The sequence below is a fragment of the Streptomyces sp. 2131.1 genome (genome assembly GCF_900105515.1).
GTDB classification, from domain to species: domain Bacteria; phylum Actinomycetota; class Actinomycetes; order Streptomycetales; family Streptomycetaceae; genus Streptomyces; species Streptomyces drozdowiczii.
Genome location: NZ_FNSY01000001.1, coordinates 113,417 through 169,310 on the forward strand (window position 1 = coordinate 113,417; position 55,894 = coordinate 169,310).

Consider the following 55,894-nt stretch of genomic DNA (forward strand, 5'->3'; position numbering starts at 1 on the left):
ACAGTTCCCGGCGTCAAGTTGCAGCGCTACCAGTAGTCCGTTCGCGGCCCGCTGTGCGCCGCAGTGGAGAACTAATCGAAGGAGCCCTCGGTGGGATTCACGCGGCGCACGTTCTTGCAAGCAGCAACGGCGGTGGGACTGATGGGAGTAATGGCGGGTGGGGAGGCCACGCTCGCGCACGCGGCGCCCGCGGCCGGCGGCCCGGGCGACGTGGTCGGCAAGGTGACTGTGGGATATCAGGGCTGGTTCGCCTGCAAGGGCGACGGCGCCCCGATCGACGGCTGGTGGCACTGGGCGCGGAACTGGGGGGAGACCCCCTCCCCGTCCAACCACGCCATCGTGGCCTGGCCCGATGTCCGTGAGTACCCGGCCACGTACCGGACCGCCTTCGGCAACCTCGGCAACGGGCAGCCGGCCTCGTTGTTCTCCTCGTACGACCAGTCCACCGTCGATACCCACTTCCGGTGGATGAAGCAGTACGGCATCGACGCCGCGGCCCTCCAGCGGTTCAACCCGACCGGCGGCGAAGGACCGACGCGCGACGCGATGGCGAGCAAGGTACGCGCCGCCGCGGAGGCCGAGGGCGTCAAATTCTACATCATGTACGACGTGTCCGACTGGACGTCCATGCAGACGGGCATCAAGGCCGACTGGACCGCCAAGATGCGTGCGCACACCGCTTCTGCCGCCTACGCCCGGCAGAACGGCAAGCCGGTGGTGTGCATATGGGGCTTCGGCTTCGACGACGCCCAGCGCCCGTTCACCCCGGAGGCGTGTCTGGACGTGCTGAACTGGTTCAAGGCCCAGGACTGCTACGTCATCGGCGGGGTTCCGACCTGGTGGCGCACGGGCGACCGGGACTCCCGGCCGGGCTTCAGCGGCGTCTACCACGCCTTCGACATGCTCTCGCCCTGGCTGGTAGGCCGGATCGGCAACGCCGGTGACGCCGACAACTTCTACAACGCCGCCACCGTGCCCGACCTCGCCGAGTGCACCGCGCACGGCATCGACTACCAGCCGTGCGTCCTGCCCGGCGGGGTCACCGAACGCCAGCGCGCCCACGGCGACTTCATGTGGCGGCAGTTCTACAACATGGGCCGGGCCGGGGTGCCCAGCGTCTACATCTCCATGTTCGACGAATACAACGAGGGCAACCAGATCGCCAAGACCGCGGAGTCCCGGGACTGGGTCCCCACCGGGTCGGGCTTCCTCGCGCTCGACGAGGACGGCACAGCCTGCTCGTCCGACTACTACCTCCGACTGACCGGCGACGGCGGCCGCATGCTCAAGGGCCAGCTCCCCGTCACCGCCATCCGGCCGACCCCGCCGCTCGTCGGCGGCAACGGCAACCAGCCGCCGACCGCCCCCGGCAATCCGCGCGCCACCGCCGTCACCGACACCACCGTCACGCTGGCCTGGACCGCCTCGACGGACGACTCCGGTGTGACGGGGTACCGCGTGCGCCGGATCACGGGGGACACGGTCACCCCCGTGGGCACCGCTCCAGGGAACACCACCACCTACACGGTGAGCGGCCTCGCCCCGTCGACCTCGTACACCTTCGACGTCCAGGCGCTCGACTCCGCAGGCTCCGTGTCCGCGGCCTCGGCCCGGGTCACCGCCACCACGGCGGCCGGCGGCGGCACCCCCACCGGCGACCTGGCACTGCGCCGGCCGGTCTCCGAAAGCAGCCACACCCAGACCTACGGCGCGAGCAACGCCGTGGACGGCGATCCGGGCACGTACTGGGAGAGCGCCAACCACGCCTTCCCCCAGTGGCTCCAGGTCGACCTGGGCGCCACCACAGGCGTCCGTCGCATCATTCTCGCCCTGCCGCCGTCCACCAGCTGGGGCGCGCGCACGCAGACCGTCGCCGTCCAGGGCAGCACCGACGGCGCCTCCTTCTCCGTCCTGCGCTCCAGCACGGACTGCTCCTTCGACCCGCTCACCGGGAACACCGCCACTCTGACCCTCCCCGCCTCCACGACCACCCGCCACCTGCGGCTCGCCTTCACCGCCAACACGGGCTGGCCCGCGGGCCAGCTCGCGCAGCTCCAGGTGTACGGCACCTGACCCCGGAAGCGGCGACGGCCCCGGGGCCTTCATGGGTCCCGGGGCCGTCGCCGCTGCACGCGCTTCGCATCCGAGGGGTTCGTCCCCGCGGCGACACCCGGGCCCCCGCAACGCCCGCGGGCACGACGAACCGCCGGCTCTCGGGGATCAGCTGAACTCGGCGACGACCGTGTGGTCCCCCGTCACCTCACCGAAGCCGGCGCTGGTAGCGTCATCACGAAGCAGGTGGCCGACCGAGCAATACGTCCGGCATCCCTGGCTTCGATCGGCGAGTGAGCAGATGAGTCGGCGACGGCTGTGATCGCTCAAACATGCATGTCTGGAGTGCCGCGAACTGCATATGCCGGTAGGCGGATTTCCTTCAGGTAGGCCGGGGAGAGCGAGAGCCCGAACCGCTGCTCGATGACGCCGAGGGTGCGACGGTAGGCATCCGTGTAGTGCTCACTTTCGGGGGCGACGAGCGTTTTCCCGTCGGGCTGCAGCACGTGCCCGCCAATGAGGTCGGGAAGCAGCAGGTCAGGCTCCCGGCCCCAGCGCCATATTTCCTCGCGCAGCCCGAAGCCACATAGTTCCACGCCGTCCCGAGCATAGAAAACTGTGGCCGGCGGATGCTCTTGCATCGGCACATAGTGGACAGCCTCGATGCCCTTTTGGGATATCTCTGCCAAGCGGTCCCCACCGGTGGAGTCGCCGTACTCCAGGGCGAACGCCCAGCCCTCCTGCTCTCCGACGCGTACGACACCGTCACCGTCCTCGCCCGGTCGGTACCACTCACCAAGAGACCAGGCTTCGGCGTCAGTGATCGGCTCGGTCGCGGCGTCCCGGTCGCCTCCCATGCGTACCGCCAGTTCCTGCGGGGATATCCCGCGTGCGAACACCACACTGGACATCCAGTGCTCCAGATCAACCAGCCACCGAATCCCGTCGCGCACGCCTTCGCCCCTCCCGTAAGCAAATGATCGTCGGGTGCACCCTATGCAGCGGCCCTGAATCGCCTGCGCGGGGAGTGCCGGGAGTGACGGCGTGTACGGAAGTGCGCTGCGCTGAGCCGATCGGTGCCGGTGCGGAAGAAAGGTTCTGTGATGTTGATGGCCCACCCCGCGGTGCTACGGGACCTGATCGAGAATCATGAGGCCCTCATGGCCGTGGGCGCCGCCGAGGCGGAGAGCGCGGAAGTGCGGCGGCGCCTGGACGACGTCGCGTACACCCTGCGCGTGTGCACCGGCACCCGGGACATCGACGCGGCTCTGGTCGCCGCCCGGCACCAGTTGCCCGGCGCCCGCCCTCTGGACGACTCCGTCCTGGCCGGCAGCTGACGGCCCGTGGGCGGCCGTCCGGGCCCACGGACGGGAAGTCGGACCGGCAGCAGGCTCGGGAACCGTCCGTGTCCCATGTCCGGTGCGGTGACCGCCAGCCCGCCGTGTCCCCGTACGACCGTGTCGAGGACACCCGTCAGGTCCAGGTCGACCGACAGTTCCCCGCACACCTCACGGACTCCACCCGGGAGGTCGTCGGGCTCCTCCTCGTCCTCTTCCAGGTCGTCCTCGCCCGCGTACTGCTGGACGATCCGGCCGTCCTCGGCCGCGAACCAGATGTCCGTGCCGCCGGCGTCGCCCACGAAGAGGAGCTGGGCACGGCCGCACGCGGCGCTGACCCGCTCCACCGTCTCGACCATGTCGTGCCAGTCGTGGTAGCCGACGAGCTGGCGGAACTGTCCGAATGCCAGCCGCCTGCCGTCGAGTTCGGGCATCACGAAGGCACGGCTGATGCCCGGGACGGGTCCTCCGGACTCGGGCGCGGTATCACCTCGCACGTCGCGGCCACCACACCCGCCTGGACCGTCACCGGGCGCGGATCATGCAGGTCCAGTGCTTCGAACGCACCCTCGTACGTTGCCCCGGGCTCGGCCGGCCACCAGGCGCTGAGCTGTGTGTCCGGCACCGCGCGGACGCTGCCCGGGAGCTTCACCCGCACCAGGCGCTCCACCAGCGTACGGTCGCGCGCGTCCAGCCCGCCGGCCTCGACGAGGAGCTCGAGCGCACCTCGCCGTACTGGCCGGGAAGCCGTCCGGTCCCGGCACAGCTTCCGCAAGCGCGGCGCGAAGGTGTCCAGCATGACGCGGGCGTACTCACCGGGCGCCGTAGAAGTCGCCGCCCCGGCCGGCCTTCTCCACCAGGGCCCGCACTCCGGCCTCGGAGTCCACACGCAGTCCGAGCAACCCTTGGAAGCCACCGTTCGCCAGCCACTGATCGGGGTCGAGAGCCAGTGCCGCGTACTGCCCGGCACAACGCTCGTCGAAGACACGGAGCAGCCGGCCCCTGAGCCAACCGTCCACCTCCCCGTCGCGTGCCGCCGCGAGGACGGCGTCGAAGGCCGGCGGCCCGATACGGCTCAGCACGTCTCCGTAGGCCTGGAGATGCTGGGCCGAGTGGTGTGCGCGCACCCCGTCCAGCAATCCCGGTGGCGCGCGCTCTCCCTGTGCCGCGAACTGTTCGGCCGCCGCGGCCACACGATCCGAGTCGCCGCTGTTCAGGCCGCCTACGAGCGCCGCGATGTCGGCTTCGATTTACATGCCGGCTCCTGACGACCGCGCACGTGGCTCACCGTGCTCGTCATTCGCCCGGTGCCGGACCGAGGGTCAGCATCCGGAACGGCCGCACGGTCGGGTGGACGTCCTGGCGTGCAACGGCCGGTGCGGGTTCGTCCGTGTGCTCGTGTGCTCCCGTTCCGGCGGGCCCGTGCCGTGTGGCGGCGGCCAGGGGGAGGCCGGCCCTGCGTGTGGTCCGTACGCGGTGCCGTTGCGGCTGTGGACCGCCCGTGCGTCCCCCGAGCACCGTACGGGCCAGGGTGGTCCGCCGGCGCTCTCCCGGCCGGCCGGCGTGGACGACGTACCACGAGGGGGCGTCCCCGGGAGTTCACCTGCCCCACGCTTCCGTTCCATGTGGTGCCTCCCGGCTCCTCACCCCTGGATCACACGATGCTCTCCACGTGTTCCCGACATGACGGAGTCCCTCCATGCCCGCAGCCCGCAAGTCCCTGGTCGTCCTCGCCACCGCTGTCGCCACGTTCGCGGTGGCGGCTGCGGGCCCCGTACAGGCCGCCTCGCGCCTGCCCGTCGTCACCCCGCGTGCCGAGACAGCAGCCCTGCACGACGACGAGGCGGGCGGCGAAGCGGACGCCGACGATCCGGCGATCTGGCGCAACCCGGCCGACCCCGACCGCAGCCTCGTCGTCGCGACGGCGAAGCAGGGCGGACTGCGCGTGTACGACCTGGATGCCCGCGAGGTGCAGTCGATCCCGGCACCCGCCGGCCCCGGGGCGGACGATGCTCCGGGTCGTTTCAACAACGTGGACCTCGTGCACAGCTCGCGTCTCGGCGACCTGGCCGTCACCACGGACCGGGGCAACGACCGGCTGCGCTTCTACCGGATCGACCGCGACGGCGCCGACGCCCCGTTGGCCGATGTGACCGGCCGTACGGTTCCCGCCGTCTTCTCCGCGTCGCAGGACGAGATCGACAAACAGCGCACGGCCTACGGCCTCGCCACCTTCACCGATCCGGCGACCGGGCGTTCCTTCGCGCTGGTCAGCCGGCGCGAGCGGACACGTATCGCTCTTCTGGAGCTGATCTCCGAGGCGGACGGCTCCGTGGGCTACCGCAAGGTCCGCACGCTCGACCTCCCCCACAGCTTCCGTCTCCCGGACGGGACTTCGTGGTCGCCGTGCGGCGAGCCGGGCGAACTCCCGCAGGTGGAGGGCATGGTGGTCGACCCGGCGAACGGCATGCTGTACGCGGGCCAGGAGGACGTGGGGATCTGGCGTCTCAAGGCCGACCTGACGGGAATCCCGAAGCTGATCGACAAGGTTCGTGAGTACGGCGTCCCCGGCACGTATGACGAGGCCACCGAGGAATGTGCCGCGGGCGCCGACCCGGGCTTCGGCGGCAAGAGGCTCACCGCGGACGTCGAGGGCCTGACCCTGGTGCAGGAGGACGACGGGGACGGCCTTCTGCTCGCCTCCAGCCAGGGCGACGACACCTTCGCCGCCTATGACCGTGAGGTCTCCGACGCCAACGAGTACGAGGGCGGCTTCCGGGTCGCCGGCGCCTCCGCGACGCTCGACGGCTCCGAAGAGTGCGACGGTGCCGCCGCTCTGAACGAGCCGCTGGGCCGCCGCTACCCGAACGGTCTCCTGGTCGTCCAGGACGGACACGACGCGCCCGGCGGGAGTGACCGCCCGTCCACGAACTTCAAGTTCGTCGACCTCGGCAAGGTCATCGACGCCGTCGACGACTGAAGCGGGCATGGCGCCCCGTTGGACCACGGACGGCGGACGTCGGCGTCAGGTGGGATGTCAGTGGGGCGGTCTACGGTGCGTTCATGTTCACCCTCCCCGATGCCTTGCCGCCGGGCCGGTTCCTGACCCTTGGTCTGTCGCCCGTGTGGGTCTCCGACGGGTTCCCCCGCGATGTCGAAGCACTGTGGCCCCGCCTGCTGAACGAGCACAGGAGCCATGGTCTGGTCCCTCTCCTGTGCCGCCCCGATGAAATGGGCAGGCCCGTCGCTCCGCACGATGTCGAGCCCCTCCCGCTGGACGAGGTCTTGGCGGCGGACTTCGTGGCGTACCGCCGTCACCGGCTGCCCTTCTGGGCCGACCCGACCCCGGCTCCGGTGCCTGAGGGGATCGACGTCGAGCCGTGGCCGCATGACCCTGGACCGCCCTTCGAGCAGTGGCCGGGCCTGGCGGCCGAGGTCCCGGTCACCTCCACGAGCACGACGCCCGAGGAGGCCGCTTCGCGGACGCTCACTGGGCTGGTCCGTGCCGGCCGGGGCCTGATCGATCTGCGCGGATGCCGTCTGGTTCTCGTCCCCGCCCCGCGCAGCGGTGATGCCCTGGCGTTGCTCGGCTGGTTCTCCGAGGCGCCCCTGCCCCTGCTGTGTGCTCTCCTGCGAAGCTGGGACGACCGCTTCGGGGCCCGAATCGTGGCGGTGTCCGGCAGCACGGCATACCTCTCGGTCGCACGGCCTCCCCTCGACACGGATCAGGCCCAGTTGCTCGCTCTTGAGCATCTGCTGTCGACCGCCGACAACATCGTCGACGACCCGCCCACACCGTTTCCCGCATACGCGTCGGACCTGGTCGGACGGACGGACTGGTCGTTCTGGTGGGACTGACGGGGATGGCCGCCCGGCGCCGGACGCGGATCAGTGCGCGGCCAGCCGCTCTCCGAACCAGGCGAGCGTGGCGTCGATGGTGGCCGGGTGGGCCTGGAGGTGGCGGGGCAGTTCGCCGGCATGGGTCATGACGGGGAGACCCTGCTCGCGGCCCAGAGGCATGCTGGCGGACGCCTTCGGCCTGGAACAGGCGGGCACCGTCCGGGGCCGGCCCCCGTCAGCGCCCGCCTGTCCACGTCAAGGATCAGTGGCGCCCGGGCCCCTTGCCGAGGGTCTTCAGGAGCGCCTGTGCCATGACTGCTTCGCCCTTCGCGTTGGGGGTACCTCCCGCAGTACGCGGCGACCTTGGGTGCCACCCGGAGGATCTTCAGTGTCAACTGGTCGTAGCCGCCGGCCCTGTAGTGCTGCTGCCAGGGGTTGCCGGCGAGGTCCTTGGCGCTGAGGCCGGCGCAGGTGCCGTTGATGGAGCGGAAGCCGACGTCGTTGCCGCCGATCTGCAGGGTCACGAGATCCGTGTCCCTTTTCACCGCCCCCAGTTGAAGCCCGTTGGCGCCCCGCGCCTGCCACATCTCGGCGGTCGTCGCACCGCCGCAGCTCACGTCGGTGAACGAGGTGATCTGGCGGGTCGCGCGCGGTGATCGACGGGTAGTTGCGGTCGGAACGCGCACAGTCGGCGTCGACCTGCGTGGGGATCGCGGGCCGGAAGGGTACGAGTCGCCCAGCGCCACGTAGGTGAAGCGGGGTGCCCCGTGCGCACCCTGCGGCACGGCCGAGGCCGCGCCGGGGAAGGCGACGGTGAGCGCGCAGCTGCTCGGCGCGGCCAGTGCGACAGCGGTGCGTCGCTTGGAAACGGTCTCGCCCCGACGCGTGCGATGCATCATCATGCCCTCCCCAGACTCTCCGGCAGTCCGCGGTCGGGCAGAAGTGACCTGGGCGCACGAGCCGCCAGAAGGCACCCGGCCGCTCCGCGGCTCGTGCCCGGCGGACTCAACCTGGTCGCGTCCTGGCCGCCACCGCTCGCCGCGTCCGGGATGGAGTTGCGTACGACGATGGAGTTCGAGGGGGTGGTGGAGGTGAACTCCACATACTCGCCGGTCGAGGAGCAACGGATTCCCGTCCGGAGGATTCGGTGGCGAAGTTGGTGTGCCCGAAGGTCCGCTTGGCGTCCGACTTCAGCAGGGTGCCCTCGTAGCGCGCGTCCTCCGCCTCGAGTTCGGTGTACGGCACGGCCGCACCACGTCCCACGACCAACGAGCGGGAGAAGGTGTTATTGCCCTCGTTGGTCTCTGCCACCACGGAGGTGGCGTCGGCGGTCGCGAAGAGTGTCGCGCCCCCGTTCGTCGCGGTCCACTCGCCGTCGACGGCGACCGCGATGGAGGCGCCCGCCGCGATGCCGCCGGTGGCGCCGTTCAGGGTGGTGCCGCCGACGGTCAGCCGGGTGACCGACCCGGGCGGCACCGCACTGGTGCCTCGGTTCTGCACGGTCACGGTGAAGCCGACCTTGGCGCCCGGGGCCGGGGCGGCCGGACTGGCGGAGATGCCGCCCCCGGCTCGGCCGACGACGAGAAGCTGCGACTGCTACCGGTACTGGGAGCACGGACGGCGGGCACCTGAAAGCCTCGGGCATCCGCCTTTTGCCGGTCTCGGTAGCAGCCGGACGACACGCCTGCCACCTCGTACGGGCGCGAACCCACCCTCCGAACCGACGGCACTACCCTTGGTCTAGACCTTGACAGGTCCACGCCATATTGCTTGTGTCTGTCTCGTACCACTCAACCCCCCGAAGGAGTGGCTGTATGTCCAGACACCGTCTCTTGGCGCTCTTCGCCGCGCTCGCTCTCGCGTTGGGCGTTGCCGTGCTCAGTCCGATGGCCTCCTCCGCCTCCGCGGCGACGTGCGCGGCAGGGTGGAACTCCTCCTCGGTCTACACCGGCGGCATGAGCGCCTCGTACCAGGGGCACAACTGGCAGGCGAAGTGGTGGACCCAGGGCGAGACACCGGGCGCGGCACAAGTATGGGCCGACCTGGGCTCCTGCGGCAGCGGCTCCGGCAGCGAAGGCGGCAGTTGCGACTACCCGGCCTGGGCCGCAGGCCACGCCTACGTGGCCGGTGACATCGTCAAGTACACGAATGGCAACTACTACAAGGCGTCGCACGACAACCCCGGCTACGACCCCACCATCAGCACGTGGTACTGGGACCCGTACAGCTGCACCGGCGGCGGCACGAACCCGCCCACCAACGGCTCGTTCGTGGTGAGCGAGGCGCAGTTCAACCAGATGTTCCCGAACCGGAACTCCTTCTACACGTACAGCGGGCTGACCGCTGCCCTCAGCGCTTACCCGGGCTTCGCCAACACCGGCAGCGACACCGTCAAGAAGCAGGAGGCCGCGGCCTTCCTCGCCAACGTCAGCCACGAGACCGGCGGACTGGTGTACATCGTCGAGCAGAACACCGCCAACTACCCGCACTACTGCGACAGCAGCCAGCCCTACGGGTGCCCGGCGGGCCAGGCCGCGTACTACGGACGCGGACCGATCCAGCTCAGCTGGAACTTCAACTACAAGGTCGCGGGCGACGCCCTCGGCATCGACCTGCTGCACAACCCGAACCTGGTGCAGACGGACGCGGCCGTGGCCTGGAAGACCGGCCTCTGGTACTGGAACACCCAGAACGGCCCCGGCACCATGACGGCCCACAACGCCATGGTCAACGGCGCCGGCTTCGGTGAGACGATCCGCTCCATCAACGGCTCCATCGAGTGCAACGGCGGCAACCCCGCCCAGGTCCAGAGCCGCGTCAACACCTACCAGAGCTTCACCTCGCTCCTCGGCGTCCCCACCGGCGGCAACCTCAGCTGCTGACCTGACCTCCCACCGTCAAGGCCGCATGCAACCTGCATGCGGCCTTGACGCGATGCGAGCCACCGGCCCTGTCGACCGCCGATGCGCGAGCCGGTCCGCATGCGCTGTCCGCGGGAACGTCCGCGGCATCCGACCGCCCCGCGCGGGCCCGGTGTACTCCGCTTTGCCGAAACGGCAACGTTGATCGCGTCACGTGGCTTGGCGTCGCATGATCGGGGCAGTTCCGCAGGCACCCCACAAACCGAGGAGAAGTGCCCCCATGCGATCCGAACCGACCGCCGCACTCCGCCATCGCACCGTTCAGGGCCCAGCCGGGCGGTTGCACCTGGTGGAGCAGGGCACCGGCCCGCTGGTCCTTCTCGTGCACGGCTTCCCCGAGTCCTGGTACTCCTGGCGCCACCAGCTCCCGGCTCTGGCGTCGGCCGGCTACCGCGCGGCGGCGATCGACGTGCGCGGCTACGGCCGCTCCTCCAAACCCACCGCCGTCGACGCCTACCGCATGCTTGAGCTGGTCGAGGACAACGTCGCCGTCGTGCGAGCGCTCGGCGAGGAGAACGCGGTGGTCATAGGGCACGACTGGGGCTCCAACATCGCAGCCACCTCCGCCCTGCTCCACCCCGAAGTCTTCCGTGCGGCCGGCCTGCTCAGCGTCCCGTACGCACCACCCGGCGGCCCCCGCCCCACCGACGTCTTCAGCCAGGTAGGGGGACCCGAGCAGGAGTTCTACGTCTCCTACTTCCAGGAACCCGGCCGCGCCGAGTCCGAGATGGAGCCCGACGTCCGGGGCTGGCTCGCCGGCTTCTACGCGGCCCTGTCCGCCGACACCATGCCCGCCGAGCACGAGCCCGACCCCCACTTCGTCGCCCGCGGGGGCCGACTGCGCGACCGATTCCCCGCCGCACGGCTCCCGGCGTGGTTGAGCGAGGAAGACCTCGACGTCTACGCCGGGGAGTTCGAGCGCACCGGTATGACCGGGGCCCTGAACCGCTACCGCAACATGGACCGCGACTGGCAGGACCTGGCTCCGCACCGCGGGGCCCCGGTCACACAGCCGTCCCTGTTCATCGGCGGCACCCTGGACGCCTCCACCACCTGGATGTCCGACGCCATCGACGCCTATCCGTCCACCCTCCCCCGGCTGTCGGCCTCCCACCTCTTGGAAGGCTGCGGCCACTGGCTCCAGCAGGAGCGCCCCGCCGAGGTCAACGGCCTGCTCACCGAGTGGCTCACCACCGTGCGGAGCTGAGACAGGACCGTCCTGAGACGCCATCGGGCGACCGGATGACGACCGGACGACCGGTGGCGCTCATGCGCCGGAGCGCGGGTCGGCCCGCACCGGACCGTGGTCCGACCACGGGGTCGGATGTACCCGCTGTTCCAGCCACTGCCAGTACGTCGGCCTGCTCCGCGCGGACCGACTCCTGTCTCCGCTGAGCCAAGTGGGTGTCGAAGCCTCGGGGGCTCCATGGAAGCCCTCAGGCCATCGCACTTCCATCGCAGGATCTGCCGCTGGAGATCCAGCCAGCCGACGAGCGCGGTGCGTGCAGCGCCTGCAACGGGGGACGCTCGAGTGAAGGTGTCCTGTGTGCACGTCACGCGGCGACAAGGTCCGCCCGACCGGAACAGGCGCGCGGTGGTTTGTGGGCGCGCTGGTCGTGGCCTGCCGGCGGAACGGCGGAGATCGACGCGTACGCGCCTCAGGCCATCGGCCTGCAGAAGGCGTGTGTGGGTGGTGTCGAGAGAATCCGGGACTACCTGCGGTACCGGTACGGGCTCGTCTGCCACGTCGAGTACGGCTCAGTGCTGCCGAGTTGGAGCCGGTGCGGGTGGCTCGACCACCCCGCGAATGCGCCGGCCCGGCCGGGGCAGGGCCGGCGCGGGGTGCGTTACGGGCGCGGTATCTCGGTGGTGACCTGGTCGTACCGGACGAGACGGGGGGTGAAGGAATACGAAGGGTGTTCATCCCGGAGTCGTGCCATGGCGTCGTCGAGATACGCCCACATGGCGGCGGGGTCCGCGCCCACGCCGAAGGTCGCGTCGTTCAGCACCTCCATGTCAGGACTCGATATGTACGCCACGTACTTGAGGGTCTGGCTGCCGCCGGCCATGAGTGTCTCGGCCCCCTTCGAGGTGCTGTGTGATGTGTGGCCGTCCCTGCCGCCCGTCATATCGGCGGCCCGGGCGGTTCCGGTTGTCGTGAGAAGCGTCGACGCGGCGGCTACGCCGGTGCCGCCCAGGAGCGTTCGCCGGGAAATCTCTGGCACAGTCCTCCCCCTGCCTTGCCGGCCCTTCCTGCGAGGGCTCGCGGCTGACGTTACAGCCACGTCCTCGCCGTGAAGGGGTGATCGCGGTGAACGCATCCCGGTTCCCGAAGCGCCGTCGGCGGGGACGGAGCCGCGGACGCCTCGGCGCCGCCCCCTGCTTCGGGCACCGCTACCCCTGCGCTACGCCCAGGAGGACCCCGAGCTACGCGCTCTCGTCCCTCGCTACGTCACGCCCGTCCGGCGGTACCTCCAACTCGGCGGCCCGGTCCTGCGCATGACCGCGCCCCGCCGCGCCACGTTCGCGCGGAAATTCGGCAGGGCCGCCTCCGCCATCACGCCCCGTGAGCTGACCGTCCTGCTCGAAGGCGGATGGCGGGAGCGCAAGACCGCTGCGTGGCCCATCGCCGTCGCGGGCAGGACCGAATTCCGCGAAGGCATCGGCGAACTCCTGCTCGCCAGTGAGGTCTGCTACGCGGGCACGGCCTGCTGCGTCGCCTTCGCCGCCTTCGGCACCCCCGCCGACGCGGACCTGACGGCTGCCTACCTCGACCGCTATCTGCGACGCCCCGACCTCTTCTACGACCAGTCGGCCGCCATGGGTGCGCTCCTGCATCTGGATGCCGGGCTCCGCACCGATCGAGCAGCCCGGTTCCTGGCCCCGGGCGGCCTCTGACACCAGTGGATCGACGGGCCACCGCGCAAGGAGCACCACGTCATGCCGGACAGCCACCGCGAAGTCGTCAGCCCGCTCGGCGACTTCGTCGATGAGAGCGCCGACTACCGCGGCGCGGGGCAGCGCTGACAGGGGCCGGTGCGCCCGCAGCGCGGAGTCCCGGGTCGAGGCATGCCGCCGGCGCACGAGGTCGTCCAGCACCTGCGTCCGGCTCCGGCGATCGAGCTGGCGCTGCGGCCTGTCACGGGCGTCCTGCCTCGGCGATCGAGCGGCCCAGCCCTTCGGTCAGCCAGGCGTGGGCCGCCGTCATGTTCAGGGAGCGTCCTCCGGTGACGGTGTCCAGCAACCCCCAGTAGCGTCGCAGACGCGGGTCGAACCCGGACGACCGGGAGACCAGGGCGTGCAGCTGACGACGGAAGGCCGGTGTGTCCGACTCCCCGCGGGCCCGCGCGTGGGCGGACACGAAGGCGTCGACCGCCGCCCCGGGTCCCGGCGGCAGACGCGCTCCCACGGCGGCGGCCGTCAGCGCCGCCGCCTCGTCGATCTCGCCGTAGAAGGCGGGTGCGTCCCGCATCTCCTCCGCGTGATCCCCCGTCCAGCGGGTGAAGCCGGGGGTGGAGACCAGAACGTGGATCTCCGCGTACGCCAGGGCGGAAGCGGGCGAGGGGTCGGCCGGCGGCTCCGGTGACAGCATGGCGACCATGAGGCCGAGTCGCCGCTTCGGCATCTCCGCGGGCAGCTCGCGGTACCAGTGATCGGTGAGGCTTTGCCGTGCCTGCGGTAGCCGCTGCACCCGGGCGAGGATCTCCAGGCGCCGCAGCCGCTCGCCGTCCGCGCACTCGTCGAGGGCGCGCAGTGTTGCCTCACGCCAGCGCAACTGCGTCAACTGTGCCTGTACGGAGGCGAGTTCGTTCGCCACGAGTTCGCCGATGGCCTGCTCACCACTCGCGATCCGCGCGATGGCCGCGATCGGGGTGTCGAGCGCACGCAAGCGCCTGATCAGCCCGATCCGTTCCCAGGCCTCCGGCCCGTAGCGCCGGTGGCCCCCGCTGCTGCGCTCCGCGACCGGCAGCAGGCCGCTGTCCGAGTAGTAGCGCAGGGTCTTCACCGCGAGGCCCGTGCCGGCGGCGAGTTCACCGATGCTCCATGTGCGGTGCGTCACAGACTCTTGAACCTCCAGCGCGCGGGAGCTCCTAGCGTACTGAGCAACGGGCCGCCCCGGCCTGGGTCATCGAGTCACGGGAGAACGCATGCCCTCGGTCCCACCACGTCCCCCCGGACGCGCCGGCTTCCGCGCGCACAGCCTGCGTCTGCTGCGCGTCGCCGCCCTGCTTGTCGTCACCGCCGTGTCCGTCACGACCGCTGCCGCCGAACCGACGCGTGCCGACGGAGCACCTGCGGGAGCCCTCGTAAGGACCGACCACGGCATGGTCCGCGGTGCCGCCCACGGCTCGTACCTCACCTTCGACGGCATCCCGTACGCCGCACCGCCCACCGGCCGTCTGCGCTGGCGGGAGCCCGCACCCGCGCCGGCATGGCGGGGAGTACGGGACGCCACTGCCCCGGCCCCGCGCTGCGTCCAGATGCCGATGCCCGGCGTGGACGGGGTGAGCGGTTCCGAGGACTGTCTCTACCTCAACGTCACCGTGCCGGCGGCGCCTCCGCCCACCGGTGGGCGGCGCCCGGTACTGGTGTGGTTGCACGGTGGGGCCTTCCTCGGCGGTTCCGGCGGCGATTACGGTGCCGAGCGGCTGGCCGTACGCGGTGACACCGTCGTCGTCACGGTCAATTACCGCCTCGGGATCTTCGGCTACTTCGGCCATCCGGCCCTGGGCACCGCTCCCCCGTTCGGCCTCGCCGACCAGCAGGCCGCCTTGCGGTGGGTACGGGCGAACGCGACGCGGTTCGGCGGCGACCCCGGCTCCGTCACCCTTTTCGGCGAGTCCGCGGGCGCCCTCAGTGTCTGCGCGCACCTCACCTCTCCGGGCGCGGCCGGGCTCTTCCAGCGGGCGCTGCTGCAGAGCGGGTCCTGTCACATGTCGTTCCCGCCGGGCGCACTCGGCCCCGGAACACCCGCGTACGAGCCCTTCGCCGCCGAACGCGAGGTCCAGGACAGCGGTGCTCTGGCGGCGCGCCGACTCGGCTGCGGGCCGGGGCCTGCGGCGCGCGTGCTGGCCTGTCTGCGGGAGCAGAGCACGGAACGCCTCGCCACCGCGCCGCTGATGCAGTCCTTCAACCGCCCCGCATTCGGCAACGCACTGCTGCCCGCCGCGCCGGGCAAGGCTCTCGCCACCGGCCGATTCCACCGTGTGCCGCTGCTGCAGGGGACCAATCACGACGAGATGCGGATGTTCGTCGGCCAGTCGCTCGCCGCGTACCCCATCCGCACCGATGAGGACTACCGGGCCCGCCTCGACGAGGCCTTCGGCCCTTCCGCCGCCGCCGTGGCCGCGCACTACCCGGCGTCGCGCTACCCGAGCCCGGCGCTGGCCTGGTCCGCCGCGCTGACCGACCGTTCCCTGGCGTGCACCACATTGCGGGCGGCACGCGAGATCACCACGACGGCACCTCGGGTACCGCTCTACGGATACGAGTTCGAAGACCCGCACGCACCTGTGCCGACCGGCCTTCCCGCGCTTCCTGACCTCCCTTACGGGGCGGCGCACGGGTTCGAGCTGGCCTACCTCTTCTCTGCCGTGCCCACCGAGCAGCTCCTGACCGACGCGCAGAGCACCTTGTCCGACCGCATGATCGACTACTGGGCGTCCTTCGCCCGCACCGGAGACCCGAACACACCCGGTGCGCCGCGCTGGCCGGCCCTGCGCACCACGGGACCGGTGCTCTCGCTGGCCCCCGGACCCGGGGCGGTCCGTACCGGCGACGCGTACGGCGGGCACCGGTGTGCCTTCTGGGACGGCGTGCGGGAGTGACGCACGGCGCCGCTACGGACGCGCGGCCGACGACCGCCCTCGGTCGTCGCCTTGCACGCATGCCATCCATCTCTTTTGGGCCGGGGAGGCGGCCCTCGCGAGCACGGTCTCCGCCGCCGACGGCTCGGGCGACGTGGTCGGCAAGGTGACCAAGGGATATCAGGGCTGGTTCGCCGGCAAGGGCGACGGCGCCCCATCAACGGCTGGTGGCACTGGGCGCGGAACTGGGGAGAGACACCCTTCCCGGCCAACCACCTCATCACGGCCTGGCCCGATGTACGCAACTACCCGGCCACGTACCGGACCGCCTTCGGCAACCTCGGCAACGGCGGGCCGGCCTCGCTGTTCTTTTCGTACGATCAATCCACCGTCCCCGTGCACTTCCGGTGGATGAAGCAGTACAGCATCGACGCCGCGGCCCTCCAGCGGTTCAACCCGACCGGCGGCGAAGGGCCGACGCGCGACGCGATGGCGGGCAAGGTACGCGCCGCCGCGGAGGCCGGGGGCGTCAAGTTCTACATCCCGCGGACACGGGCTGGCCGGCTCGCCCGGCTCCCGGTCTACGGCACCTGATCCGCGCAGGTGGTGTCCTGTCCTGGCTCCGCGCGCCGCCGATCCCTGACTGGCCGCGACCAATCGCGATACGACGTGACGGCCAGCCGAGAACCCGGCGGGCCGTCAGGGGCATCAGTGCCGATGGAACAGACGCGTCCGGCCGGCCGACAGCCCCATCAGAGGAGCCCGGTCCGAGGGCTCCCCGGAGGGGCGAGGCGGTGACGGCAACCTTCGGGCCGTTCACGGACGCTCCGGGATCACTCCGCTCCGAGTCGGGCCAGCTCGGCACGTAGCTCGTTGATCGCTTCCTCGGCGACGTCGTACGCGCTCGGCACACCCGGAACCGGCTGGTCGTCCTCGGGAATCCAGAACTTCCGCCTCGTCAGCCGCAAGGAGTCGAGGAGCTCCGGGATGGCGTTGAAGGTTTCGATGAGCAGCGGACCTGTGGTCGCACGGCATCGGGATCGACCGGGCGCACACCGTCGCGATCCGGTCCGTGCTCGACGCCGAGGGCCGCATCACGACCAGCAACGAGGGCTGCGGCGGCGTTGGCGTCACCGAGGGAGAGGTCATCCCGTACATCGACGGCAAGCGCTGCTGGATCAACCAGGAGAACTACGGGATCTCCGGCCGGACCGCCTGGAAGCGACAGGCCCCGCATCGGCGGATCGCGATCGGCGGCGGCCACGCCGGCACCGACGTGACGTCCCATGTGTTCTTGCCACCGGGCGACGCGATCCGCCATGTTCGTTGCCGGCTGCGGAGCGGCTCGGATGGTGGTGGGTGATGGGGTGGACGGTGGGTGGCGGGTCGTCAACCAGTCGGCGTCGCCTTCGTAGGGACGACGGCGACGGGGGCGTTGGCGAAGTGGAGTGTCGAGTGGACGACGTGTCCCACGTACCGGCTGCCGGTTCTGCTGCTGCGCCCGAGCACCAGGAGCCGGGCACGGGCGGCCAGGGACACCAGCATCTCGGCGGCGAAGCCCACTTCGGTGTGCTCGGTCACCATGACGTCGGGATGGCGCCGGCGCCACGGCCTCAGGAGGGTGACCAGTGCGCGGCGGTGGTCTTCCGCCAGCTGGGCCGGCCTGTTCGAGAGGCCCGTGACACCGGACTGGTTCGTGAACATCGTGGGCAGGTCCCAGGCCCGTGCCGCCCGCAGCGGGACACCGTGCGCGGCGGCCGCTCGGAAGGCGAAGTCCAGAACCGCTTCCGCCTCGTCGTCCTCCTCGGGGACGCCTGCCACGACCTCGCCGCTTCCCGGGGTCCGGCGGACGTCACCGCCACGGATCATCACCACGGGGCAGTCGGCCCGGCTCACTACGCGAAGGCCGACCGATCCGAGGAGGAATCCGGTCACCGGTCCGGGTCTGCGTGATCCGACCACGATCATCTGGGCCTCGCGGCCACGCTCCGTCAGCAGGTCGGCCTCGGGCCGGTCGACCAGTTCGGCACTGGCCTCCACATCGCCGTAGTGTTCACGCACCCAGTCCAGGGTGCCCGCGAGCGCCTGTTCGGCGGCCCGGCGTTCGGTTCCGGCGTCCGCCAAGAAGGACGGATCGTGTCCGTGCAGCAGCAGAAGCGGCGCGGAGCGGCGACGGGCCTCGTCGGCCGCCCAGCCTGCCGCGAGCAGACTGTCCGGCGTAATGTCGATTCCGGCGATGATGGGCTGGTGCTGCACGACGTCTCCTCATGGGCGGCAGGCGGTGGATGACCGGCGTCGGGCTGAGCGGCCTCAGTCCAGGAGGCCCTGGACTTCGTCACTGTCGGTGGGGGCGCGGGAGAGTCTCATATCCATGTCCAGAATGTACGAACATAGGACTGCTCACGCCGTGCGGGCGCGCCCATTCCCTGAAGCGGCACCCGATCAGATGCCCCCTCGCCCACCACGTGCGCCCGAAGGGCTCGACGCCGGCCTCAGATCCGCCGGTCCGTCGCCGATGATGCCGCCCGCAGCGGCCCGCGCCGCCGACCGGTCACGTACGCGCCGAGGCCGGCCGCGAGGAACACGAGGCCGAGGGCGCCGGACACCACGGGACCTGTGGGCGCGGTCTCCTCCTCCACCACGCGTCCCCGTACGCCCAAGACCGCGAAGGCGCCTTCATGGACATCGAGGTGGTAGCGGGAGTCGTTGGAATTCGCACGGTAGTCGCCCAACACGAACAGGCGCCCGGCCGGGACCCGCACGTCGTACGAGACGGCGTTCGGATCACCCTGTGTGTCCGCGACGTAAGGCTCTTCGAGCGTCCTCCCGTTCACCGAGACCCCGCCCCCGGACCCCGTGACCCGGTCGCCGCCGATGCCGATGACGCGCCGCAATGCCGGCTCGGTCATGTACCGCTCGGGCGGGTCCATGAGGACCACATCACCCCGGTGTACGCCGTCCGAGCCGATCGGCTCCACGAGCACGCGCGCCCCGGGCGGGAAACCGGGCCGCATGGAGTCGCCCCGGACCGTCACCGTCTCGTACCGCACGAGGCCGGAAGCGACCGAGCCGACCAGCAGCACGAGACCGACTGGCGTCAGCCCCCAGGCCAAGGCCCGCCATCCCCATGCCATTCGCCGCCGCCTCATGAGACCCCGCCCGCTTCCTTGATCCACCGCACACCTCGCACAGCGCGCCCGGCACGCGAAGCGTTACCCCTCGCCACAGCACGGGGGCCGGGTCGACGTTCTTCGTGGCGTACTCCCACTCGTCGTGCTCCGTCTCGACCTCCTCGAAGAGCTCTAGCACGTCGTACCGGAAGTCGGCAGGTATCTCATCGAGGGCGGCGCGATACGCCTGAGCGGCGGGCTTGGCCTTGGCGAGGGGCAGACGGCCGATGGCGGGGTAGCCGTCGACCGAGTGCGGAACGAATGGGAAGCCGTCGGGCAGCCCGCCGCAGAGGAAGTCGTGGGGCTACAGGTCGGCGGGGACGCCGACGCGTCGTATCCCGTCGTCGACCAGACCGAAGAACGACGAAGGTTTTGAGTACGTGCCCAGGTGCATAGGATCGGATGCGTTGTGGTCGATGATGCGCTGCAACGCGCTGTTGTAGGCGTTGCCGACGTACGCGGCGTCCGATGCGGTGGCGCTCCGCAGCCGTACACACTGCCGCACCCGGCCGTACCAACCACTCCCTGCGAGAGCAAACAACCGTGACGGCAGACCCCCGAACGACGCCGATTCCTCAGGCCCCTGAGGGCTTGAGCCGGCGAGCTCGTTACTTCGTCGAGGGACACGGGCTGCGTGTTCCGCACCGCGACCTCAAGCCCTTGCGGGAGGTATGGCTCAAGCAAGGAATTCCGGACGCCGAAATCGACCGGGCTGTCACCTTCCAAGAGCGGTGGGGCGGTCTCGCCCTGCCCCCGGCCCCCGAATACGAGGGCGGCCCGCGCGTTCTGGAAGCCGATGCCCCCGAGGGCTCGGCCGCGAACGGATGGCGGTTCCCTGCCGGCGGCTGTCGCGTCGCGATGGCCCATGGGTTCATGATCGGACCGGGGGGTGAGTTCGGGATCGATGCCGACCACTGGACGCCGCTGCACGCCAGCACAGAGGGATGGGTGGAAGCCCTGGCGCTGGCCGGCCACGCGGGCTACTGGGCCAAGACCATCACGAAGGTCAAAGGCAGCGCTGTCGAGGATTTGAACCTCGAAGGATTCGAGCCGGTACCCGAAGTCCAAGGACTCGCTGACACCTGGTGGCGGGGCAAGGACTCGCTCATCGCCATCTACCGCGGCGAAGCCTCAGGCTTCAGCGCCCCCCACTGCCTGAGGGCCCATATCTACGGCGGGCTCGATGCATGGGGCCTGACCGGCAACTGACTCCCGAAGGGCGGGCCCTCGATCCCGCCGCTGAGCGTTCGCGTTGCCACAGTCAGTCATGCATCGTGACCAGGACGAGGGCGCCGGCCCGCCAACTATTGCCCTCAAGATCCGCTAACCAGCTCCCTCCACCTTCCGGTTACCTACATCGAAGAGAGCACCACCCGCCAGCTACGATCCGCGGTCACAATCACCGAACGTGACAGACCCTCCGTGCACGCACCGGTCGGGTGGCCACGCAGAGGTTCTCACTTACCAGAGATGCGGTCGGCGCTACCAGAGATGCGGTCGGCGCTGGGATACGGGAGCGCCCCCGGCCATGCCCGGGGGCGGTCAGGCCCTCTCGGCAACCCATCATCGACAAAGGCGAAGCGGGATGCTGCATGCCCGCAAAGCTGGTGCGGGCCACTCCTTCGCATGAACGCCCGGCATTACACCGAGGGCGGGAGGCACCCCCTCCTAGGGTGTGCGCAGTACAACATTTGAACCGGAAGAAACGAGATGTCCATGCGGGAAGAAGCGATCGCACGGGTCCAGCTGGTATTCACGTTGTTCGACGCCGATGGGAACGGAGTCATCGAAGAGCACGACTTCGAGCTCATGGCGGAAAGAGTCGTGGCGGCAGTCCCGGAAGCCGACGCAGGCAGGCACGAAGCGATGGTGAATGCATTCCGGGCCTACTGGCAGACCCTGGCCGTAGAACTGGACATCAACCGTGACGGCCGCGTCGACTACGCGGAGTTCCGGGACATCGTCCTCACACCGGAGCTTTTCTCCGAAGCGGTCAGTGAGTTCGCCGACGCCCTCACTGCGGTCGCGGACCCGAACGGGGACGGGATGGTCGAACGACCCACCTTCGTCGCCGTCATGAAGGCCATCGGCTTCGCCACGCACAACATCCACGCCTTCTTCGACGCCCTTGAGCCAGCCGGCACGGAGCATGCCTCGGTTCCTGCTTGGACCGAGGCCATCAAGGACTACTACCGGCCGGACAAGGCGGGCCTCGCTGACCACCTGGTCACAGCACCAGTCGGCTGACCGCCCGGGCCGGCCCAGGCAACGACTGCGTAGGGAGCTTGCCCTCTATGCTCTCTCCCTCGGCCCCGCCTGAACACTGATGGAAAGAAGCTCAGAAAGTACTGCCCTGCCGCCGACCCCGCACCGTATTGGGCGGTGGCAGGGCCTCCTCGGGCGCGGCTCTGCCGCCCGCCGGTGGTCGTTCAGGACGCCGAGCGCTTCTTCGCAGGCCTTGAGGCCGAGGTCTTCTTCGCCGTCGTCTTCTCGGCAGCCGGCTTCTTCGTAGGGCTCTTCTTGCGAGGCCGGATCTCGTGAACGGTGGCGGCCTCGCTGCTTTCGCCCCGCTTCTCCTTCGCCGCGGTGACGGAGGCGTTCAGGGCGGCCATGAGGTCCATGATCTTGCCGGACTCCCCCGCCCCGCCGGCTTCGGCCGGCTCGGGCCGCTCCTTACCCTCGGACTTCGCCTCGATCAGCTCCTCCAAGGCGTCGCGGTAGTGATCCCGGAACTGGGCGATGTCGTCGGTAGTCATGGACTCGGCAAGCTGGACGGCCTGCTCGATCTCCGCCTCATCCACCTCCACCTGTCTGGGCGCGAGGGACTCAGGGCTGCGGACCTCGTCGGGCCAGTGCATCGCATGCAGGACGATCGCACGTTCCCTCACCTGCAGCAGTCCCAGCCGCTCACGGCCGTGCCACGCGAACTTCGCGATGGCCACCTTGCCGGAGCGCTCCAGCGCTTTGCGTAGGAGGGTGTAGGGCTTGGCGGCGACCTGCCCGTCGGCGCCGAGGTAGTAGCTGTCGCCGATCCGTACCGGGTCGATGCTGCCGGCGTCGACGAACGCGACGATCTCGATCGCCTTCGCCGTCGGCAGTGGCATCTCCTGCAGCTCGCGATCGGTCACCGGCACGACCTCGTCCTTGGAAACCTCGTAGCCCTTGCCGATCTCCTCCTGCGACAGCTCCTTCTCATCGAGCTCGCAGAACTTGCGCGTACGGACGCGGCCCATGTCCTCCAGGTGCACCCGCCGGAAGTGGATCGAATGGTCCTCCGTCGCACTGATGATCTTCGTGGGGATCGTGACCAGCCCGAAGCTGATCGCTCCCGACCACAGCGGCCGCGGCATACGCACACACCTCCAGGCCCCCCTGCGGGCAGAGACGGCAACGGGCCGCGCGCCGGACACATCGCCCAGCGGCGCCAGCCGCACCTCGATCCTCGCGCCGCGCACGGGCCGCCGCATCCCGAGCCCCGCCCGGGGCGACGCGTGTCAGCAGTGGCTTGCGGTTCGGACAGCAGCGGAATCCCATCAGGACGTGCAGTGGCAGGGCACGGGCCATCGATCCTCGGCCAGAACGATGCGGACGGCGAAGGCGTTGCCTCCGTGGAAACGGCCCCGCACGAGAGCGTGGGCAGGGTTCTACCGGCCACCGAAACTGATCATGCCGGGCCCGCCCTCGAAATCGAAGATGCTCCCGCCCACCGGGGTCGGGCGATGACCACGTTCGCGGCGAGCACCATGACGACGACAGCTTCTCGTCTGCGCGGCTGCGGGCCCCGGGACGACGCCAGAGTCGAAGAAGAACGGCGAGCAGCTCTCCCGCATCGATCGTCGGCGAACATCCACAAGGCCATGTCGGCACCTCGCCCCGCCACCCTGGCCGCAGGCCCCGACCGGGCCATGGAGCCGCGCCGCCGACCGGACTCAGCAAGCTCTCGAGCCCCCCACGCTCCCCTCGTCCCACGCGCAGCTGCGGCCGGTGTGCTGTGGGTCACGTTCGCGCGTGGCGGGATGCGCCCATGCCACCCAGCTCAGGCATTCTCTCTCGGCGGCCGTGCGCAGGGGCACGGCGCGGTGACCGACAGGGGGAGAGATGTCGCGAGACGCGGGCAGGGAACGGGAGCGGGGTACAAACCGCGGACGGGGCGTGATCGAGGGGGCGTTCGCGCTCCTGGACGCATTGCGCAGGTGTGGCGGGGAGGCGGGGCTCGCCGAGATCGCCGCGGCCTGCTCCCTGCCGAAAGGGAGCGCGCACCGGCTGTTGCAGCAGCTGCTTATGGTGGGCGCCGTCGAGCGGCGGGGCAGCCAGTACCGTGTCGGCTCGCAGCTCTACCGCCTCGGGCAGGTCTGGGAGCCGCATCCCGGCTTACGAGTGGCCGCTCGCCACCCGCTGCACCGGCTGCGGGCGGTCACCGGGGCGAGTGCACTGCTGACCGTCCTGCACGATGGCCGAGCCCTGACTGTGGCATCCGTGCCGGGCGAGGTGGAGCCGCTGGTGCCGGTGCGAAACGGGATGAGTTTTCTGTTGGACACGGCGGCCGGGCAGGTACTGAGCGGTCGGGGCGGGACCGGTCTCCGAGGCCGGCTGGCGGGGGCGGTGCTGGAGTGCGCGGAGGTGATGGACGGGGTGTGCTGCGCGGCGCTTCCGGTGCGGGGGCGCGACGACCGGACCATTGCCGCGATCGCCGTCATGACACTATCCGCGCAGAGGCTGCAGCGGGCGGCCGACGAGGCGGCGCTGGCGGCCGCGGCCGTCACAGCGGCCCTCGCCCGTGCAGGCACCCCCTCGCCCTGCCTGCCTCCGGTCCTGCACTACTGACTGGCCGTCACCTAGAGCCCCTCAGACAACTGATTCCCTTTTCGCGCGGGGGTTCCGCTCAGCGGAACGCGCGTGGAACGGCGGGCAGCGGCTTCGGCAGTCTGTTCCTCGAGCCGGTCGGGGGACCGGCAAAAATCCTGAGACCAGGGGGACAACATGACCATCCGCCGACTGACCACCTTTGCCCTCACAGGCGCGCTGGGCCTCACCTCTCTTGTGGGCGCCGCGGGCGCCGCGCACGCCGATCCCGTCGACTACGTACAGATCCGACTCGTCGACCTGTACTGCGGCGATGAGAGCGAGGGCGACCACGACGAGGCCTACCTCAACATCGCGGCAAACGGGGGCAAGGCCGTGAAGCTCTGGCCCGCCAAGGCGTCGTACCAGACCATGGGCACCGGATACCGCCGCACTCTGGACGAGAGCAACGGCAACGCGCTGCTGGTCCTGGGCAAGAACGAGTCCCGCACCCTCTCGCTCTGGGACTACGACAGCACCAGCAGCGACGACCGGCTCGGCTCGGTGACCATCACGGGCAACGAGTTCGGCGCGGAGACGCAGTACCGGGTCCTGGAGGGCTCCGGCGGCGTCTACACCATCGCCTACCAGGTCATCGACATCTGATCCGCCCCATCCGGCCGGACCCGTCGGGTCCGGCCGGATCGCGACAGGAACAGGTACACACAAGGGGATGGCCCCGAGCGGGACCTGCTGCCCGAGTTGGGCAGGCTGTAGGAACCGGTAATCAGTGGGCGCCGTACCAGTTGCTCGACCAGGATGACGTTGTCGTCGGTCCCGTCCGGGTCTTCGTCGCCAAGCTGCAGGCAGAGGACAAACGCGCCTCCACGGTCCGCTCATACGGCATGGAACGGGCAAGTCTCACCGGCCCGCAACACGCCGCGAGGACGCGCGCGCACTGCGAAACCATGCTCCGCACGTTCTACGACTTTCACCGGGACAGGGCACTGGGCCGATCATCACCCCTTTCCGCTCGACCGTTCGCGCCGCGGGAGATCGAGCGAACGCCCACCACAAGCCCGAAGCGGCCCTTGGGCCAAGAGTGGCCGGGTCGCTACCGGCCGACCATCCGGAAACGTGCGCCGCGGCGCGTCCCGGACGAGATGTTCAACACGCTGTTCGGCACGTCTCGTTCCTGTTCGTCGACATCGTGGGCCAGCGCCTGCTGCGAGTCAGCGAGCAGTCAATCGCTCCCCAGGAGCGCCGCCCCGACGAAGTTCCCTTCGACAACAGCATCTACGACGAGGTCCTGCGCACCCAAAAGGTGGTGCACGTGCCAAAGGACGAGCGCGGGCAGCGCGTGCTCGCCCCAGTGACGAATCGGGGCGACACCGTCGGTGTGCTGGAACACAGGTTGCCGGTGGTGCGCCGAGCCACTCCAGATCGCTGTGGGCCCGGGCCGCCTCGGAAAATGCGTAGCGCGTTGTCGCTCGTGCATCTCCTCGTACCTGTCCGGGGTGTTCTTCTTGACGAGAAGCCGACGGCGCGATCTCACCGTATTCACGGGGGCGTTCGGGCAGGAGCGTCAGCTCGACTGCCGATCGCACCGCGCCGGGTGCACACCCTCGGCGTGGGGAGATAGCTGAGGTTTGCGGCCTGGTTCGAGCCCGTTTCGGCATGGGAAGGCCGAGCAGGCTGCGCCACACGCGTACAGTCGACGAGTTTGGGCGGCCATAGAAGTCTGATGGAGGAAACCCGATCTACGGAGGCTGCCCTATGGCTGAACCACACGTTCTGGAGACTCGGAAAGCTCTGGAACGGGCGATCCAAGTCGAGCGGTTGGCGCTCGCTGAAGACCTCGCTGAGCTCAGCGAGGCCCAGTGGGCGACAACATCACTGTGTGAACGCTGGACTGTGGAGCAGGTCGTAGCCCACCTGACGGCAGGTGCCGGCACCAGGATGTGGCGCTGGCTGCTGAGCATGCTGGCCGCAGGGTTCAACCCTGATCTGCACAACGATCGACGGCTGGCAAAGCACCGCGGCGCTACACCGGAAGAGACCCTCCGGAGATTTCGCGCGGTTGTCGACGGGCCCGCCGGGCCAACAGGGCACGCTGCGGCCTGGCTGGGCGAAATCGTCGTCCACAGCGAGGACATCCGTCGGCCGTTGGGTCTGGCGCGGACGCCCCCGGTGGCCACCACGACTGCAGTGGCCCGGTTCTTCGCCAGCCGCGATTTCACCGTGCCGAGCAAGACCGCAACCGCGGGCTTGCGGCTCGAGGCCACAGACGGACCGTTCACCACCGGCTCGGGGGATCTGCTCCGGGGGCCGACACTCTCGCTGGTGATGGGGATGGCGGGCCGCATAGCGGCCTGCCAGGACTTGGAAGGGGAGGGTGCGTCAGTCCTACGCTCCCGACCGCGCTCAGGTTAAAGAGACAAGCTCGGCCACTCCAGAGGACCGCGCGTCGTCGCTGTCGAAGATTGGCCTGCTGCGCCACGCAAGTCATGCCCGGACAGCCCCGGCGGCGGGGCCTCCGATCGCGTCGAACAGAGTCTGCGGGCCGGAGCGACCGGAGTCCTGGCCGTGCGGGCCGGCCGCGCCCGTCGGCCAGGGTGTCGGATGATCGGGCCTTCCTTGTCGTAATGGGGAAGTCCTCCCAGTAGTCCTTGGTCCGGCCCACACATGGCGGGTGAAGTCGGCTATGCGCGGGAAGGTGCACGCAGGACTACGCGCACCGAACCCGTCGGACACATGGAGGCAGGTCCTTTGCTCCTGTCATCGCCACATCCGCAGCGCCTGCTGCGGGAGGTGCCTGACCAGCCAGGCGCTGAGGAGACCGATGGCGGCCCCGGCGGCGACGTCGCTGGGGTAATGGGCACCGGACTGCACCCGTTCGACGGCCACCAGGGCCGCCGGCACCCCGCAAGCCATTCCCGCCGCCCGCCACGAGGGGACGACCGCCGCCGTGAAGGCCACCGCGGCCGCAGTGTGCCCGGAGGGGAACGAGGAGGAATCCGGTCGGTCCTCGACCTCGTCGTGCGGAATCCATTCCTCAGGTGGCCGGGGACGGTTGCTCACCTGTTTGCACACACCGTTGGAAACAAGCTGCGCCAAGGTGAGTGCCGCCAGTCCGGCCACCGCAGCCTTCCGGCCCCTCCCCCCGCCGCCCCATGCCATGACCGCGGCGGCACCGCACCACAATTTGCTGCTTTCCGCCGCTTCCTCCACCGCCGAAAGCGTGCGGTGCAGCGCAGGCTCCTGCCAGGAAGCCATCCGCTTGGTCAGGCGACGGTCCATCACACGCACTGTGCTCATCAGCCTCATGGCCTGCTGATATCCCCCACTGACCGGATCACACCCACCCGAAGACGGTTCCCAGCGCCACGAGATTCCTGCAGGTCGCACGGAGGCGCACGCACTCTTCAGCAGGACGACGCTCGAGCGTCCCCCTGGGGGGCCGGTCCACCCGGGGGATGCGGAAGCTCTCCTTTGGCGACAAGCTGATCGCTGACACGCGTCGAGGGCCGGTCCCGGTGGTTGGGCGTACCGCTACACCCTGCGTCCTGCGACAATGCCGCGCATGACGAGTCACACATCACGCGAGGCAGACGCCCCGGTGCCGGTTATCGCCCCGCGCGGAGACGTCGACATCGAAGTCGTACCCACCCTCCAAGCGCAGGCGGGCGCCGCACTCGCGGAGCACGGCGCGCTGATACTCGACGCGGGCGGCATCGACTTCGCCGACTCCTCCTTCCTGCGCCTGGTCCTAACCCTCCACGATCAGGGTGAGTTCAGGATCGCCAACCCCTCCATCGCCGTCCAACGACTCCTTGAGGTGGTCGGCGCCGATGCCTTCCTGAGCATTCACCCCACTGTCAACGCCGCACGAGAAGGCCACGCCGGCTGACACGCCCCGTCGCGCCGGATGCCGGGAAGAGCTATGCGCGCAGGATCGAGCGCCGGCCGCACCGCCACGTACTTGCGTTTGCCGGAGGCTCGGGACCTGCTCGGCGGGCTTTGATCAGCTCTCCGGCGTTGCGGGTCCGGCATCCGGTGAGGCTTCGGGTAGTGGTGTGGGGCCGGGGTTCTGACCAGTGCGAGCGCGGTGCATCTCGGCCTCGGCTCGGATCAGTTCGGCTCGTGCTCGCATCACATCGGCGTCGGCTCGTCCTCGTGCCTGGACGAGCCGGGCGAAGGCTGTGAGGGTAACTCCGATCAGGGTGCCGAGAGCACCACCGATGCCGATGATCGACCCGACGACGGCATTCGTGTCGCCGGGGAGGAGACGACCGTGCTGTGACCAGCTGCTCAGGAGGTCATGCACGCTGAGCAGCGCGACGGTCAGCAAGAGAGCTGTGCTGCAGAGAATCAGGACCAGAGCCATTCCGCGTCGGCGAGCGGCATCGTCTACTGCGTCGCGCAATCTGACTCCTTTGAACGTGGCGAGGCCGGCCTGATTCTGGCGGTGCGGGTGTGCGAGATGGTTCTGGAGCGAGGGGTGGCGGAACTGGTAGACCGCCCCAGCCGTCCGTAGTACACCTCGCCGGTGGGCGTCGTCGAAGAAGGCCATGGTGTTCCAGGGCAGCTTGCCGGTCAGGGGCAGCCAGATCCGCGACAGGGCGAGCCAGCGTCCCCAGGCGGAGAAGCAGAGCGCGTACGAGCAGGCACCGCCGATCCCGCCGATAGCCCCGATGAGTAGCGCGTATGAGTAGACGCTGCCGATTCCACCGATCTCGCCGATGAACTGAGAATCGGGGAACATCCAGACCGGCGGCCTGAGAGCCCCGTCAAACAGACCGATGGACAGGGCGCCAAGGGTGATCGTGAGGCTGAGTGTCGGGGCCAGCACGAGGGCCCGGCGGACCACCGTCGCCCGGTTCGAGGCCAGTAGTCCGGCGGGAGTGGCCGCCGAAGTGACGTCCAGCGGCGCTCTCCATGAGGTCGTGAGCCCGAAAGCAAGACCGGTACCGGTACCGAGGACAAGGCCGGAGACCAGCATGCTGATGAGGGTGTCCTGAACCGCTGGCACCTCAGAAAGTGGTGTGTCGTAGAACAGCCGGCGCTGGAGGGCGAGGGCCGACGCGCATCCGAGGCCCATCACGTACCCGGCCAGCAGCACAGCACCGAACCTGTCGACGAACGTGCGCACTGGCCGGCGCGTGTCCCGCCTCAGCCGAGGCCGCAGCCGAAACCAGTCGAGGTCAAGGACCACGCGTCCGAGCACGTCCAGCACCGCGTGCGCGCCGCCGAAGGCGATGCCCGCGGCCGCCCCTGCCAGAAAGGTCCGGCCGGTCAGGGGCGCGTAGAAGAGGCTGACAGCCCAGCCGGCAAGTGTGACGCAGAGCGCCGAGGCCACCACCACCGCCAGCAGCCGCGTGGCCGGGCGCAGCGCGTCGCCGACCCGCCACCACGCCAGGTCCTGCTGATCGCGCCCGGAACGGGCGAGCTGGTGGGCAAGGTATCCGAGCCAGTGCGCGGCGCGCTCCGGGCCGTCCCGCCCGATGGGGCGCGGTCTGTAGACCGTCGGTACGAGGCCTGCCAGCAGGTGCTCCTCCAGGGCGTTCTCGTCGGGAAACCGCTCGGTGTCCAGCAGCTCGTGGGGTTCACGGTCGGAGGTGTCGCTGTACATCGTCCGGGCCAGCACGACCATGAGCGGTGTGCTGAGGGCCCGGGCCAGCGGGAGACCCGCGCCGCCGCCCGGGGCGGCAAGCCGGTCCAGTACGTAGGCCCAGGTCGCCGCGGACCGGACGTCGCCGTGCGGCAGGTAGTTGGCGAGGTCGTCGATGGTGAGGTCGGTCAGCTCGATGCCGGCAGCCCGGAAAAGCGGGCCACTGACCGTCACGGCTTCCGCGAACTCGTCGTACCGGCTGGTCAGAACGAGCGGTAGCGAGTCCTCGTTGAGCATGTCGAGTGCGTCGCCGCGCAGGCCCTCCGCGATCTCGTCGAAACCGTCGAGGACCGGCAACACGAGGTCCGCGTCGACCAGTGCCGCGGCCAGGGTGTCACCGCCGGGGGCCCGGCGGCTGAGGTGCGGGTGGTCGTGCAGCAGCCGGTCGATCAGCCAGTCCCGCAGCGTGGTCCTCAAGGGGCCCCACGAGCCGACGCTGAAGAGAACCGGCACCCGTTCGTGCGGTCGACGGGCGGCCAGCTGCTCCAGGACGAACCGAATCGTCAGGACCGACTTGCCGGACCCGGTCCGGCCGAGCACCACCAACCTCCCGGACTGGACTCGCCGGTAGATGTCGTTCAGGTGGTCCAGACCACTACTCAGGTCTCTCCGGGCGGGCGTGGCCCCAGAGCGTGTGTGCGGAATGCTCGCCTCGTGGTCGGTCAGCGAGTCAGGGGCGTTTCGCCAGCGCACCGGGAGCGGAAAGGGGGTGTGCATCCGGCGGTTCTCTTCCTCGAGCTGCCAGCGCCGCCTCATCGCCATGGCCAGCTCCTCGGCGGCGGTGGCGACTTCGTCCTGGACAGGAATCGGCGGGGGGAGCCGACCGGAACCCGTCCCGGCCGCTTCGGGCGCCGCACCGATCAGATTTGGCAGCGTGGCCAGCAGCTGTTGCGTCTCCCAGGCATCCGCCCCCAGCGCTTCCGCCAGCGCCGCCACCGTGGCCGGCCGGAAGGCATCAGGACTGCCGGCCTCCATTTTGCGGACCGTACGCACGCCCACACCGGAACGTTCCGCCAACTGCTCCTGTGTCAGACCCGCCCGCTGGCGCAGCCGGCGCAACAACGTGCCCAACTGATCCGTCACCTTGGGAACCCCCTGAACCACCAGTTGTGGCCAGCGAGCCTATCCGGCTAGTCAGACAGCGCCCAGCGCAGGGCCTCAGACCGTTTCCTACATGGCCAGTTCGAGGGATCGTTTGTAGCAGCAGAGAGCGGCTGCGAGGCCGAGAAAGGCCAGGTAATCGCAGGGGTGGCGTCCGTAGCGGTGGTTGAGTCGGCGGTAGCCGGTGAGCCAGGACATGGTGCGTTCGATGACCCGCCTGCGGCGGCCGGGCCGTTCGCTGACTCGATGCCCTTGCGGGCGACGCGGACACCGATGTGCTTGCCTCACAGCCATTTCCACAGGTGAAGGATGCCGTACGCCTTGTCGACGTGAAGGCGACATCGTACGCAAAGGTCGGCCCCGGAAGGTCCTGTGCGCGGCCGTCTACCGGCCGAGCCAGCGGTACAACGGTGGGTGCCGGATCTCGGCCCCGTACGGGTCGTGGTGGCCCAAGCCGACCGCGTTACTCGCGCCGGGACTGGGAGCGTGGCCGATGCTGCAGAGCCGCTTCACGTCGGATCTGCGCTGGAGGTCAGCGATACTGCCCGTCTCCCGGTGAAACCCTTCGCCGCCTTCCACACGATCTCGCGTCGAGGTAGGCCCGTGAACTGAGAAATCGGTAGAAGCGGCGCTCTGCTCGCGCACGGAAACCACCTACGACGCCTTACCGGCCGACTGTTGGTGTCGGGAATCCGCCAGAAAACGGAACCCTTCCCTGCTGGACTATAGGGCACACCCTTCAACTCGGGACGGGGCCCATGTCCACATCAGCCACCACTTCTGTCCAATCTCCCGCGGCGCCGCACCGCTCGCCATTCATCTCCTGGCTGGCTGTCATTTCGGTTACGCTTGGCCTCTTTGCCATCGTCACGACCGAAATTCTCCCGATCGGCCTTCTTACATCGATCGGATCGAGTTTCGCCATTTCGGACGGCATGGCTGGTCTCATGATGGTCATGCCAGGACTCCTCGCCGCGGTCTCCGCCCCTGTGGTTACCGTGGCCACGGGACGCATCGACCGGCGGGTCATGCTGGGCGTGTTCGTTCTTTTGCTGGCGCTGGCCAATCTCCTGGCCGCCGTCGCGTCGAGCTACTGGCTGATCCTGATTGCCCGCGTCCTGGTGGGAATCACCATCGGCGGCTTCTGGTCCATCGGGGCCGGACTCGCTGGTCAGCTGATTCCCGCTGAGTCAACGGACCGGGCGACCTCGGTGATCTTCTCCTCCGTACCGCTCGGCTCCGTGATCGGCGTGCCCCTGGGCACGTTCATCGGGGACCTCGTCGGCTGGCGGGCGGCGTTCCTCGTCATGGGCGCCTTCACGCTGGCTGTCCTCGTGCTCCTCCTCGCAGTCGTCCCGCCCCTCCCTTCCGGCCAAGCGACAACCATCGACGCCCTCGGCGGCATGCTTCGAAGCGTCAACACACGCTTCGCCCTGGTCGCGACCTTCCTCGTGGTGCTCGCCCACTTCGGCTTGTACACGTACGTCACCCCTTTCCTTGAACAGGTGACACACGTCCGTCCGGGTCTCATCACCATCTACCTGCTCATCTACGGTGTGGTCGGCATCATCGGCAACTTCCTCGGCGGATCGATGGTGGGTCGCTATCCGAGGTCCACCTTCGCCACTGCCGCGGCCCTGATCGGCGCCGCGGCCCTGCTCCTGCCCGTCCTGGGCCGGTCGGACACCGGAGCAGTGGCACTGCTGGTCGTCTGGGGCCTCGCCTACGGTGCCGTCCCGGTCTGCTCCCAAACGTGGTTCTCCAAAGCCGGCCCCGACTCGCCCGAGGCGTCCTCCGTCCTCTTCACCGCCTCCTTCCAGGCCACCATCTCCATCGGTGCCCTGGTAGGAGGAACCGTCCTGGACCATTCTTCGCCTTCCACTCTGATGGTGCTGGGCGGACTGACGGCAGCCGTGATGGTTCTCGTGGCATGGACTCATTGGGCGAAGAGGTACGCCTGGCCGAAGTCCTCCTAACGAGTTGGTGCGTGATAGTGGGTAAAGCGTCGGGCAGGCAGGTGGCATGATCCGGGTCGGTGATCACGGTCAACCGGACGGTGCTGGCGCAAGAGCTGTTCACCGGGATCTCTCAGCAGCATCTCATTGGCCTGACTGAGAAGTTGGCCGTGCTGCGGCAGGCCGGACTCCGCCACGGCTCGCTCAGCACACGGTCGACCACGACATCGTTGCCCGCCTCCGCCATGGCCGCGATCGAGCGGTGGAAGCCCATCCTGGTCCGCCGCAGCGCGGCATCGAGCTCCTCGGCACCGAGTTCCCGCTTGCTGCGCATCGCGTTGAAGCCGTCGATCGCCAGGTGGAAAAAGACATCGTCGTCCAGGATGCCCAACAGCACCCTGGCGATGCTCGACTCCCCCGAGCTGAAGGTGCCGTTGAGGAAAATGATCCGACCAGATGCCATATCGGCATGATCACACGTTTCCGACACCGCGCTCAGGAAATCTCCAGCGGATCTCGGCGACCAGCGGGAATCGCCGGAGACCTCCCTTCACTCGCCCATTCCAGATTGTTGCCGCACATCAATCGATCACGACTCGCCTGCAGCTCCCCACGCCGATCCGGTCCGACTGAAGGTCGGCCAAGCCGACATCATCCGAGCGGGAGAGGCCCTCCAACCCGGGAACCGGCGTCCAGATGAACTGCGATGCGCGTAATCGTCCGTGCGTTGTCCTGGAACAGATGCGCCTGCATGCCCGCCGCCTGAGCAGCCTCAACATTTACTGCGAGATCGTCGATGAACAGACAGCCTTCCGGCCGCACCTCCAGGCTGGCGCACACAGTCTCGAAGGCACGCGGGTCCGGCTTCTCGATGCCGATCTCGTGCGAGTACACGATTCGCTCGACCAGTTCGTCGAACTGATACAGCGCCGTCTCCCGCTCCCGGGCACCGACGAAGCTATTGCTCAGGATGCCCAGCCTGCAGCTTCCTCGCAGCCCACGCACGTAAGCGATGAGCTCCTCGTTAGGCGTTCCCAGGTACTCCGCCCAGAGATCAGCCATGAAGGCTTCAACCTGGGGCGCGTCGAGCCCCAAGCGTGCTGCCACCTGCTCGTGAACCTCTCGTTCACTGAAACTCCCGACGCTTCCGGCTTGCCACACGTCGCTCATCCGCTCATGCACAGTGCTGAACGACAACCCCAGCCGCTCTTCCCACCGCTGCGCACACCCCGTTTCCGGCGTTATCTCCAGCACCCCACCGATATCGAGAACGACGCAAGTCTCCGTCATTCGAACTCCCCTCTTCGTCGATCCCGGCTGGCGAGCGCACACCGCTCGCTCGTGTGATCTACGGAGACACTGTGGCCCTTCCCTCTGGGGCAAGGTCAAGCAATCTCGAAACCTTGTGGAAGGCCGCTGTTGGCGGATCCCCGACCTCGTCGGGGATCCGGCCGGGGCTCGAAAAGACTTCGCGTGACTGGGGAGGTAGTTCTCGAGAACCGCGGCCGTTCCCCAGGGTTTCCGCCAGCCGCTGGACGGCCTCCTCGTGTCCGTCCAGCGCGGCGTAGGCGCGCAGTTCCTCGATCCGGCCGTGCCGGACCAACCGGTCGGCGAGCTTGTCGCGGCTGTTGACCGAGATGATCTGCCGGCGCCGGAGCAGGGCAATGGCCTAGTCGATGCGGCCTGGCGCTCGCGGACCGTCGCAAGCAGGCCGAGCGCCGTGTCGGAGTCGATACCGCAGCACCACGGGCCGTCGCAGCGATGGCCGGGGCGCAGCCGAGCGGCGAGCACCGCGGCGGCCTCCCCACCACGGCCGACGACGGCAGCCACCAAGCAACGGGGCCTATTCCAGGGCCGTACACCGTCCCGTGACGGTGTACGGGGCGAGCATCTCAAGCGCGTCAGCCTGCCGGCCCCGCTCCCCCAGCAACCGCGCCCACACAAGCGCGTAGAACCGCTCCCCGCTGCAGCGCCGGTGCCGGTCGGCCGATCGGGGACGTCGACATCGAAGCCCTGCCGGCGCTGTAGACGCAGGCTGATGCCACGCTCGCCGGCCACGGCGCGCTGACACTCGATGCGAGGGCACCGAGTTCTCCGACTCATCGTTCCTTCGTCTGGTCCCCACCCTCCACGACCTGGGCGACCTCAGAATCGCGAACCCCTCCTTCACCGTCCGACGCCTCCTTACGGTGGTCGGCGCCGATACCCTCCTACACGTTCACCTCAGCGTCAGTGCCGCGCGAGAAATCCACGCCGGCTGAACCACCCCGGCGCGCCGGAAGCGGAACGGGCACATACGCGAAGCATCGAGCGCTGGGACCGCACGACCGACGCCCCACCGGAGTTGATCCACGACGCTCGTGTACAGGCAAGAAGGCTCAGTCCTGACCGCGGACAATCGTGGGCTGCTCGGGCACGCCCTCGGACTGCTCCCCGTCAGCCGGAAGGGGAGCCGACGCGGTCGCCGGCTCACACGTGCGGACCGGGTCGCCTTCCAGATGCACGCTGCTGATCAGACCGTCCTCTGTTGCAGAGTTCACGGGGACTCCATCTTCCTTCATGGTCTGTCGGCCAGGCAGATGTTGCCGGCCCACTCATACGGATACCCCGCCACCTCCGCCGTACCGGACGCAGGAAAGGAAGCGGAGCGGCGGGGACTACATCCATGCTGGAGGGTGGCGTTCGCGGGGTTTCGGGGCGGCTCGGGCCAGGACGATGCGGATCGCGACCGTCGGCGCGGTCCGTGCACCACGGAAGTGCCCCTGATCACGCTATGCAGAGCGTGTTGTATCTGGCGCTTCCGGGTAGTGGGCGAAGGACTGCGAGATGCGGTCAGTCAGACGGGGGAAAAGCATGAAGCAGCAGGCAGCTTGCGAGAGCGTCAACCGGGGCGGGCGCGGGGAAACGGGCTCCATGCGCGGCAGTGCCGCGTACGACATGACGTCGGGTGCGATAGCCCGTGCCCGCGGTTTCGTCCGCGACTTCCTTACCGGGACCGGGTCATCAAAGGGCTGGTCTGTCTCCGAACGTGCGGCGGATGTGGCGCAGTTGGTGGTCAGTGAGCTGGCCACCAACGTGTGCAAATACGCTCCCGGGCCGTGTCTGCTGGACCTGGAGTCCGACGGCGCCGTGCTGAGCATCACCATGTGGGACTCCGGTCCGGTGCTCCCCGCTGCCTCCCCCTGCGACCCGACCCGGATCGGCCGGCACGGCCTGGAACTCGTCCTCATGGTCTGCCAGAGCTTCGAGATCCACCGCGAACCGGTCGGCAAACGCGTGACCGTCCGCCTCTCCCTCCACGACAGCACCGACCACAGCCCCTCCGGCCACACCGCCTGGTAACCGTGGCACCGCACTCGGCCCCTTGAAGCCGGCAACCGAGTGGCCGGGCCGGGCCGCGGGGCCCGCGCCTGACCTGGGTTTGGGGCGTGTGTGGCGGGTGGGGAGTGCGGGGTGCTGCTGATGGCCCACCCCGCGGTGCCGCGGAATCTGATCGACCAGTACGAAGCCCTCGCCGCCGTGGACGCCTCCCACACCGACGGCGCGCAGGTGTCGCCGGCGTATGAACGATGTGGCCGACACGTTGTACGTGTCCACCGGCACTCCTGACATCGACGCGGCACTGATCGCGGCCCGCCACCAGCTGTCCGGAGCCCACCCTCTGGACGACCCGGTCCTGAACCCGGGCTGAACCACCGCCCTCCCCCACCTCGAGAGAACGGACACCCCCACGGGCTCTCCACCCACGCAAACCCGGCGCCGGTCTACGACCTGCTGATAGCCGAACGGGGCGAAGACGTCGCGGACGCGGCACGGGTCACGAAGCAAAGCCTGCGCGAGACGACCGGCACACTCGACTTCAGCCTTCCGGCCGACGAGACCGCTCAGAAGAGACCGGAGGCGCACGGCGTTGTCACAAAGCCTGGTCGGGGAGGTCTGGGCATGGCGGCCCAGGCTCGCCGGACCCGGTCGTCGCGGGCAACCTCGGCTCCGGTAGGGGACTCGGTCCGCTCCAGCATGCCGATTTCGCGCAGCGTCCGGCGCTGGTCGACGCGGTCCGCGGTCGCGTGAGCGTCTCCTATCTGCGGATGGGCGATGGCCGGACCGCGACGCGAAGATCGAGGAGCTGTTGCGCATGTACGGGCACGTGGTCTTCGGCGAGGCCATCTATGAGGCGTGCCAGCGGGATCGGCTGGTCCAGCACTGGAGCGTCATTGGAAAGGAGGAGCGATGGCACCAGAACCGAGGCGGCCTTTTCGTTGAGTTGATCGGCGATGTCGCACAGAACGGTGGCCTGGCTCCGGACATGATCAATCATGTCCGCCCGACCTGAGTGCTCGGTGATGATCCGGTCGAGATTCCAGGTGTCGAGAGAGATCCGGTTGTCGAAGGTGGGTCTTGAACCAGCGACGACGCTCAGAGCAACCGCTGCGATCAAGGCGTCGACACTGAGGAGATGAGCCAATATCTGGTCGGCGTTCCACCCTCCATCGTCCGCGTCGCCGAGGTATGGGTCGGCGGCCGCATCCAGCAACTTGCCGTAAGCACTACGAAGTTCTGCCGTGTCCATGACTTGCTCCATTCATTCGGGGCGTGTAGAACTCGAATCCCGCTCCGCTGCCTCAGCGACGCGTTTGATGTTCTCCAGCCGCCGGTCCCAGAAGGCCGCGAGTGAGGCCATCCAGCGCGCCGTCGCGTCCAGCGCCGCAGGCCGCACCGCATACCGCACTTCGCGTCCGACCCGCCCGCCGGAAACCAGCCCGGCAGTCTCCAGAACGGCGAGGTGCTTGACCACCGCCTGCCGCGAGACGGGAAGTCGTTCGGCGAGTGTCGTCGCAGTGGCCTCGCCCCGTGCGGCGAGCATGTCAAGCAGGTGGCGTCGCGTCGGATCGGCCAGCGCGCTGAGGACGCTGTCGACGACCTCGGTGGCACCGGGAGGTTCTTCCATCACGTGGGGAGCTGTTCGGCGCGCGCCTTGAGCGCGCCGAGCTCCAAAGGCCAGCCTTCGGTGTGGTCCTTCAGGTTCTGACTGCGCAGCTCCCCGGACCCAGCCAGCGCCGCGAATCCACTCTCGACGACGCGCAGCCGCGTCTGCTCGCCTTCCGGGATCAACGTGAACTCCACGAGGGTGCTGTTGTCCTCGCGCAGTTCGTCCCCGGGGAACGCGCTGGTCCAGCGGTACGCCAGATACGTGGGCGGCTCGACCTTCTCTACGCGCACGGGGAAGTCTCCGTGCTCGGCGTTTCTCGCCATCATCGACTCGCCTTCCTCGGCCACAGTGCCGGGCAGGCTGGCCTTGTCGGCCACCCAGAACCCGGGCTGGGCCACCAGCGACCAGACCCGCTCCACGGGCGCTGCGATCAGTACTTCGCGTTCGATCTGGTCCTCGCTCATGAGGGACTCCTTCACCGTCACCATCGGATGCAACCCCAGAGTTGCACTTCGACCGCCCAAGTGCAACCCAACGGTTGCATGTGGCGCTGTGACCGTCATGGCTTGCCGGGTCGAAATGGGGGACCGTGGTGATTGTGGAGATCGTCTTCGTGGGGCTGCCGATCGCTGGTCCCTGCCAAGGCGCGGTGGGCTCAGGGTGCCTGCCGAGCGGACTCAGGGTGACTTCCTGTCCCACGACGGCCAGGCCCGCACTGGGGTCGCGCACTGGCACGGCCATCCAGCAGTGACACAGCCGGTCCGCAAGCAGGGTCATCGGATGCATCGCGGCTAGGTAGTGGGAAAGTGCAGCTTGTCAGGAACGTCGCCTCCGCACAGCGGCCCGGCCGTTCGGCCGCCGGAAGCCGCTGGAGCAACAAGTAGGGTGCCTGCCTGGTCTGTGAGCGATCACGCTAGCTTTGGCCGGATGCAGCCACAGCAGCCTTCCGCCTTCGCGTCCACCTCGACCTCCCCCGAGCAGCCCGGCACCCGCACAAGGACCGTGGTGCTCTCCCTCGTCGCCGGGCTCGTGCTCGGCGCCGCAGGGATGGGCGCCGTGTGGGCGCTGAGCGCCGACTCCAACTCCCCTGTTGCTGACGGGACAGCAGCTGCAGATGCGCGTGCCGCCTGCGGAGCCCTCGACGGGTTCGACCCGGAGAAGTACACGGCCAAGGGCCCTGCCGGCGAGGTCGCCCTCAACCGCTATGCGGCAGCCGGAGCGCTTTCTGCGTCCGCGGCAGCGGGCGACCCCAAGTACAAGGAGCTAGCACAGACCATTCGCCGATCGCAGGAACGCCACGCCCAAGTCTTCATCTTCGACGCGACGGTGAAGAAGGATCTGGCCAAAGCCCGTGAGATCTGCCTGGCTTCGTAGCCCTGCTGACCCCGGCCCGCCGGCGGCGTGGACGATTCCCGTCGTCGGCCGAGCATGCGGCAAGGTGGCCCCTGCCACGGATCCGCTGACAGGGTGCTGTCCTCCACCCCAAGGGCCGCCAAACGCCGATTCGGGGCATGCTCGCCGTGAGCGTTTCGTCGATGCAGCTGCGCAGGCCGGCGGCGCTGGGGCCGATCGGATCGTCTCCGGTGAGTACATAAGCGCGCTGGAAAGCGGTGACGAACGGACGGTGCTCCATGGTCTTGACGGGCCCGGTCAAAGGCGTCGTTCCGCAGGCCGGGGAGACCGAGTCTCAAGGCCTTGTCGGGGCTTTTGCCGAAGGCAGTCACCAGTAGTGGCGACGCCCTCCCACTGCGTGCCCGAGAGCTCCGAGGGCCCACAGCACCGCCCCGATGGCCAACAGGATGATTCCTATGGTCCACAGGGCGCCGATACCGACGATCAGGCCGATGACGAGAAGAATAAGACCGAGGATGATCATGGCATGCCTCCGATCAGCGCACGTCACCAGTGTCACGCCGGTATGGCTGACCCACAACCGGGGCGCTCTGCCCAGCAGCCTCGCGGAGTAGCGCTGCGGGGCGTTACATGCGGCGAGGCGTGGGCACTCGGAGCGCGTCCTGTTTCACGGCAGTGCCCGAACGCGTCGAGGACGCCCGTCAGAAGGGCGATGAGATGACCACGCGCACCCCCCGCCCGCATCGAACCAGGGGCCCAGGAGCCTTGGTCACCGGCGGCTCCCGGGGCCTGGGGCTGTTTGTGGCCCGGCAGCTGGCGGAGCGCGGGTGCATTGTGACCATCGCCGCCCGCGATGCTGACGAACTGGAGCGGGCAGCTGCGCAGCTGCGGGAGGCCACTGGGTCCAGTGTCCGTACGGTCGCCGCTGTGGGTGCCCTGGTGCATGAGGTCCATGAGCGTGACGGCCTCGACCTTGTCATCGCCAACGCCGGCGTCATCCAGGTCGCGCCGGTCGAGGACGTAGGCGCAGCGGAATTGGGCGACGCCATGGACACGATGTTCTACGGCGCTCTGCACACCTCTTTGGAAGCGCTGCCGTACTTGAAGGAGACCCGGGGCCGCCTCGGCCTCATCGGGTCGGTCGGCGGTCTGCTCGGCGTTCCGCACCTGCTGCCCTACTCGTGCGCCAAGGCTGCGGTCGCGGCCCTCGCCGAAGGGCTGCACGCCGAGACGGCGGCGTCGGGCGTCAGTGTCACCGCCGTCCTCCCGGGTCCTATGAGGACCGGATCGCACCGGCAGGCCGAGTTCGGCGGAAACGTCGATGCCGAGTTCGGCTGGTTCAGCACCGCGGCAGGAGCCCCCTTGTTGTCGATGGACGCCGAACGGGCCGCTCGCAGGATCGTGGACGTGGTCATTCAGCGGCGCGCGCGGTTGGTGCTCACCGCGCCGGCCAAAGCGGCCCAGCTCGCGCATGGTGTGGCGCCCGGCCTGACGACCCGGCTCAGCGGCGTCGCCGCCCGGCTGCTGCCATTTCACCATGGATACCGCCGACGAAGTCCGCATCGATGCCCCGCATCGCGAATTGCTCGACCAGATCCTCGACAAGTGGTCGCTCGCCGTTCCCAACGAGCTCTGCGAGCGCCCGTGCCGTTTCAACGAACTGCGCCGGGCCATCCCTCAGGTCACCCAGAAGTCGCTGACCGCTACGCTCCGGCGGCTCGAACGCAACGGTGTCATCGAGCGCGAGGTCGTATCCACGCGTCCGGAGGCCGTCAGGTACCGGATCACGGGACTGGGCAAGACCCTCCGGCACCCCATCGATGTGCTGCTGGCGTGGACCTCGCAGCACATGCCCGCCATCGAGCGCGCACGCGAGGACTTCGACGAACGCGAGGACGCCCGCCTGTGATGCGCCGCCTGCCCGGCCGGATCCGGCTCAGGAAGGGTGAGTCGGCGGGAGCTGCCATCGGCCCGTGTGGCCGGGCGGCAGTTCCATGTCGCGCCTGATCGCCGTGTAGTACTTCGCCCGGGCCGTCCGCTGCCTCTCGATCTGCGCCGTCCAGCTCTCAGCGGTACAGCCGGGAGCACACACGAGGCCTTCGACCTCCATCACGGTGAGGGCTCATCCGTGCGCGGCCTCCACGACCTCCGGAGAGCCGAGCATCAGCAGCCCTTCTCCGGCTGCGGACCGGGCATCCGCGGCGTCAATCAGAAGAGGCGTCGCCTCTGTGGGCGGCAGGGGGTGCGGATAGCCGTCGTTGCCGAGATGCGCTGCGACTCGACGATGGAGGGTAACGGTCTTCTTCAGCGTCAGCGCGTAGTCGGTGTAGGCCGCAAGCTGCCGCTCCTGCCATCGCGCCGCGTGCTCCCGACGGAACCTCGCCCGGTCGCCGCGCATGACCACCACGTACGAGCCGAAGGCTCCGAGCATCACTCCGAGCAGGGCAGGAAGTTGCTTGATGAAGTCTGACACCGGCGCATGGTAGTACTGCGCGGATCCCGGGGCCGAAGCACGGCCCGGCCGAGGTGTCCTGGTGACGGCCCTGTCCGGTCCGGAGGAGAGAATGCTCGAATGGCAGTGAAGGAACTCCGTCCTCACCAGCGGGAAGCTGTGGACGCTGTGCTACGCGCTCTCGAAGTCTCCGGACGCGGAGGCGTGCCCGAGCGAGGGCTCCGGACACAGGTGGTCATGGCGACCGGCTCGGGCAAGACCCTCGTCGCCGCCCGGAGCGCTCAAGAGCTCCGCGCCGGCCGCGTCCTCGTCCTCGTCCCCTCACTGGACCTGCTCACCCAGACCGAGGCCGCGTGGCGCGATGCGGGCCGGGCCGGTCCGGTCATCGGGGTCTCGTCGCTGCGCGGTGAGGACGCTTCCTTCCCGAACACCACGGACGTCGAGGAGCTGGTCGACTGGGTCCGGCCGTTCGACAAGGTCACCGTGTTCGCCACGTACGCCTCGCTCGGCCTCGGCACGCTGGAACGCGCCCACGCCGCGGGCCTTCCCGCGTGGGACCTGATCGTCGTGGACGAGGCTCACAGGACTTCGGGCCGGATCGGGAAGCCGTGGGCCGTCGTCCACGACAACAGGCGTGTCCCGTCCCTGCGCCGCCTCTACATGACCGCCACGCCCCGTCTGTGGCAGCTGGACGAGGACGCCGGCCGCGGGGCACCGCCCGAGCTGGTCGCGAGCATGGACGACGACCCGGGCAGCCCGTTCGGCAGCAGGGCGTACACCCTCACCCTCTCCGAGGCGGTGGACAGGGGCATCTGTGCGCCGTACCGGGTGGTGTGCCTGGACATCACCGACACCCGGCTCCAGGCCGCGCAGCTCCTGGGCGTGGAGGGCAGTTCGGACGAGGTCCGCGGGGCTCGGCTCGCCACACTCCAGGCCGCACTGCTCAAGGCCGCCTCGGAGGAGGGGTTCCGGCGCACGCTGGTCTTCCACCACATGGTCCGAGAGGCGGAGGCGTTCGCAGCCGGCCTCCCCGACGCCGCGGCGCGGCTGCACGCCGCCGACCCCGAGCTCTACCCGCGCACGATCTGGGCCGACTGGCTGTGCGGGGAGCACAAGCCTCTTCATCGGCGGCGCGTGCTCGACGAGTTCGCGGCCGGGGTGGTCCCCGACGGCACCGTCATGGAGAAGAGCTTTCTGGGATCGGTGAAGGTGCTGGGCGAAGGGGTCGATATCAAAGAATGTGACTCCGTGTACTGGGCGGACGTACGCGGCTCCATGCCCGATCTCGTACAGGCCGTCGGCCGGGCGCTGCGGATGCAGCCCGGCGAGGGCAAATTCGCCTCGCTCGTGGTTCCGGTACTCCTCGGGCCCGGCGAGACGGTTGACAACATGCTCACCAGTCGGGCGTACGGCGGGCTGGCGAAGCTGCTGGAGGCCCTGCGCGCACATGACACCCGAGTCGTGGAGCAGCTCGCCGAGCAGCAGGCGCGCAGCAGTGTCCGGGGTGTGCAGAGCCGATCGGGCCGCGCGGAGGACGAAGAAGCCCTTGACGCGCTGAGCGACCAAGGGGTGTCGGTGCCTGCCAGGGAGCTGCTGAAGTTCTCCGTCCCGCGCGACCCCGCGCAGCTGGCCGCGTTCATCAACCTGCGCGTCCTCAACCCCGAACACGAGCACTGGCGGCGCGGCGTCGAGGCCGCCGGCATCTACCACCGGCTCCACGGCGACCTCAAGGTGCCCTTCATCTACCGCGTGCCCTCCGCCGCCGACAACGACGACGGCGAGGTCGTAGAGGGCCAGGGCGAAGAGGTCGATGTGTGGCCGGCGTCGCTCGCCGGTTTTCCCCTCGGTCAATGGACGGCCGACGCTCGGAGGTTCCACGCCCGTGGGGACATGGCTGATGACCGCGTCGCGCAGCTGGAGAAGCTGGGCATGGTGTGGTCGCACTACGACGTCGCCTGGGAAGAGGGCCTCTCCGCGGCGCGCGGATGGGCGGCGGAGGCGGGTCACCTCCTGGCCCCCACCGACGCCGTCTTCCGGGGCTACCGAGTGGGGATCTGGCTGAAGAACGCGCGGGCCGCGGCCCGGAGGGCGGCCGAGTACGAGCAGCGGCCTGCCGAAGGGCTGCGGCCGGCGTCGTCGGCCGGGGCCCTGACGGACGAACGACGCGAGCAGCTGGAGGAGATCGACCCGGCCTGGTGCCCGGCCTGGCCGGTGGAATGGCAGCGCTGCTTCCACCTCGTCCGGATTCACCTGGAGGCCGGACACCCGCTACCGACCGGGCCCGGCGACGTGATGGACCAGGGCGAGGATTTGGGGCGGTGGGTACGCACGGTCCGATACGGGTGGGACAAGCTCACCGGCGTACAGCAGTGGATGTGCGAACACGTCCTCGGGATCGAGCCCGCCGGCGAGGACGAGCAGCCTCCGCCGCGCCGTACACAGGCCGACAAGTGGGCGATGAACTACGAAGCCGCCAAGCAGTTCTATGAGCGCGAAGGGCATCTGCGGGTTCCCAGGAAGCACATCGAACGGGTCGTTGTCGGTAGCGACGGCAGGCACGGCGGCATCGGCGAAGAGGCGGAGTTCCGGGACCTTCGACTTGGTGCGTGGATCGGGAATCAGCGCAGCCGGGCCGCCGCCCTCTCCCCCGAGCGGGTCGAGCAGCTCTCCGATATCGGCATGCGGTGGAGCTAGGTCGAGAGGCGAGGCCCCTGTACGTGCCTCGTCGATCGTGAGCTCGACGTGCCTGCGCAGGTGACGGCCGGCAGGGCGAAGGCCTCGGGGGGCGTAAGTCGCTCTCGCAGAGGGACCGCCGACAAGCCGGCCGGGGAATCCGATGACGCCGCGCGGCTCCGGCGTCGAGAATCGCGGTATGCATGACGTGAAACTGTCCGACGGGGTCGTCACTCTGTCCCCGCTGCGCCTGGACGACGTGCGGGCCCACCTCGCGGGGGAGGACGAGCTGCTCGTTCGCTGGCTCAACGGAGGCCCCGGCACGCGCGAGGGCGTCGAAGCGTACATCCGGCACTGTCGGGAACAGTGGGACACCGCCGGGCCACTACGTGCGTTCGGCATCCGTGTGGGTGTCGGCGGGGTCCTCGCGGGCACGGTCGACTTGCGGTTCGCGGGAGAGGGCCTGGCGCCCGGTCAGGTGAATGTCGCCTACGGCCTCTATCCGTCGTGGCGGGGGCGTGGCCTTGCCACCCGCGCGGTCCTGCTGGCCTCCCGGTACGCGGCGCGTGTGGGCGGGGCGCAAGCCGTCATCCAGGTGGAACCGGAGAATCCCGCGTCTGCCGCAGTCGCTCAGCGGGCAGGGTTCACCCCCGGAAGCCCCATGCACGGCAAGGACGGCACGCGCTTCGACCGGTACGTTCGGGACCTCCGCACCACCGCCATGTGACGTGGCGTCATGGTTCGGTCGCCTCGCATGCCCCTGGCCGACCACCTCGTATCAGCGACCGAAGGCTTCCCCCAGCCGTCGCGCATGCTCACGCACGAGCGCCGCATCTCCGGGGAAGCAGCTGGACCAGTCCTCGCCCAGGGGCGTCCACGCCGCCGGCTGCCCGTTCTCCGGGGCCAGAGGCGTTGCGGCGTTCGTGATCGCGACGAACGACAGGCCGAGCGTCGCCGCCAACCCGGCGCCGTAGGAACGCACCGTCGCGGCGGCGGGCTCAGGCAGTAGTTCTGCCTCGACGCCGGTCTCCTCGAAAAGCTCGCGGCGCGCTCCTTCACGGGGCGTCTCCCCGGACTCGACGCGGCCGCCCGGTGGGACCCAGCCACGCCACCGGTGGTGGACCAGCAGCACTTGGGCGAGGTCCTCGTCGAAGACCCAGACCTCTGCGGCAAGCGGTTCCGACGGCCCCTTCCCGAGGCCGTCCAGCCATTGGCGGGCGCCGTCGAACTCCCCTGCCGCCAGACGGACATCGGCGGCCGCAGCCTCTGCCACCCGGGGGTCAAGCGCTTCACGAGTCATGGGGACAACATAGAGGGAGGGTCTGACACCGAGGCCCCGTCATCGCGCAGCGGCATTCCCCGCCCTGCCCGACGGCACCGCGGCTTCACGCCTGCCTCGGTCAAGAGGCAGGCGTGCGTGCGAAGCCCGGCATGCGGTGCGGGAACGGGTGGTCAGTTGGTCCAGAGGACGGGACTGTCGCTGTACGCGTCGCCTTCCTCGAACGAGGCGACCGTGATGGGGTCCGTCTTCGTGGCACTGAGCGAGCAGGTCTCGTACGAGGCGCCCTTGGTGGTGAAGTCGCGGGGCGCCGTCTCGTTGTCGCACTTGCCCGGGAGGTCGCCGATCAGAATGACGCCCGTGGGGGCGCCGCCGTCCAGCTTGCCGCGCAGCCGCAGCGAGGAGTAGGACAGGTCGGTGCCGCCGACGTTCTCGACCTTCATCCGGATGTAGTAGGGCGTCATGCCCTTCGCCTTGTCGCCGAACGGGGCCATGTCGGCCTCGGCGCCCTTCTCGATCGCCGTGACGGTAACGGCGACGGTGCCCTTCTTGCTGGTGCCGTACTTGAACGGGACAACCGCCCGGTCACCGACCTTGAACTTGGTGCCCGGTGCGGCGACGGCACCACTGGGCGCGGCGGAGGCATCGTCGCTCGGCTCCGCGGACGGGCTCTCGCTGCTCGGGGCGGACGGGGCAGGGGCGGAGGCCGAGGGCGATTCCTGCGCCGATGCCGAGTCGTCGCCGTCGTTGCAGGCCGTGAGCCCGAAGCCCAGGGTGGTGGTGAGGGCGACTGCGAAAACGATGCGTCCCTTGTATGTCATTTCGACCTAACTCGCGATGGGGCTGCGCTGGGCAACAGCAGTTCAACAACTGGACCGAGTCACCGGCGGTTCGACCAGGAATGCCGGGGCGGCACGGCTACGGCGACGCGTCAACGAGGCGCGCCGTGTCGCGTAACTCAGCCTGAGGCAGGAATGACACAGCCTCGTCGCAGCCCCGGCACAGCCGCGCGACGGGGCGCCGGGGCCACGAGGTTCAGTTCTTCGGCACTTTCAGCTTCTTCCGGATCCGAGGACCTGAACGCGCATCTGGCCGCAGGGTGGCGTCGACGGTCGCTGCCCGCCACTTCCCCATCGTCTTCGGGGTCCGCCGTTCCGCGGCCCCCGCGGCTGGAGTCCGCTGGGTGTGGGAGACGGGGCGGCGGAAGGTGTGCACCGTGTCGCCCGCGATGACCGACCGTCCACCTGGGCACGCCCGATCCCGCGTCCTGGTCGGGCACGGCGCGCAACAACGCGGTCAGGCGTGGGACGGCGGCTGCCAGCGAGGCGCGGGTCCTCTCGTGCTCGGTGACGGGATCGAACGTCGTGACGGTGCCCGTACCACTCCCCCAAGTCGCGGACGGAGCCGCAGGTTACCGTTGAGTAGCATGTCCGCGACAGCCCGAACCCGTAATTCCCAGCCGGGCGACTGTCGGACCGTTTATGATGCCGCTATGCATCTCTCATCGTGTCGTAGCTGGTGGCGCTCCCCGTAGGAGCGGCTACCTCTCACGCACGACCGGGCCGTTCGGATGGACGGCCCTTCTGTGTTCCCTGGTACGGGGACGTGTCGTCCGGCGGCGATACGACCACCAGGAGACCCTGTGAACACCACCACTCAGCCGGCAGGTCCGAACACCGACGCCCCTGCCGTCGAACCGTCCGCCGACGTACTCGGGACGACCGCCGCACACGTGCGCAGCGGGGCGCTGGAGAAGCAGATCCTCGACGACCCTTCGCAGTTCCGTGTACTGACGGGTGACCGTCCTACCGGACGTCTCCATCTGGGGCACTACTTCGGCACCCTGCACAACCGGGTGCGTCTTCAGAACCTCGGGGTCGAGATGTTCGTCATCGTCGCGGACTACCAGGTCCTGACCGACCGCGATGTGGCGGACAATCTCACCGAGCACGTCGAGGAACTGGTCCTCGACCACCTCGCCATCGGAGTGGACCCGGCTCGCAGCACGATCTTCACGCACAGCGCCGTCCCCGCCCTCAACCAGCTGCTGCTGCCGTTCCTGAGCCTCGTCTCCGTGCCCGAGCTGAACCGCAACCCCACGGTCAAGGACGAGATCGTCCACTCGCGGCAGTCCTCGGTCAGCGGGCTGATGTTCACCTACCCCGTTCACCAGGCCGCCGACATCCTCTTCTGCAAGGCCAATCTGGTACCGGTCGGACAGGACCAGCTCCCCCACCTGCAGATCACCCGCACCATCGCCCGCCGATTCAACGACCGCTACGGCTCCGGCGCCGCGGTCTTCCCCCAGCCCGAGGCCCTGCTGTCGCCCGCACCGCTGGTCCTGGGTACGGACGGGACCAAGATGAGCAAGAGCCGCGGCAATGCCATCAACCTGGCCGCGGACGCCGACGAGACGGCGCGGCTGATCAAGGGGGCCAAGACCGACTCCGAGCGCCACATCACCTATGACCCGGTCGCCCGCCCAGAAGTCTCCTCGCTCCTCCTGCTGGCCGCTCTCTGCGAGGACCGCGCTCCTCAGCAGGTGGCGGACGACATCGGCACAGCGGGTGCCGCCGCGCTCAAACGTACGGTCACGGAGGCGGTCAACGAGTACCTGGCCCCGATCCGGGCCCGCCGCGCCGAGTACGCCCGGGACCGCGCGTACGTCCGTCGGACACTGCGCGAGGGCAATGAGCGAGCGGGAGCCGTGGCCGATGCCACCCTCAGCGAGGTGCGGGCCGCGATGAACAGCGACTACTGACGAGCGCGGACCGGGAAGGCGAGGGCGCCTGTCAGGTGGGCAGGTCGCCGTCGCCGCCCAGGTTGGCGACCATGCGGCGCAGGACGTTGATCGTGGTCACGAAGTCGGCCGTTTCGATGCCTTCGTGCGTCTGCCGGTGCACGCGCAGGTTGCGCTCCTCGGCCCGGACCCGTCCCTCCTCCCCCGCCCCGGTGAGCGTCATGAGCCCCTCGTCCTCGGTCAGCCAGCCTCGGTCGACGAGGTCGTCGAAGACCTCGTCGAAGTCGATGCCGAGGTCGTCCCACTGCTTCAGACGTCCGGTCAGCGCGCCACGGGTCCACCTGCCCGGTTCCCCGGCCACGTGGTTGAGCGTCCACCAGTGCGGCTGCGTGAGGGTCTCCACCGCCAGCTGCTCGCGAAGGGCGCCCACCACCAGCCGGCTCGCGACGCCGGTCCACGCGCCGATGGGCTGGGCGGCCAGCTCCTGTTGTGTGTACTCCTTGAGCGTCATGCTCACGGGTCCCTCCTCGTGGTCTACGGATTACGGTCAACGTAGAACCTCGAGCCGAGTTGAGGTCAACCGTTGCCCCGAGGCGAACAGGGCTGCGCGGGGCCGCCTCTGTTCCGTCCGGGGCGGGCGGTCGGCGAGAACCGGCTCAGGTATCCGTCGAGGCCGTCGGGCGTGTCCCCGGCCCACCCCACGTATCCGTCCGGCCGCACGAGGAACAGTCCCGTGCCGTACGCATCGTGCGCGCCGCCCCGGACCACGCGTGCCACCGGGCCCGTGACGCCCTCGGGCGCCTCGGTGCCCAGCGCGAGCAGTGTCCAGTGCGGGCCGCGGAAGGCGTCGAAGAGCCGTACGCCGTCCACCGTGCCGTCGGGTGCCCGGTCCCCTGCCCGCAGCGCACCGTCGGGGGCGGCGTCGCGCGCCTCCAGCGTCAGCGACGACTCGCGGTACCCGAGGCCCAACTGCCTTGTCGCGTCACCGCGTCGCACCTCGCCCCGGTGGACGCCGGTCGAGAGGTCGAGCATCTGCGCGGCGATCGGGCGCCGCTCCTCCTCGTAGCTGTCCAGGAGCGCGGCCGGCGCACCGCCCGTCAGCACCGCGCCCAGCTTCCAGCCCAGGTTGTAGGCATCCTGGACGCTGGTGTTGAGGCCCTGTCCGCCCGCCGGCGAGTGCACGTGAGCGGCGTCGCCGGCCAGGAAGACCCGGCCCGACCGGAAGCGGTCGGCGAGGGCGGCACGCGGGCGGAAGTCCGAGGCCCAGCGCACCTCGGTCAGGTTCTCGGCGGGGATGTGGGAGCGGTCCGCGACGACCTTGCGGATGCCGTCCGGGGTGAGGTCGACGTCGGTCCCCTCCGGGAACCTCGCGGTCACCTGGAAGACCTCCGTCCCGGCCAGCGGGCAGATGGCGAGGAAGTCGGCGCCCTCGCGCGGCGGGAAGATGTGCCAGTTGTCGCGGTCCAGGCCGTCGATCCGGACGTCCGCGACGAGTGTCGGGTTCGGGTCGACGGTCTCCCCGGTCATGTCGATGCCCAGGGCGCGCCGCACCGCCGACCGGCCGCCGTCCGCGGCGACCAGGTAGCGGGCCCGAAGGGTGTCGCCCGAGGAGAGGTGTGCGATGACGCCCTCCGCGTCCTGGGCGAGGTCAACGACCTCCCGGCCGAGGGCGACCTTCCCGCCCAGCTCCGCCAGCCGCGTCGCGAGAATTTCCTGTGTGCGCCACTGCGCCACCATCCAGGGCTTGTTGTACGGCGAGCCCTCGCTGGGCTCCGCGGGGTCGAACAGGTGGTGCTCGCCGGCCCGCTCGCCGTTCTTCCAGACCATCCCGACCGGGTAGGTGCCGCCCGCCGCGTGGATGGCGTCGAGGACTCCGAGGTCGTCGAAGACCTCCATGGTGCGGGGCTGGAGTCCCTTGCCCCGTGAGCCGGGGAACAGCCTTTCGCCGCGCTCCAGAACCCACGCGTCCACCCCGCGCCGGGCCAGGTCGACGCCGAGTGCGAGCCCGGTGGGGCCGGCGCCGACGATCAGTACGTCCGTGTCCACGGCGATTCTCCTTAACGCTGTTAAGTAGCAACTGGTCCGAGAGTGGCCTTAACACCGTTAAGCTGTCAAGTGTGAGTACCGAACGACGCGCGCCCCTGGACCGCCGACGGGTCGCGGACACGGCGCTGAGGCTGTTGAACGAGGTGGGGCTGGACGGGCTGACCCTGCGCGCCATCGCCAGGGAGCTGGACGTCAAGGCACCTGCTCTGTACTGGCACTTCAAGGACAAACAGGCGCTGCTCGACGAGATGGCCACCGAGATGTTCCGGCGGATGATCGCGGGGACTCCCCTCGACCCGGCCGAAACCTGGCGGAAACGGCTGCTGAGGACCAACCGAGCCCTTCGCACGTGTCTGCTCGGCTACCGGGACGGCGCCAAGGTGTTCAGCGGCTCGCGCTTCACCAGCACGGTGCACGCCGAGCAGATGGAGGAGAACCTCCGGTTGCTCACCGCCACCGGGCTCACGCTGGCCCAGGCGGTGCGCGCGGCCACGACGACGTACTTGTTCACACTCGGCTTCGTCATCGAGGAACAGGGCGTCGAGCCCACGCCGGGCCGGCGCCGTGAGGGTTTCGATGTGGACGAGCGTGCCCGTGCGCTGGCCGCGTACCCACTGACGGCCGCGGCGGGCGCGGAGATCTTCTCCGACTACGAGCGGCACTTCGAGGAATCGCTCGACCTGGTGATCTCGGGCATCGCAGCGGCCCACGGCCTCGATTGACCGCACACCCGCCGGAAGGGCCCGCGCCTCGGTTCGACGACGACCCCCGCGTCAGTGCTCCCGCCGGGGGTACACGCGAGACGTAGACACCGGACCGATGAAGGGAACACCATGGGGGACTCGCTGCGCGCAGTGGGCTGGGCGCGGTCGCTGCCTCTGCACAGCGAAGTCAAGAGCGCGCGGGAATGGGCACGCGGCCACCTGGAGACGCTTCCGTGGGCCGTCGACGCCTCGGAGGTGCTCGACGATGTGCTGCTGACCGTCTCGGAACTGGTCACCAACGCCCATGTTCATGCCGACAGCAGCGCGCAGTTGGTGATGACGTGGGACGAGCGTTGTCTGCACGTCGCCGTCCACGACTCCTCGGCCACACTGCCCACGCCGCAGCCGCCGAGCGACGAAAGGCCGGGCGGCCGGGGCATGTTTCTCGTCGACGCGCTGGCCGACGACTGGGAGGCCCGCCCCTGCCACGACGGCAAGATGGTGATCGCCTGCTTCCGCCCCCCGCTGGCCGGTCAGCACGAGGGCTGACGCGCTCAGCACGGCAACGCCCCTGTGGTACTCCCCGACTTCGGGCGCCGGATGACCGGATCCGAGCGGCGCGCGGTGGTGTGTCGCCTACACACTGTTCCTGTAGCGATCGGATCTTGCGGACGCCGACGCCCTGTTCGGGCCTAGGCTTCCGGGCGGCCGATGGCAGTCCGCAGACCACTCACGGGGGACACGATGACAGAGCCCGAAGACGCCTACCGGCCGCCCGCTGACGGCGCACCGCACGGCTCACCCTATGGATCGCCACCCGGCGTTTTCGGGCCACCGCCCCCGGCTCCGCCGGGCGTCCCGCCCCAGCACTACCCGTACGGTGCTCCTCAAGGCGTTTTCGGGCCGCCGGTGCAGGGCCCCTACCCCCCGCCCGTACCGCCGCAGCTGCCGTACGGCCCCCCGCCGGGTTCCCCGTACGGTCCGCCTCCGATGCCGCCGGGCGGTCCGGGGCGGCGCACACGCTTTCTGCTGTTCGGCGGTGTCGGGGTGCTGGTCGCCGGGCTGGTGGCCGGGCTGCTGGTCTGGCACGGCGGCCCTGACTCGAAGGAACCGGTGGCCAAGCGTGACCTGCGGCCGTTCCGGCAGGCCGTGGCCGCGCTGGCCGACAGCCCCGGTCTGCGGTACCAGGATTCCGGCACCGCCCCGATGAGGCGGGATGTCACGGTCACCGCCTCGGGCAGCCGTTTCGGCACCGTGGACTATGGAAGCAGCGCGCTCGCCCAGGAGGTCCTGCACATCGGTGGCAGGACGTTCACCCGGCACCAGAAAACGGAATCCGGAACCGGGTCCGACGAGGACACCTCGGACAAGTGGACGGCCGAGGACGACGGCGCCGGTGTGACGACGGCGATGGTCGAGCACATGCCGGCCCCGCCCGACCTGGCCACGCAGCTCTCGAAGGCCCTGGACAAGCTGGAGGGCACCCCGGCACCCACCGGGTCCGCGCAGCCTCCCGCCGTCCACGGCACGCCGGCCCTCGCCGTGGACACCTCCGCCGGGCGCCTGCTCGTGACCGCGAAGAAGCCCCACCGGGTGCTGCGCCTGGCGTCGTACGGCCCCTCCGGGTCGGCCGGGGCCTCCGACGGTTCGGCCCAGTCCGCCTCGCTCCGGTCGAGGACGGTCACGGCGCAGGGGGACGAGGAGGACGAGGACCCCTCGGAGAGCCCCGAGGTGACCGACGGCCCCCTCGAAGGCGGCGATTCCGAGGGCCTGGACCTGGCACCGGTCGCCGAGGACGCAGTGGACCCCATGTTCGACACGCTGGAGAAGCAGACGAAGGAGCTGAAGAACGCCACCGACAGCGGCATCACCCTCGCCCTGAGCAGCGGCGGAACGGTCAAGTGCAGCTCCGGCGGATGCACGGCGAAGAACAGCTTCGCCGGGACCATCACGACCAGCGCCAAGAGCCGTCTGGTGAGCGGCAAGGTCACCGCGGTGATGACCGCTTCCTTCAGCATCGACGGCAAGGCCGCGGGCCGGTGCACCAGCCCGCAGAGCTCCTTCTCGGTCAGCGGCACCACCGTCTCCGGCAGTCTGTCGTGCTCCGATCCGGGCGCCGGACCGACCTTCGCCTCGGTCGAGACGCAGAAGAAGAACGAGGCACGGGCCCGTTCCCGGGCCAGCGGCGGCCGAATGGTCCAGTACCGCATTCCGTACCGCGCCGACACCCTGATCAACGCCTACGCCCTGGCTACGACCGAGGTCAGGAAGCTGGTCGCCAAGGTGCGGCAGGAACGGGACGACGTCGGCTGCACGGTGCGCAGCGGCTCGGCCTCCGGCGCGGGGGCCCGCACGGACGGCGTCACCGAGCGCGCCGGGGTGCTCCGCGCCGCGGTCCTCGCCGGCCACCATACGTACGCCTGGGCCGGGTTCGAGACCGGAAAGGCCAAGTGCCCGGACGCGAAAGCGACGAGTGCCGCGGACACGATCACCGGGCGGGCGGCGGACGGCAAGGTACGCAAGTCCAGCAACTACCACCCGCACTTCGGCGACGAGCGCGTGGCGGAGATCCTGAAGAGCCCCGACGCGGTGTATCTCTCCCAGGGAGGGCGCGGGACCCTCATCTTCCGCAAGGGTGAGGACATCGTGGTGACGAAGGGACCGGGGGCCGGAGTGGGCGACGTCATCACGGGCTACGGCCCCTCCGGGAAGAAGGGACCGAGCGGAGCCGAGGCTCTCGGCGGCTCACCCGACGACCCGGGGCCCCCGGTGACGCACGAGGACATCGTGAACGGCAGGATCCCCGACACCAAGGGGGGCTTCATGCCGCCCGCGAGACGTATCCGGTGAGGGTCACGGTCGGCGACGCCATGACCGCCGAGACGACGGACAGCCCCCTCGCCTTCACCCCCCGCTTCGACTTCCGGGACCTCCAGCTGATCGTCGCGGGGTACGTGGACCCGGCCGGACGGGAACGGGAGCTGTCGGACACCTTCGGCAGCCTGCCGTGGTTGTGGTCGCAGGACGACTACCTCCGCTTCAACCGGGACAGCGGGGAGCTGCGCAGTCTCACGTTCTTCGTGCCGGCGCGGTCCGTCTCCGCGTACCGGGCCTACGCGGACCACGACGAACCCCGGCCCCGGGCGGCGGGGCTGCGCGCGGACGCCGTACGGGAGTTCGTCATGCCCCCGACCACGGTCTTCCACTGTGACCCCGGTGCCGGCGAACTGCGCGCCTGCGGAAGCGTCCGCGTTCTCGGCACGCGGCCGGACGCGCGGTTCGCCATCGCCCCCGATGTGGCGCTCCTCGTCCATGAGGGGGCGGTGACCGGATGGGGCCTGAGCGATCCCGCGCGGTACCTGACGGACGGCTTCGCCGAGCCCTCGCAGGCTCCGCCGGCCCCCACGACCCGGATCCGGCTGGCCGAGTGCCTGGAGCTGGTCTCCTCGCCGCTCGTCGACCGCGTCATGGACCGGGCCCCCGAAGCGTGGCGCAGGCTTCGGGCGGCCGAACGCGCCCTGCGTGAACAGCGGGAGGACCGACCCCGTGCGGACATCCTGCACGGGGTGATCAGCCGCCTCATCGAGGACTACGAGGGGTGAGCCGCGAGCACCGCGTGGATCCGGTCCGCCGTTCCGCGCGGGCGCAGGACATAGCCGTTGTGCCCGCCCGGGAACGTCTCCAGGCCCACCCCCAGGGCGTCGGCGAGCATCGCGGCACACGTGTGCGTCCAGACGTGGCCCGACGTCTCGCCGGCGGCCGCCACGACGCGGGCGGGTGTGCCCTCGAGCGCCGCCGTGTCCAGGACGTGCGCCCTGATGGCCGGCAGGTCATGGGTGAGGAGGACCTCCGCATTCCGCAGGTGGTCGGGGCCCGGAGCGCGTACCGGGGCGTCCGGTTCGCGGTCCTGCGGGTCGATGTCGAGGCCGGCCGCGAACCCGCGCATCGCGGCGTCCGCGCCCTTGGCCCTGAATGTGTTCTCGACGGTGAGGAGTTGGCCGATGGCCTGCTCGGATTCCGGTAGGAGGCTGGTGACCGGGGGCTCGTGTGCGATGACTGTCGCGACCTGTCCGGGGTGGCCGGCGGTCAGCTCCAGTGCGATGAGCGCGCCGAGGCTGGTGCCGTAGATCCGTGCGGGCTCCGGCGTGAGGGCGCGGAGCAGGTGGGCAACGTCCTCGGCATGCGTGGCGATGGTCTTCGCGGGGGCGTCGGTGGTACTGCCCGACAGGCCGCGGCGGTCGTACGTGACGACGGTGTACCGGTCGGCGAGGTGGCGGGCGAGCGGTTCGCAGGCGCCGATGCCGTGGTGGCCCCCGGCGATGAGCAGGAGCACGGGGCCCTCGCCGCGGACGGTGTGGCGCAGGCGGGCGCCCGGTACGGACAGCAGGGATTCCCTCATCGTGCGACCACCGATCTTTTTGCCGGACGGGCCTCGTACGGGCCCTGGGCCGATCGTGCCGCCGTCGGGGCCCTGCCGGGAGCGGAGCGCTTCCCCTAGGACCGGCGGTCCCAGGACGGGCGGTCGCAACACCGTTACGCTGGGGGGGACATGACACTGAAGCGTCCGGACCTCGCCGACTTCCTCCGCCGGTCCCGGGAGCGGCTGACGCCGCGCGACGTCGGGTTCGTCGAAGGGCCCAGGCGGCGGACCCCGGGGCTGCGCCGCGAGGAGGTCGCCGTCCTCGCGTGGATGTCCGCCGACTACTACGTGCGCCTGGAGCAGGCGCGCGGCCCCCAGCCCTCCGTCCAGGTGCTCGGCGCGCTGGCGGGGGCGCTGCGGCTGACCGAGGACGAGCGGGACCACCTGTACGTGCTCGCCGGGCACCGCCCGCCGGAGGGTGCGCGGGCCGGAGAGTATCTGCGTCCCGGGCTGCGGTATCTGCTCGACCGCCTGGACGGTGTGCCGGTGCAGGTGGTGAGCGATCTGGGTGACCTGCTGGCGCAGAACGACCTGGCGCTCGCGCTCTTCGGGTGCGTGTGCACGGTGGCCGACGAGGACCGGAACATCGTGGTGCGCCGGTTCACCGACCCGGGCGTCCGCGGTCATTTCGCCACCGATGAACACGAGGAGCAGGCAAGGC

Annotated in this window: 50 protein-coding genes and 9 pseudogenes (1 of these 59 only partly in view); 30 read left to right on the forward strand and 29 right to left on the reverse strand. The window is 69.6% G+C overall.

The features are described from left to right. The first annotated feature begins 90 nt into the window (after positions 1–90). On the forward strand, positions 91–2,073 hold the full coding sequence (locus BLW14_RS00625) for a discoidin domain-containing protein (protein ID WP_093703241.1): 1,983 nt from the start codon (positions 91–93) through the stop codon (positions 2,071–2,073). Between the two features lie 305 nt (positions 2,074–2,378). On the opposite strand, the gene BLW14_RS00630 is transcribed toward BLW14_RS00625, so the two are convergent. Further along, positions 2,379–3,005: a DUF6461 domain-containing protein gene (locus BLW14_RS00630; RefSeq protein ID WP_256332620.1), complete on the reverse strand. Its 627-nt coding sequence runs from the start codon at positions 3,003–3,005 to the stop codon at positions 2,379–2,381. A gap of 150 nt (positions 3,006–3,155) precedes the next feature. Between BLW14_RS00630 and BLW14_RS00635 the strand changes: the two genes are divergently transcribed. Continuing rightward, positions 3,156–3,389 carry a DUF5133 domain-containing protein gene (locus BLW14_RS00635; protein ID WP_093703243.1) on the forward strand — a complete coding sequence of 78 codons (234 nt, stop codon included), beginning with the start codon at positions 3,156–3,158 and terminating at the stop codon, positions 3,387–3,389. A gap of 433 nt (positions 3,390–3,822) precedes the next feature. Here BLW14_RS00635 and BLW14_RS34920 read toward each other — a convergent pair whose 3' ends face one another. Both BLW14_RS34920 and BLW14_RS34925 read right to left on the reverse strand, forming a co-directional pair. After that, entirely contained in the window at positions 3,823–4,188 is a 366-nt protein-coding gene (locus BLW14_RS34920; protein ID WP_256332621.1) for a hypothetical protein, read from the reverse strand. Between the two features lie 13 nt (positions 4,189–4,201). After that, positions 4,202–4,516 carry a hypothetical protein gene (locus tag BLW14_RS34925; RefSeq protein WP_256332622.1) on the reverse strand — a complete coding sequence of 105 codons (315 nt, stop codon included), beginning with the start codon at positions 4,514–4,516 and terminating at the stop codon, positions 4,202–4,204. 572 nt (positions 4,517–5,088) lie between these two features. On the opposite strand from BLW14_RS34925, the gene BLW14_RS00645 reads away from it, so the two are divergent. Next, positions 5,089–6,369: a phytase gene (locus BLW14_RS00645; protein ID WP_093703245.1), complete on the forward strand. Its 1,281-nt coding sequence runs from the start codon at positions 5,089–5,091 to the stop codon at positions 6,367–6,369. An 83-nt stretch (positions 6,370–6,452) separates the two neighbouring features. Beyond that, a complete protein-coding gene (locus tag BLW14_RS00650; RefSeq protein ID WP_093703247.1) occupies positions 6,453–7,247 on the forward strand; it encodes a DUF4253 domain-containing protein in 795 nt (264 codons plus the stop codon). 30 nt (positions 7,248–7,277) lie between these two features. Here BLW14_RS00650 and BLW14_RS34930 read toward each other — a convergent pair whose 3' ends face one another. The 3 genes and pseudogenes from BLW14_RS34930 to BLW14_RS00660 all read right to left on the reverse strand — a co-directional run. Further along, positions 7,278–7,409 carry a hypothetical protein gene (locus BLW14_RS34930; RefSeq protein ID WP_256333039.1) on the reverse strand — a complete coding sequence of 44 codons (132 nt, stop codon included), beginning with the start codon at positions 7,407–7,409 and terminating at the stop codon, positions 7,278–7,280. Beyond that, positions 7,373–8,131, reverse strand: a complete 759-nt coding sequence (locus BLW14_RS00655; RefSeq protein ID WP_093703249.1) for a GDSL-type esterase/lipase family protein — start codon at positions 8,129–8,131, stop codon at positions 7,373–7,375. The genes BLW14_RS34930 and BLW14_RS00655 overlap by 37 nt, the downstream gene beginning before the upstream one ends. Positions 8,132–8,241: 110 nt before the next feature. After that, positions 8,242–8,813: pseudogene (locus tag BLW14_RS00660) on the reverse strand (CARDB domain-containing protein); the annotation flags it as partial. Positions 8,814–9,043: 230 nt separating this feature from the next. On the opposite strand from BLW14_RS00660, the gene BLW14_RS00665 reads away from it, so the two are divergent. Beyond that, the gene (locus BLW14_RS00665) at positions 9,044–10,111 is read left to right on the forward strand and encodes a glycoside hydrolase family 19 protein (RefSeq protein ID WP_093703251.1); all 1,068 of its coding nucleotides are present in this window, start codon (positions 9,044–9,046) and stop codon (positions 10,109–10,111) included. A 259-nt stretch (positions 10,112–10,370) separates the two neighbouring features. Next, positions 10,371–11,357, forward strand: coding sequence for an alpha/beta hydrolase (locus BLW14_RS00670; RefSeq protein WP_093703253.1), 987 nt, complete (start codon positions 10,371–10,373; stop codon positions 11,355–11,357). Between the two features lie 230 nt (positions 11,358–11,587). On the opposite strand, the pseudogene BLW14_RS35680 reads toward BLW14_RS00670, so the two are convergent. Both BLW14_RS35680 and BLW14_RS34360 read right to left on the reverse strand, forming a co-directional pair. Then, positions 11,588–11,667 (reverse strand): annotated as a pseudogene (locus BLW14_RS35680) (mini-circle protein); the annotation flags it as partial. A 330-nt stretch (positions 11,668–11,997) separates the two neighbouring features. Next, a complete protein-coding gene (locus tag BLW14_RS34360; protein WP_177153864.1) occupies positions 11,998–12,219 on the reverse strand; it encodes a hypothetical protein in 222 nt (73 codons plus the stop codon). A gap of 331 nt (positions 12,220–12,550) precedes the next feature. On the opposite strand from BLW14_RS34360, the pseudogene BLW14_RS00680 reads away from it, so the two are divergent. Beyond that, a pseudogene (locus BLW14_RS00680) lies at positions 12,551–13,177 on the forward strand (DUF6000 family protein). Positions 13,178–13,289: 112 nt separating this feature from the next. On the opposite strand, the gene BLW14_RS00685 reads toward BLW14_RS00680, so the two are convergent. Further along, positions 13,290–14,210: a MerR family transcriptional regulator gene (locus BLW14_RS00685; protein ID WP_177153865.1), complete on the reverse strand. Its 921-nt coding sequence runs from the start codon at positions 14,208–14,210 to the stop codon at positions 13,290–13,292. 88 nt (positions 14,211–14,298) lie between these two features. Between BLW14_RS00685 and BLW14_RS00690 the strand changes: the two genes are divergently transcribed. Next, positions 14,299–15,978, forward strand: a complete 1,680-nt coding sequence (locus BLW14_RS00690) for a carboxylesterase/lipase family protein (protein WP_093703257.1) — start codon at positions 14,299–14,301, stop codon at positions 15,976–15,978. Between the two features lie 64 nt (positions 15,979–16,042). Next, positions 16,043–16,500 (forward strand): annotated as a pseudogene (locus BLW14_RS00695) (xylosidase); the annotation flags it as partial. 290 nt (positions 16,501–16,790) lie between these two features. On the opposite strand, the gene BLW14_RS34940 reads toward BLW14_RS00695, so the two are convergent. Further along, positions 16,791–16,925 carry a hypothetical protein gene (locus BLW14_RS34940; protein WP_256332623.1) on the reverse strand — a complete coding sequence of 45 codons (135 nt, stop codon included), beginning with the start codon at positions 16,923–16,925 and terminating at the stop codon, positions 16,791–16,793. Between the two features lie 104 nt (positions 16,926–17,029). On the opposite strand from BLW14_RS34940, the gene BLW14_RS00700 reads away from it, so the two are divergent. After that, the gene (locus tag BLW14_RS00700) at positions 17,030–17,320 is read left to right on the forward strand and encodes a hypothetical protein (protein WP_371128036.1); all 291 of its coding nucleotides are present in this window, start codon (positions 17,030–17,032) and stop codon (positions 17,318–17,320) included. A gap of 26 nt (positions 17,321–17,346) precedes the next feature. Here BLW14_RS00700 and BLW14_RS00705 read toward each other — a convergent pair whose 3' ends face one another. Beyond that, complete coding sequence (locus BLW14_RS00705) at positions 17,347–18,213, reverse strand: universal stress protein (protein WP_093703259.1); 867 nt, start codon at positions 18,211–18,213, stop codon at positions 17,347–17,349. Positions 18,214–18,449: 236 nt separating this feature from the next. Beyond that, positions 18,450–19,091: a signal peptidase I gene (gene lepB / locus BLW14_RS00710; protein WP_256332624.1), complete on the reverse strand. Its 642-nt coding sequence runs from the start codon at positions 19,089–19,091 to the stop codon at positions 18,450–18,452. A gap of 579 nt (positions 19,092–19,670) precedes the next feature. On the opposite strand from lepB, the gene BLW14_RS00720 reads away from it, so the two are divergent. Next, complete coding sequence (locus BLW14_RS00720) at positions 19,671–20,336, forward strand: hypothetical protein (RefSeq protein WP_371128037.1); 666 nt, start codon at positions 19,671–19,673, stop codon at positions 20,334–20,336. Between the two features lie 507 nt (positions 20,337–20,843). Beyond that, positions 20,844–21,374, forward strand: a complete 531-nt coding sequence (locus BLW14_RS00725) for an EF-hand domain-containing protein (RefSeq protein ID WP_093710599.1) — start codon at positions 20,844–20,846, stop codon at positions 21,372–21,374. A gap of 182 nt (positions 21,375–21,556) precedes the next feature. Here BLW14_RS00725 and BLW14_RS00730 read toward each other — a convergent pair whose 3' ends face one another. After that, positions 21,557–22,477: a non-homologous end joining protein Ku gene (locus BLW14_RS00730; RefSeq protein WP_093703263.1), complete on the reverse strand. Its 921-nt coding sequence runs from the start codon at positions 22,475–22,477 to the stop codon at positions 21,557–21,559. Between the two features lie 802 nt (positions 22,478–23,279). Between BLW14_RS00730 and BLW14_RS00735 the strand changes: the two genes are divergently transcribed. The 3 genes from BLW14_RS00735 to BLW14_RS00745 all read left to right on the forward strand — a co-directional run bounded on the left by BLW14_RS00735 (position 23,280) and on the right by BLW14_RS00745 (position 26,342). Further along, on the forward strand, positions 23,280–23,951 hold the full coding sequence (locus BLW14_RS00735) for a helix-turn-helix domain-containing protein (protein ID WP_218137678.1): 672 nt from the start codon (positions 23,280–23,282) through the stop codon (positions 23,949–23,951). A 156-nt stretch (positions 23,952–24,107) separates the two neighbouring features. Next, positions 24,108–24,575: a hypothetical protein gene (locus tag BLW14_RS00740; RefSeq protein ID WP_093703267.1), complete on the forward strand. Its 468-nt coding sequence runs from the start codon at positions 24,108–24,110 to the stop codon at positions 24,573–24,575. 1,110 nt (positions 24,576–25,685) lie between these two features. Next, the gene (locus tag BLW14_RS00745; RefSeq protein WP_093703269.1) at positions 25,686–26,342 is read left to right on the forward strand and encodes a maleylpyruvate isomerase family mycothiol-dependent enzyme; all 657 of its coding nucleotides are present in this window, start codon (positions 25,686–25,688) and stop codon (positions 26,340–26,342) included. A gap of 345 nt (positions 26,343–26,687) precedes the next feature. Here the strand turns inward: BLW14_RS00745 and BLW14_RS00750 are convergent, their stop codons facing one another. Beyond that, the gene (locus BLW14_RS00750) at positions 26,688–27,209 is read right to left on the reverse strand and encodes a phosphatase PAP2 family protein (RefSeq protein ID WP_256332625.1); all 522 of its coding nucleotides are present in this window, start codon (positions 27,207–27,209) and stop codon (positions 26,688–26,690) included. 283 nt (positions 27,210–27,492) lie between these two features. Here BLW14_RS00750 and BLW14_RS00755 point away from each other — a divergent pair, with 283 nt between their 5' ends. After that, positions 27,493–27,819: an STAS domain-containing protein gene (locus BLW14_RS00755; RefSeq protein ID WP_093703272.1), complete on the forward strand. Its 327-nt coding sequence runs from the start codon at positions 27,493–27,495 to the stop codon at positions 27,817–27,819. Positions 27,820–27,933: 114 nt separating this feature from the next. Here BLW14_RS00755 and BLW14_RS00760 read toward each other — a convergent pair whose 3' ends face one another. Both BLW14_RS00760 and BLW14_RS00765 read right to left on the reverse strand, forming a co-directional pair. Further along, positions 27,934–30,663, reverse strand: a complete 2,730-nt coding sequence (locus tag BLW14_RS00760) for an XRE family transcriptional regulator (protein ID WP_093710600.1) — start codon at positions 30,661–30,663, stop codon at positions 27,934–27,936. A gap of 87 nt (positions 30,664–30,750) precedes the next feature. Further along, positions 30,751–31,073, reverse strand: a pseudogene (locus BLW14_RS00765) (IS5/IS1182 family transposase); the annotation flags it as partial. A 366-nt stretch (positions 31,074–31,439) separates the two neighbouring features. Here BLW14_RS00765 and BLW14_RS00770 point away from each other — a divergent pair. Beyond that, positions 31,440–32,657, forward strand: coding sequence for an MFS transporter (locus BLW14_RS00770; protein WP_093703274.1), 1,218 nt, complete (start codon positions 31,440–31,442; stop codon positions 32,655–32,657). A 157-nt stretch (positions 32,658–32,814) separates the two neighbouring features. Here BLW14_RS00770 and BLW14_RS00775 read toward each other — a convergent pair. The 3 genes and pseudogenes from BLW14_RS00775 to BLW14_RS34365 all read right to left on the reverse strand — a co-directional run. Then, positions 32,815–33,099 (reverse strand): annotated as a pseudogene (locus BLW14_RS00775) (chloramphenicol phosphotransferase); the annotation flags it as partial. 188 nt (positions 33,100–33,287) lie between these two features. Continuing rightward, on the reverse strand, positions 33,288–33,926 hold the full coding sequence (locus BLW14_RS00780; RefSeq protein ID WP_093703276.1) for an HAD family hydrolase: 639 nt from the start codon (positions 33,924–33,926) through the stop codon (positions 33,288–33,290). Positions 33,927–35,014: 1,088 nt separating this feature from the next. After that, positions 35,015–35,176 (reverse strand): hypothetical protein, encoded by a 162-nt coding sequence (locus tag BLW14_RS34365; RefSeq protein ID WP_177153866.1) that lies wholly within the window; start codon positions 35,174–35,176, stop codon positions 35,015–35,017. A gap of 373 nt (positions 35,177–35,549) precedes the next feature. On the opposite strand from BLW14_RS34365, the gene BLW14_RS00790 reads away from it, so the two are divergent. Together BLW14_RS00790 and BLW14_RS00795 are read left to right on the forward strand one after the other, a co-directional pair. Beyond that, positions 35,550–35,978 carry an ATP-binding protein gene (locus tag BLW14_RS00790; RefSeq protein WP_093703278.1) on the forward strand — a complete coding sequence of 143 codons (429 nt, stop codon included), beginning with the start codon at positions 35,550–35,552 and terminating at the stop codon, positions 35,976–35,978. Positions 35,979–36,092: 114 nt separating this feature from the next. After that, a pseudogene (locus BLW14_RS00795) lies at positions 36,093–36,327 on the forward strand (DUF5133 domain-containing protein). A gap of 387 nt (positions 36,328–36,714) precedes the next feature. Here the strand turns inward: BLW14_RS00795 and BLW14_RS00805 are convergent. Genes BLW14_RS00805 through BLW14_RS00815 form a run of 3 tightly spaced genes read right to left on the reverse strand, consistent with a single transcriptional unit; the run spans position 36,715 to position 38,030 of the window. Beyond that, positions 36,715–37,206: a hypothetical protein gene (locus tag BLW14_RS00805; protein ID WP_143051987.1), complete on the reverse strand. Its 492-nt coding sequence runs from the start codon at positions 37,204–37,206 to the stop codon at positions 36,715–36,717. Positions 37,207–37,218: 12 nt separating this feature from the next. After that, positions 37,219–37,584, reverse strand: a complete 366-nt coding sequence (locus BLW14_RS00810; protein WP_093710601.1) for an ArsR/SmtB family transcription factor — start codon at positions 37,582–37,584, stop codon at positions 37,219–37,221. Beyond that, positions 37,584–38,030: an SRPBCC domain-containing protein gene (locus tag BLW14_RS00815; RefSeq protein WP_093710602.1), complete on the reverse strand. Its 447-nt coding sequence runs from the start codon at positions 38,028–38,030 to the stop codon at positions 37,584–37,586. The genes BLW14_RS00810 and BLW14_RS00815 overlap by 1 nt, the downstream gene beginning before the upstream one ends. 463 nt (positions 38,031–38,493) lie before the next feature. Between BLW14_RS00815 and BLW14_RS34370 the strand changes: the two genes are divergently transcribed. After that, entirely contained in the window at positions 38,494–38,940 is a 447-nt protein-coding gene (locus BLW14_RS34370; protein WP_177153867.1) for a hypothetical protein, read from the forward strand. Between the two features lie 346 nt (positions 38,941–39,286). Here the strand turns inward: BLW14_RS34370 and BLW14_RS34375 are convergent, their stop codons facing one another. Then, the gene (locus tag BLW14_RS34375) at positions 39,287–39,442 is read right to left on the reverse strand and encodes a DUF6131 family protein (protein ID WP_093703282.1); all 156 of its coding nucleotides are present in this window, start codon (positions 39,440–39,442) and stop codon (positions 39,287–39,289) included. Between the two features lie 194 nt (positions 39,443–39,636). Here BLW14_RS34375 and BLW14_RS00830 point away from each other — a divergent pair. Together BLW14_RS00830 and BLW14_RS00835 are read left to right on the forward strand one after the other, a co-directional pair. After that, a pseudogene (locus BLW14_RS00830) lies at positions 39,637–40,212 on the forward strand (SDR family NAD(P)-dependent oxidoreductase); the annotation flags it as partial. Between the two features lie 244 nt (positions 40,213–40,456). Then, entirely contained in the window at positions 40,457–40,828 is a 372-nt protein-coding gene (locus BLW14_RS00835) for a winged helix-turn-helix transcriptional regulator (RefSeq protein ID WP_093703284.1), read from the forward strand. 27 nt (positions 40,829–40,855) lie between these two features. On the opposite strand, the pseudogene BLW14_RS00840 reads toward BLW14_RS00835, so the two are convergent. Beyond that, positions 40,856–41,392 (reverse strand): annotated as a pseudogene (locus BLW14_RS00840) (hypothetical protein). A 99-nt stretch (positions 41,393–41,491) separates the two neighbouring features. Between BLW14_RS00840 and BLW14_RS00845 the strand changes: the two are divergent. Next, positions 41,492–44,065 (forward strand): DEAD/DEAH box helicase, encoded by a 2,574-nt coding sequence (locus tag BLW14_RS00845; RefSeq protein ID WP_093703286.1) that lies wholly within the window; start codon positions 41,492–41,494, stop codon positions 44,063–44,065. Between the two features lie 142 nt (positions 44,066–44,207). Then, positions 44,208–44,771, forward strand: coding sequence for a GNAT family N-acetyltransferase (locus tag BLW14_RS00850; protein WP_177153868.1), 564 nt, complete (start codon positions 44,208–44,210; stop codon positions 44,769–44,771). A 51-nt stretch (positions 44,772–44,822) separates the two neighbouring features. On the opposite strand, the gene BLW14_RS00855 is transcribed toward BLW14_RS00850, so the two are convergent. After that, positions 44,823–45,344, reverse strand: a complete 522-nt coding sequence (locus tag BLW14_RS00855) for an NUDIX hydrolase (RefSeq protein WP_093703287.1) — start codon at positions 45,342–45,344, stop codon at positions 44,823–44,825. Between the two features lie 152 nt (positions 45,345–45,496). Next, a complete protein-coding gene (locus BLW14_RS00860) occupies positions 45,497–46,144 on the reverse strand; it encodes a hypothetical protein (protein WP_093703289.1) in 648 nt (215 codons plus the stop codon). A gap of 821 nt (positions 46,145–46,965) precedes the next feature. Here BLW14_RS00860 and trpS point away from each other — a divergent pair. Next, positions 46,966–48,084: a tryptophan--tRNA ligase gene (trpS, locus tag BLW14_RS00870; protein ID WP_093703291.1), complete on the forward strand. Its 1,119-nt coding sequence runs from the start codon at positions 46,966–46,968 to the stop codon at positions 48,082–48,084. A 31-nt stretch (positions 48,085–48,115) separates the two neighbouring features. Here the strand turns inward: trpS and BLW14_RS00875 are convergent, their stop codons facing one another. Beyond that, positions 48,116–48,580, reverse strand: coding sequence for a MarR family transcriptional regulator (locus BLW14_RS00875; protein WP_093703294.1), 465 nt, complete (start codon positions 48,578–48,580; stop codon positions 48,116–48,118). A gap of 59 nt (positions 48,581–48,639) precedes the next feature. Next, positions 48,640–50,109, reverse strand: coding sequence for an FAD-dependent oxidoreductase (locus BLW14_RS00880; RefSeq protein WP_093703296.1), 1,470 nt, complete (start codon positions 50,107–50,109; stop codon positions 48,640–48,642). A 71-nt stretch (positions 50,110–50,180) separates the two neighbouring features. On the opposite strand from BLW14_RS00880, the gene BLW14_RS00885 reads away from it, so the two are divergent. The 4 genes from BLW14_RS00885 to BLW14_RS00900 all read left to right on the forward strand — a co-directional run bounded on the left by BLW14_RS00885 (position 50,181) and on the right by BLW14_RS00900 (position 54,415). Beyond that, positions 50,181–50,831 carry a TetR/AcrR family transcriptional regulator gene (locus tag BLW14_RS00885; RefSeq protein WP_093703298.1) on the forward strand — a complete coding sequence of 217 codons (651 nt, stop codon included), beginning with the start codon at positions 50,181–50,183 and terminating at the stop codon, positions 50,829–50,831. Positions 50,832–50,942: 111 nt separating this feature from the next. After that, positions 50,943–51,362 (forward strand): ATP-binding protein, encoded by a 420-nt coding sequence (locus BLW14_RS00890; RefSeq protein ID WP_093703300.1) that lies wholly within the window; start codon positions 50,943–50,945, stop codon positions 51,360–51,362. A gap of 441 nt (positions 51,363–51,803) precedes the next feature. After that, positions 51,804–53,663 (forward strand): hypothetical protein, encoded by a 1,860-nt coding sequence (locus BLW14_RS34380; RefSeq protein ID WP_177153869.1) that lies wholly within the window; start codon positions 51,804–51,806, stop codon positions 53,661–53,663. 20 nt (positions 53,664–53,683) lie between these two features. Beyond that, on the forward strand, positions 53,684–54,415 hold the full coding sequence (locus BLW14_RS00900; protein ID WP_256332627.1) for a hypothetical protein: 732 nt from the start codon (positions 53,684–53,686) through the stop codon (positions 54,413–54,415). On the opposite strand, the gene BLW14_RS00905 is transcribed toward BLW14_RS00900, so the two are convergent. Next, on the reverse strand, positions 54,403–55,212 hold the full coding sequence (locus BLW14_RS00905) for an alpha/beta fold hydrolase (RefSeq protein ID WP_093703304.1): 810 nt from the start codon (positions 55,210–55,212) through the stop codon (positions 54,403–54,405). The genes BLW14_RS00900 and BLW14_RS00905 overlap by 13 nt on opposite strands. Positions 55,213–55,362: 150 nt before the next feature. Between BLW14_RS00905 and BLW14_RS00910 the strand changes: the two genes are divergently transcribed. Beyond that, positions 55,363–55,894, forward strand: partial view of a helix-turn-helix transcriptional regulator gene (locus BLW14_RS00910; RefSeq protein WP_093703306.1) — the 5' portion only. It continues 308 nt past the right edge of the window; 532 of the gene's 840 nt are visible here — the first part of the coding sequence; its start codon is at positions 55,363–55,365; the stop codon falls past the right edge of the window.

Bases quoted from the DNA above. Each gene is read 5' to 3' on its own strand.
- BLW14_RS00635 (WP_093703243.1), top strand. From the start codon at position 3,156: ATGTTGATGGCCCACCCCGCGGTGCTACGGGACCTGATCGAGAATCAT.
- BLW14_RS34920 (WP_256332621.1), bottom strand. From the start codon at position 4,188: ATGCTGGACACCTTCGCGCCGCGCTTGCGGAAGCTGTGCCGGGACCGG.
- BLW14_RS00645 (WP_093703245.1), top strand. From the start codon at position 5,089: ATGCCCGCAGCCCGCAAGTCCCTGGTCGTCCTCGCCACCGCTGTCGCC.
- BLW14_RS00650 (WP_093703247.1), top strand. From the start codon at position 6,453: ATGTTCACCCTCCCCGATGCCTTGCCGCCGGGCCGGTTCCTGACCCTT.
- BLW14_RS34930 (WP_256333039.1), bottom strand. From the start codon at position 7,409: ATGCCTCTGGGCCGCGAGCAGGGTCTCCCCGTCATGACCCATGCCGGC.
- BLW14_RS00655 (WP_093703249.1), bottom strand. From the start codon at position 8,131: ATGATGATGCATCGCACGCGTCGGGGCGAGACCGTTTCCAAGCGACGC.
- BLW14_RS00665 (WP_093703251.1), top strand. From the start codon at position 9,044: ATGTCCAGACACCGTCTCTTGGCGCTCTTCGCCGCGCTCGCTCTCGCG.
- BLW14_RS00670 (WP_093703253.1), top strand. From the start codon at position 10,371: ATGCGATCCGAACCGACCGCCGCACTCCGCCATCGCACCGTTCAGGGC.
- BLW14_RS34360 (WP_177153864.1), bottom strand. From the start codon at position 12,219: ATGGCCGGCGGCAGCCAGACCCTCAAGTACGTGGCGTACATATCGAGT.
- BLW14_RS00690 (WP_093703257.1), top strand. From the start codon at position 14,299: ATGCCCTCGGTCCCACCACGTCCCCCCGGACGCGCCGGCTTCCGCGCG.
- lepB (WP_256332624.1), bottom strand. From the start codon at position 19,091: ATGGCATGGGGATGGCGGGCCTTGGCCTGGGGGCTGACGCCAGTCGGT.
- BLW14_RS00725 (WP_093710599.1), top strand. From the start codon at position 20,844: ATGCGGGAAGAAGCGATCGCACGGGTCCAGCTGGTATTCACGTTGTTC.
- BLW14_RS00730 (WP_093703263.1), bottom strand. From the start codon at position 22,477: ATGCCGCGGCCGCTGTGGTCGGGAGCGATCAGCTTCGGGCTGGTCACG.
- BLW14_RS00740 (WP_093703267.1), top strand. From the start codon at position 24,108: ATGACCATCCGCCGACTGACCACCTTTGCCCTCACAGGCGCGCTGGGC.
- BLW14_RS00745 (WP_093703269.1), top strand. From the start codon at position 25,686: ATGGCTGAACCACACGTTCTGGAGACTCGGAAAGCTCTGGAACGGGCG.
- BLW14_RS00750 (WP_256332625.1), bottom strand. From the start codon at position 27,209: ATGGACCGTCGCCTGACCAAGCGGATGGCTTCCTGGCAGGAGCCTGCG.
- BLW14_RS00755 (WP_093703272.1), top strand. From the start codon at position 27,493: ATGACGAGTCACACATCACGCGAGGCAGACGCCCCGGTGCCGGTTATC.
- BLW14_RS00770 (WP_093703274.1), top strand. From the start codon at position 31,440: ATGTCCACATCAGCCACCACTTCTGTCCAATCTCCCGCGGCGCCGCAC.
- BLW14_RS00780 (WP_093703276.1), bottom strand. From the start codon at position 33,926: ATGACGGAGACTTGCGTCGTTCTCGATATCGGTGGGGTGCTGGAGATA.
- BLW14_RS00790 (WP_093703278.1), top strand. From the start codon at position 35,550: ATGCGCGGCAGTGCCGCGTACGACATGACGTCGGGTGCGATAGCCCGT.
- BLW14_RS00805 (WP_143051987.1), bottom strand. From the start codon at position 37,206: ATGGACACGGCAGAACTTCGTAGTGCTTACGGCAAGTTGCTGGATGCG.
- BLW14_RS00810 (WP_093710601.1), bottom strand. From the start codon at position 37,584: ATGGAAGAACCTCCCGGTGCCACCGAGGTCGTCGACAGCGTCCTCAGC.
- BLW14_RS00815 (WP_093710602.1), bottom strand. From the start codon at position 38,030: ATGAGCGAGGACCAGATCGAACGCGAAGTACTGATCGCAGCGCCCGTG.
- BLW14_RS34370 (WP_177153867.1), top strand. From the start codon at position 38,494: ATGCAGCCACAGCAGCCTTCCGCCTTCGCGTCCACCTCGACCTCCCCC.
- BLW14_RS34375 (WP_093703282.1), bottom strand. From the start codon at position 39,442: ATGATCATCCTCGGTCTTATTCTTCTCGTCATCGGCCTGATCGTCGGT.
- BLW14_RS00835 (WP_093703284.1), top strand. From the start codon at position 40,457: ATGGATACCGCCGACGAAGTCCGCATCGATGCCCCGCATCGCGAATTG.
- BLW14_RS00845 (WP_093703286.1), top strand. From the start codon at position 41,492: ATGGCAGTGAAGGAACTCCGTCCTCACCAGCGGGAAGCTGTGGACGCT.
- BLW14_RS00850 (WP_177153868.1), top strand. From the start codon at position 44,208: ATGACGCCGCGCGGCTCCGGCGTCGAGAATCGCGGTATGCATGACGTG.
- BLW14_RS00855 (WP_093703287.1), bottom strand. From the start codon at position 45,344: ATGACTCGTGAAGCGCTTGACCCCCGGGTGGCAGAGGCTGCGGCCGCC.
- BLW14_RS00860 (WP_093703289.1), bottom strand. From the start codon at position 46,144: ATGACATACAAGGGACGCATCGTTTTCGCAGTCGCCCTCACCACCACC.
- BLW14_RS00890 (WP_093703300.1), top strand. From the start codon at position 50,943: ATGGGGGACTCGCTGCGCGCAGTGGGCTGGGCGCGGTCGCTGCCTCTG.
- BLW14_RS34380 (WP_177153869.1), top strand. From the start codon at position 51,804: ATGCCGCCGGGCGGTCCGGGGCGGCGCACACGCTTTCTGCTGTTCGGC.
- BLW14_RS00900 (WP_256332627.1), top strand. From the start codon at position 53,684: ATGACCGCCGAGACGACGGACAGCCCCCTCGCCTTCACCCCCCGCTTC.
- BLW14_RS00905 (WP_093703304.1), bottom strand. From the start codon at position 55,212: ATGAGGGAATCCCTGCTGTCCGTACCGGGCGCCCGCCTGCGCCACACC.